Source organism: Candidatus Methylobacter favarea, assembly GCF_902806695.1.
Taxonomy (GTDB): Bacteria; Pseudomonadota; Gammaproteobacteria; order Methylococcales; family Methylomonadaceae; genus Methylobacter_B; species Methylobacter_B favarea.
Window position 1 is genome coordinate 57,672 of record NZ_CADCXN010000091.1, and the last position, 47,128, is coordinate 104,799.

The 47,128-nt window shown below is 48.0% G+C and carries 47 protein-coding genes (1 of these 47 running past the window's edge); 22 read left to right on the plus strand and 25 right to left on the minus strand.

Annotation, left to right across the window (positions count from 1 at the left end; translation table 11 throughout):
* Window positions 1-346, plus strand: the 3' portion of a protein-coding gene (locus HUX64_RS14605; RefSeq protein ID WP_174626950.1) for a hypothetical protein. It extends 122 nt beyond the left edge of the window; only the last 346 of its 468 coding nucleotides appear in the window; its start codon lies beyond the left edge, outside the window; the stop codon is at window positions 344-346.
* A 127-nt stretch (window positions 347-473) separates the two neighbouring features.
* Window positions 474-932, plus strand: a complete 459-nt coding sequence (locus HUX64_RS14610; protein WP_174626991.1) for an EVE domain-containing protein — start codon at window positions 474-476, stop codon at window positions 930-932.
* 190 nt (window positions 933-1,122) lie between these two features.
* On the opposite strand, the gene ilvA is transcribed toward HUX64_RS14610, so the two are convergent.
* Complete coding sequence (gene ilvA, locus HUX64_RS14615) at window positions 1,123-2,646, minus strand: threonine ammonia-lyase, biosynthetic (protein WP_174626951.1); 1,524 nt, start codon at window positions 2,644-2,646, stop codon at window positions 1,123-1,125.
* A gap of 84 nt (window positions 2,647-2,730) precedes the next feature.
* Here ilvA and rpiA point away from each other — a divergent pair, with 84 nt between their 5' ends.
* Entirely contained in the window at window positions 2,731-3,387 is a 657-nt protein-coding gene (gene rpiA / locus HUX64_RS14620) for a ribose-5-phosphate isomerase RpiA (RefSeq protein ID WP_174626952.1), read from the plus strand.
* Window positions 3,388-3,419: 32 nt separating this feature from the next.
* Here the strand turns inward: rpiA and gspD are convergent, their stop codons facing one another.
* The 15 genes from gspD to glnE form a co-directional block, all read right to left on the minus strand.
* On the minus strand, window positions 3,420-5,585 hold the full coding sequence (gene gspD, locus HUX64_RS14625) for a type II secretion system secretin GspD (protein ID WP_246247044.1): 2,166 nt from the start codon (window positions 5,583-5,585) through the stop codon (window positions 3,420-3,422).
* A complete protein-coding gene (locus tag HUX64_RS14630) occupies window positions 5,566-6,180 on the minus strand; it encodes a hypothetical protein (RefSeq protein WP_174626953.1) in 615 nt (204 codons plus the stop codon). Before HUX64_RS14630 ends, gspD begins: the two co-directional genes overlap by 20 nt.
* The gene (gspM, locus tag HUX64_RS14635; protein WP_246247045.1) at window positions 6,177-6,764 is read right to left on the minus strand and encodes a type II secretion system protein GspM; all 588 of its coding nucleotides are present in this window, start codon (window positions 6,762-6,764) and stop codon (window positions 6,177-6,179) included. Before gspM ends, HUX64_RS14630 begins: the two co-directional genes overlap by 4 nt.
* Complete coding sequence (locus HUX64_RS14640) at window positions 6,751-7,863, minus strand: PilN domain-containing protein (protein ID WP_174626954.1); 1,113 nt, start codon at window positions 7,861-7,863, stop codon at window positions 6,751-6,753. Before HUX64_RS14640 ends, gspM begins: the two co-directional genes overlap by 14 nt.
* The gene (locus HUX64_RS14645) at window positions 7,838-8,857 is read right to left on the minus strand and encodes a type II secretion system minor pseudopilin (protein ID WP_246247046.1); all 1,020 of its coding nucleotides are present in this window, start codon (window positions 8,855-8,857) and stop codon (window positions 7,838-7,840) included. The genes HUX64_RS14640 and HUX64_RS14645 overlap by 26 nt, the downstream gene beginning before the upstream one ends.
* Complete coding sequence (locus HUX64_RS14650; RefSeq protein ID WP_174626955.1) at window positions 8,844-9,575, minus strand: prepilin-type N-terminal cleavage/methylation domain-containing protein; 732 nt, start codon at window positions 9,573-9,575, stop codon at window positions 8,844-8,846. Before HUX64_RS14650 ends, HUX64_RS14645 begins: the two co-directional genes overlap by 14 nt.
* Complete coding sequence (locus HUX64_RS14655; protein WP_174626956.1) at window positions 9,562-9,978, minus strand: type IV pilus modification PilV family protein; 417 nt, start codon at window positions 9,976-9,978, stop codon at window positions 9,562-9,564. Before HUX64_RS14655 ends, HUX64_RS14650 begins: the two co-directional genes overlap by 14 nt.
* A complete protein-coding gene (locus tag HUX64_RS14660) occupies window positions 9,965-10,483 on the minus strand; it encodes a GspH/FimT family pseudopilin (RefSeq protein ID WP_174626957.1) in 519 nt (172 codons plus the stop codon). Before HUX64_RS14660 ends, HUX64_RS14655 begins: the two co-directional genes overlap by 14 nt.
* Complete coding sequence (gene gspG / locus HUX64_RS14665; protein WP_174626958.1) at window positions 10,483-10,911, minus strand: type II secretion system major pseudopilin GspG; 429 nt, start codon at window positions 10,909-10,911, stop codon at window positions 10,483-10,485. Before gspG ends, HUX64_RS14660 begins: the two co-directional genes overlap by 1 nt.
* Window positions 10,912-11,038: 127 nt before the next feature.
* Complete coding sequence (locus HUX64_RS14670) at window positions 11,039-12,277, minus strand: type II secretion system F family protein (RefSeq protein ID WP_174626959.1); 1,239 nt, start codon at window positions 12,275-12,277, stop codon at window positions 11,039-11,041.
* A gap of 1 nt (window position 12,278) precedes the next feature.
* Complete coding sequence (gene gspE / locus HUX64_RS14675; protein ID WP_174626960.1) at window positions 12,279-13,964, minus strand: type II secretion system ATPase GspE; 1,686 nt, start codon at window positions 13,962-13,964, stop codon at window positions 12,279-12,281.
* 44 nt (window positions 13,965-14,008) lie between these two features.
* Window positions 14,009-15,007: a lipopolysaccharide heptosyltransferase I gene (gene waaC, locus HUX64_RS14680; RefSeq protein WP_174626995.1), complete on the minus strand. Its 999-nt coding sequence runs from the start codon at window positions 15,005-15,007 to the stop codon at window positions 14,009-14,011.
* Between the two features lie 7 nt (window positions 15,008-15,014).
* A complete protein-coding gene (gene waaF / locus HUX64_RS14685) occupies window positions 15,015-16,061 on the minus strand; it encodes a lipopolysaccharide heptosyltransferase II (protein ID WP_174626961.1) in 1,047 nt (348 codons plus the stop codon).
* A gap of 3 nt (window positions 16,062-16,064) precedes the next feature.
* Window positions 16,065-16,988 carry a branched-chain amino acid transaminase gene (locus HUX64_RS14690; RefSeq protein ID WP_174626996.1) on the minus strand — a complete coding sequence of 308 codons (924 nt, stop codon included), beginning with the start codon at window positions 16,986-16,988 and terminating at the stop codon, window positions 16,065-16,067.
* 43 nt (window positions 16,989-17,031) lie between these two features.
* Window positions 17,032-19,929 (minus strand): bifunctional [glutamate--ammonia ligase]-adenylyl-L-tyrosine phosphorylase/[glutamate--ammonia-ligase] adenylyltransferase, encoded by a 2,898-nt coding sequence (gene glnE / locus HUX64_RS14695; protein WP_246247047.1) that lies wholly within the window; start codon window positions 19,927-19,929, stop codon window positions 17,032-17,034.
* A gap of 259 nt (window positions 19,930-20,188) precedes the next feature.
* Here glnE and HUX64_RS14700 point away from each other — a divergent pair, with 259 nt between their 5' ends.
* The 7 genes from HUX64_RS14700 to HUX64_RS14730 all read left to right on the plus strand — a co-directional run bounded on the left by HUX64_RS14700 (window position 20,189) and on the right by HUX64_RS14730 (window position 25,858).
* Window positions 20,189-22,687, plus strand: coding sequence for a glycogen/starch/alpha-glucan phosphorylase (locus HUX64_RS14700; protein ID WP_174626962.1), 2,499 nt, complete (start codon window positions 20,189-20,191; stop codon window positions 22,685-22,687).
* On the plus strand, window positions 22,687-23,157 hold the full coding sequence (gene trmL / locus HUX64_RS14705) for a tRNA (uridine(34)/cytosine(34)/5-carboxymethylaminomethyluridine(34)-2'-O)-methyltransferase TrmL (RefSeq protein WP_174626963.1): 471 nt from the start codon (window positions 22,687-22,689) through the stop codon (window positions 23,155-23,157). Before HUX64_RS14700 ends, trmL begins: the two co-directional genes overlap by 1 nt.
* 254 nt (window positions 23,158-23,411) lie before the next feature.
* Entirely contained in the window at window positions 23,412-23,996 is a 585-nt protein-coding gene (locus HUX64_RS14710; protein WP_174626964.1) for a hypothetical protein, read from the plus strand.
* A gap of 143 nt (window positions 23,997-24,139) precedes the next feature.
* The gene (locus tag HUX64_RS14715) at window positions 24,140-24,487 is read left to right on the plus strand and encodes a hypothetical protein (RefSeq protein WP_174626965.1); all 348 of its coding nucleotides are present in this window, start codon (window positions 24,140-24,142) and stop codon (window positions 24,485-24,487) included.
* A gap of 211 nt (window positions 24,488-24,698) precedes the next feature.
* Entirely contained in the window at window positions 24,699-25,280 is a 582-nt protein-coding gene (locus HUX64_RS14720) for a peroxiredoxin (protein WP_217426554.1), read from the plus strand.
* Window positions 25,281-25,377: 97 nt separating this feature from the next.
* Entirely contained in the window at window positions 25,378-25,509 is a 132-nt protein-coding gene (locus tag HUX64_RS19320; protein ID WP_217426555.1) for a BrnT family toxin, read from the plus strand.
* A gap of 130 nt (window positions 25,510-25,639) precedes the next feature.
* Window positions 25,640-25,858, plus strand: a complete 219-nt coding sequence (locus HUX64_RS14730) for a hypothetical protein (protein WP_174626966.1) — start codon at window positions 25,640-25,642, stop codon at window positions 25,856-25,858.
* Window positions 25,859-25,947: 89 nt separating this feature from the next.
* On the opposite strand, the gene HUX64_RS14735 is transcribed toward HUX64_RS14730, so the two are convergent.
* A complete protein-coding gene (locus HUX64_RS14735; protein ID WP_174626967.1) occupies window positions 25,948-27,288 on the minus strand; it encodes a DNA recombination protein RmuC in 1,341 nt (446 codons plus the stop codon).
* A 27-nt stretch (window positions 27,289-27,315) separates the two neighbouring features.
* Complete coding sequence (gene hemL, locus HUX64_RS14740) at window positions 27,316-28,599, minus strand: glutamate-1-semialdehyde 2,1-aminomutase (protein WP_174626968.1); 1,284 nt, start codon at window positions 28,597-28,599, stop codon at window positions 27,316-27,318.
* A gap of 181 nt (window positions 28,600-28,780) precedes the next feature.
* Here hemL and cobO point away from each other — a divergent pair, with 181 nt between their 5' ends.
* The 4 genes from cobO (at window position 28,781) to HUX64_RS14760 (ending at window position 31,274) form a co-directional block, all read left to right on the plus strand.
* Window positions 28,781-29,317, plus strand: a complete 537-nt coding sequence (gene cobO / locus HUX64_RS14745) for a cob(I)yrinic acid a,c-diamide adenosyltransferase (RefSeq protein WP_174626969.1) — start codon at window positions 28,781-28,783, stop codon at window positions 29,315-29,317.
* A 152-nt stretch (window positions 29,318-29,469) separates the two neighbouring features.
* Window positions 29,470-29,829, plus strand: coding sequence for a hypothetical protein (locus HUX64_RS14750; protein WP_174626970.1), 360 nt, complete (start codon window positions 29,470-29,472; stop codon window positions 29,827-29,829).
* Between the two features lie 220 nt (window positions 29,830-30,049).
* Complete coding sequence (locus tag HUX64_RS14755; protein ID WP_246247048.1) at window positions 30,050-30,376, plus strand: cold shock domain-containing protein; 327 nt, start codon at window positions 30,050-30,052, stop codon at window positions 30,374-30,376.
* A 70-nt stretch (window positions 30,377-30,446) separates the two neighbouring features.
* Window positions 30,447-31,274: a DUF3530 family protein gene (locus HUX64_RS14760; protein ID WP_246247049.1), complete on the plus strand. Its 828-nt coding sequence runs from the start codon at window positions 30,447-30,449 to the stop codon at window positions 31,272-31,274.
* Window positions 31,275-31,402: 128 nt separating this feature from the next.
* On the opposite strand, the gene HUX64_RS14765 is transcribed toward HUX64_RS14760, so the two are convergent.
* The 3 genes from HUX64_RS14765 to HUX64_RS14775 are packed head-to-tail and all read right to left on the minus strand — an operon-like array spanning window position 31,403 to window position 33,419.
* Complete coding sequence (locus HUX64_RS14765; protein ID WP_174626971.1) at window positions 31,403-32,137, minus strand: SDR family NAD(P)-dependent oxidoreductase; 735 nt, start codon at window positions 32,135-32,137, stop codon at window positions 31,403-31,405.
* A gap of 2 nt (window positions 32,138-32,139) precedes the next feature.
* A complete protein-coding gene (locus HUX64_RS14770) occupies window positions 32,140-32,712 on the minus strand; it encodes a beta-class carbonic anhydrase (protein WP_174626972.1) in 573 nt (190 codons plus the stop codon).
* Window positions 32,713-32,765: 53 nt separating this feature from the next.
* Window positions 32,766-33,419, minus strand: a complete 654-nt coding sequence (locus HUX64_RS14775) for a DUF938 domain-containing protein (RefSeq protein ID WP_174626973.1) — start codon at window positions 33,417-33,419, stop codon at window positions 32,766-32,768.
* A 157-nt stretch (window positions 33,420-33,576) separates the two neighbouring features.
* Between HUX64_RS14775 and HUX64_RS14780 the strand changes: the two genes are divergently transcribed.
* From HUX64_RS14780 to HUX64_RS14805, 6 genes are all read left to right on the plus strand, one after another.
* Window positions 33,577-35,163: a sigma 54-interacting transcriptional regulator gene (locus HUX64_RS14780; protein WP_174626974.1), complete on the plus strand. Its 1,587-nt coding sequence runs from the start codon at window positions 33,577-33,579 to the stop codon at window positions 35,161-35,163.
* A 276-nt stretch (window positions 35,164-35,439) separates the two neighbouring features.
* Window positions 35,440-36,465 (plus strand): cytochrome c oxidase subunit II, encoded by a 1,026-nt coding sequence (locus HUX64_RS14785; RefSeq protein WP_174626975.1) that lies wholly within the window; start codon window positions 35,440-35,442, stop codon window positions 36,463-36,465.
* A 17-nt stretch (window positions 36,466-36,482) separates the two neighbouring features.
* A complete protein-coding gene (ctaD, locus tag HUX64_RS14790; protein WP_174626976.1) occupies window positions 36,483-38,477 on the plus strand; it encodes a cytochrome c oxidase subunit I in 1,995 nt (664 codons plus the stop codon).
* Entirely contained in the window at window positions 38,470-39,066 is a 597-nt protein-coding gene (locus tag HUX64_RS14795) for a cytochrome c oxidase subunit 3 (RefSeq protein WP_174626977.1), read from the plus strand. The genes ctaD and HUX64_RS14795 overlap by 8 nt, the downstream gene beginning before the upstream one ends.
* A 67-nt stretch (window positions 39,067-39,133) precedes the next feature.
* Window positions 39,134-39,532, plus strand: a complete 399-nt coding sequence (locus HUX64_RS14800; RefSeq protein WP_246247050.1) for a hypothetical protein — start codon at window positions 39,134-39,136, stop codon at window positions 39,530-39,532.
* 101 nt (window positions 39,533-39,633) lie between these two features.
* The gene (locus HUX64_RS14805; protein WP_246247051.1) at window positions 39,634-40,866 is read left to right on the plus strand and encodes a c-type cytochrome; all 1,233 of its coding nucleotides are present in this window, start codon (window positions 39,634-39,636) and stop codon (window positions 40,864-40,866) included.
* 37 nt (window positions 40,867-40,903) lie between these two features.
* Here HUX64_RS14805 and HUX64_RS14810 read toward each other — a convergent pair whose 3' ends face one another.
* Window positions 40,904-41,716 carry a cytochrome c oxidase assembly protein gene (locus HUX64_RS14810; RefSeq protein ID WP_174626980.1) on the minus strand — a complete coding sequence of 271 codons (813 nt, stop codon included), beginning with the start codon at window positions 41,714-41,716 and terminating at the stop codon, window positions 40,904-40,906.
* A 103-nt stretch (window positions 41,717-41,819) separates the two neighbouring features.
* The gene (locus tag HUX64_RS14815) at window positions 41,820-42,476 is read right to left on the minus strand and encodes an SCO family protein (protein ID WP_174626981.1); all 657 of its coding nucleotides are present in this window, start codon (window positions 42,474-42,476) and stop codon (window positions 41,820-41,822) included.
* A 440-nt stretch (window positions 42,477-42,916) separates the two neighbouring features.
* On the opposite strand from HUX64_RS14815, the gene HUX64_RS14820 reads away from it, so the two are divergent.
* Window positions 42,917-44,254 carry an NRAMP family divalent metal transporter gene (locus HUX64_RS14820; RefSeq protein ID WP_174626982.1) on the plus strand — a complete coding sequence of 446 codons (1,338 nt, stop codon included), beginning with the start codon at window positions 42,917-42,919 and terminating at the stop codon, window positions 44,252-44,254.
* A gap of 144 nt (window positions 44,255-44,398) precedes the next feature.
* Here HUX64_RS14820 and HUX64_RS14825 read toward each other — a convergent pair whose 3' ends face one another.
* Both HUX64_RS14825 and HUX64_RS14830 read right to left on the minus strand, forming a co-directional pair.
* Window positions 44,399-44,791 (minus strand): MAPEG family protein, encoded by a 393-nt coding sequence (locus HUX64_RS14825; protein WP_174626983.1) that lies wholly within the window; start codon window positions 44,789-44,791, stop codon window positions 44,399-44,401.
* 50 nt (window positions 44,792-44,841) lie between these two features.
* Window positions 44,842-45,594: an HAD family hydrolase gene (locus HUX64_RS14830; RefSeq protein WP_174626984.1), complete on the minus strand. Its 753-nt coding sequence runs from the start codon at window positions 45,592-45,594 to the stop codon at window positions 44,842-44,844.
* Window positions 45,595-45,846: 252 nt separating this feature from the next.
* Here HUX64_RS14830 and HUX64_RS14835 point away from each other — a divergent pair.
* Window positions 45,847-47,128 (plus strand): glycoside hydrolase family 15 protein (locus tag HUX64_RS14835; protein ID WP_217426556.1); only part of this gene is annotated, 1,282 nt, incomplete at its 3' end.

Consider the following 47,128-nt stretch of genomic DNA (forward strand, 5'->3'; position numbering starts at 1 on the left):
AGAGCTTGTTGAAGATCCAGGTAAACTGATCAGGCGGGGCAAGCATAAAGACCCCCCGTATATTATGACACTGTCGTATGTAGCAGATGACTTCAGTTTTATCGAGTTAACGCTGCGGTGCGGAAGTAAATTGTTTGATTTTGGCGGGAAAAACGAGAAATATTTTAAATATATCGTTCCTGTTGAAGCGCGAACTGCGACGCTGGCCAAGACCATAAGAATCGCACTGCTGCACGAGCTTGTTGAACGCGTCGAAAACGATGAATATAAGGCCCAGATTAAAGCGTTTATACGCCGCCAGGCAAAACAGGGCATTGATGAAAAAAAGGGCGGCTGGTACTGTTAAATCAACATCAGGATTTAACCGTCCTACTCAACGTTCCGGCTTTTTAAGTCGCCGTTAATGAAATAGTGCCGGTCAGTCCCATCTCGGAAGGAATAAACCACGAATCGTTTTAATAGGCACTTACATGATGCAATACTGGCTTATGAAATCCGAACCTGATGCGTTTGCTATAAATGATTTATACAGCAGGCCCAACCAGACCGAGCATTGGGACGGCGTCCGTAATTACCAGGCCAGAAATATGATGCGGGATGCCATGAAGCTGGGTGACCAGGTATTCTTTTATCACTCCAACTGCGATGAGCCCGGTATTGTCGGTATTATGGAAGTGGTTCGGGAAGGCTACCCCGATTTTCTCGCCTTCGATTTGAACGACCAGCATTTTGATTCGAAAAGTGATCCTGCCAGGCCGCGCTGGATGATGGTTGATGTTAAATATGTCAAAACACTGGCCCGCACCATCACTCTTAAGGAATTAAAGCAAAAAGCGGAACTGGCGGACTTTGCCCTGATAAGGCCCGGCAATAGATTATCAATTCTGCCGGTGAGCAAAAAACAGTGGGATTTTATTCTTTCCCTGGAATGAGAAGGTTTTCAAGGCCATCAACTCAATAATATATAGACAAGCGGCGGGGTCGGGATGGGCTGCTTTGTGTAGGCGGTGTATGAATAGTTATGTTAATCAGCCCTTTAAAATACCTGAAAACCAATAACTATAAAAATTTAACAAGGCCTGGTTTTATATGATCCGGATATTGGGCAAGAGAGAATAATATTTAATTCATCCCGCCTGAAAACAACCGATAGGCCGGGTTTTCAGTTTCTTCGCAGTAAGAAAAACCCAGACTGTCGAGACATTGTTGAAAAGCTTTCCGCTCAGAGTTCGGCATTTGCACGCCCATTAATACTTTTCCGAAAGCGGCGCCATGATTGCGGTAATGGAATAAACTGATATTCCAGTAGCCATCCAAAGCCGTTAAAAAACGCAGCAGAGCTCCCGGCCGCTCAGGAAATTCCAGGCTATAGATAATCTCGTTAAGCTCGCACGGCGCATGGCCGCCAACCATATAGCGCACATGTTCCTTGGCTAATTCGTTGGCGGTCATGTCGGTAACAGGAAAGCCCTGTTCCTGAAGATAGTGGATTATTGACGCCCGGTCCGATTCCAGGCCACTGCTGGACAGGCCGACAAAAACCCGGGCAAGACTGTTGTCAAAATACCGGTAATTAAATTCGGTAATGCTGCGCCCCCCCAGCAATTTACAAAATTTTAAAAAACTGCCCGGCGTTTCCGGAATCGTAACAGCCAGTAAAATTTCCCTGTGTTCACCCACTTGCGCGCGCTCGGCCACATAACGCAGCCGGTCAAAGTTAATATTTGCCCCGCTGTCTATGGCAATCAGACTATGGCCGGTGATTTGCTCCCGTTCTATATATTTTTTTAATCCGGCAATGGCCAAGGCGCCAGCCGGTTCTGCAATCGAGCGGGTATCGTCAAAAATATCTTTAATTGCCGCGCAGATTTCATCGGTATTGACCGTTATCACTTCATCCACATAGTGTTGCGCCAGGCGGAATGGCTCGACGCCGATCTGCTTGACGGCCACGCCGTCAGCAAATAAACCGACCTGTTTAATGATAATCCTGCGACTTGCTTTCAAGGCCCGGTTCAGGCAATCGGCGTCATCCGGCTCAACGCCGATAATTTTGATTTCGGGCCGAACAAATTTTACATAGGCTGCAATACCGGCAATGAGCCCGCCGCCGCCGACAGGTACAAAAATGGCATCCAGACGGCCGGTCTGTTGCCTGAGAATTTCCATGGCGACGGTGCCCTGGCCGGCAATGACATCGGGGTCATCATAGGGATGAATAAAAACCATGGCTTTTTCGGCTGCCAGTTCCTGGGCGTGGCCGTAGGCTTCATCATAGGAATCGCCGAATAAAACTATTTTCGCGCCTCTGGCCTTGACGGATTCAACTTTTATTTCCGGCGTCGTTTTAGGCATGACTATCAATGCCTTGATACCGAGTTTTTTTGCCGACAAGGCGACGCCCTGGGCATGATTTCCTGCAGAAGCGGCAATCACGCCTTTTAATTTCGACGCTTCATCAAGCAGGGACATTTTGTTATAGGCCCCTCTCAATTTAAACGAGAAGACCGATTGCAGGTCCTCGCGTTTTAAATAAACGGTATTTGCAAAGCGTTCCGACAACAACGGTGCGAAATCCAGAGGGGTTTCTATGGCAACATCGTAAACTTTGGCGCGTAGAATTTTTTCTATGTATTTTAATGGCATTTTTAAAAAATCGGCTGAACTATCGGTGTATCTGCGCTATTATCGCATACCCTTTACTAACTTAACCGGATTTACGGCAGGCTTATGAATCAAGATGACATAAATAAAAAGAAAGCAGCTCAGGCCGCTTTAAAATATATCAAGGATGTGCCGGTAATCGGCGTGGGCACGGGTTCTACCGTGAATCACTTCATCAATTTTCTGGCTGATAGCAGAGGAGATTTTGAAGGCGCGGTCTCGAGTTCCGAAGGGACTAGCGAACGCTTGAGAAAGGCCGGTATTCCGGTACTTGATTTAAACGCAGTCGGCACTATTGAAGTGTATGTGGATGGCGCTGACGAAGTCAATCCCGGTAAACAGCTGATCAAGGGCGGCGGCGGCGCTTTAACGCGCGAAAAGATCATTGCCGCGGCCAGCAGGCAATTTGTCTGCATTGTTGACGGCTCGAAATGCGTGGATGTGCTGGGCGCGTTTCCCTTGCCGATTGAAGTAATCCCGATGGCCAGAAGCTATGTCGCCAGGGAAATGGTTAAATTAGGCGGTCAGCCGGTATGGCGGGAAAACTTCATTACCGATAATCACAATCAGATACTTGATGTCCACAATCTGGATATTATGGAGCCTGTCAAGCTGGAGCAGATCATCAATAATATCACCGGCGTGGTCACGGTCGGCCTGTTCGCCATGCGCCCTGCGGATGTTGTGTTGATCAGCAGGGGCGATAAAATTGTAACGCTATAAATTGTCCAACAGGCTTATATCCAAAGCAAAGGCTATAAGCCTGTATTTCCCCGTCTTTTGATTGAACTAACCGGATATTCCTGATAAATACCGGTTAGTTTGCGCTTGAATTCATCAGAAATGAGCCGGGAATCCTGCTTGCTTTTCACCACGCGCGGCGTGATCAGGATAACCAGCTCTCTCTTGGTTCGGGTGAAAGTTGTATTGCCGAATAAGGGCCCTATCCACGGAAGCTCATGTAAAAAAGGAATCCCGCTTTTAACCGCATTATTAGTGTCATCAATTAAACCGCCCAATACGATGGTTTCGCCGTCATTTACGGCAATAAAACTCTCAATCTCTTTTTTGGCAATGGTAGGCGAAGTGGAGACGCCTGTATTTCCTAAAAAGGGGGTACTGAAAACCTGTTTGATTTCCATGATAACCACGCCGTTCGCATTAACCCTGGGCGTCACTTCCAGGGTGACGCCCGTATCAAGATACTGAATTGACGCGGATTGAGCGATGCTGGGAGTCTGGCCGCCAGCGATAGGAAGCTGGGTTGTGCTGGTTTGTATGGGTACCTGGTCACCGACATTTATTTTGGCCTGCTGATTATTCAGCACCATTAAAGAAGGCGATGAAATTACATTAAGATTACCTTTATCGGCTTGCGCGCTTAAAATTGCATTCACAGCGCCTGAGTTGTATACTAGGCTGAGTCCGCCTGTTGCAAAGGCCGATGTGGCTGCGGCGGCAGTGCTTCCTAATGAAGTTCCAGGACCCAAGGCGCTGCCGATATTGCTATTGCCATTGTTTAAAAACCAGGCTATGCCGTACTTTAAATTATCCTTCAACTCAACCGAGGCTATTGTCGCATCAATCAATACCTGCAAAGGCACTACATCGAGTTGAGCGATTACCTTTCGTATGACCTCATATTCCTGAGCCGTAGCGACAACAACCACTGAATTATTGGCTTTATCGGCAATGATTCTTACCTCGCCCACATTCGCAACTTCTGCATTGCCGGTTTGTTTATTAGCAGACGATGAGCTTTTGGCCACTGACTGTTTGGCGGGATCTTTGTTGCTTAGCTCAGCCGATTTTTTACCCGATGCAACTTTTGCAGAGGAATCTTTTTTTTGAGCGCCGGTAAAAATTTCATTTAATGTGCCTGCAAGCTCTTCGGCATCTGCGTGCTGAGCCTTATAGACATTAACGCCCCCGCCTGTGCCTGAATTGGCCCGGTCCAGTCTAAGCACCCAATTTTCAATGTCTTTCAGATATCTGGCCTGGTGAGTGATAGCCATCACAGCATTCAATCTGTCAATGGCGATAAAACGGAAAAAGTCAGACTCTTCGTCACCTTTTTTATTAAAAACGGCCTCCAGCTCTTCAATAATTTTTTCCGGTTCCACATGAGTTAAAGGAAACAGGCCGAAAGAACGCCCCTTTAACATATCAATATCGAAAGTGCTGACCATATCCATGATTCGCGCCAGTTCATCTGCCGTTCCGGAAGCTAACAAAATATTGCGGGTGCCGTCAACATGAAGGATAGATTTTGCCGGTACCAGAGGTTTTAATACTTCAACCAGGTTTTCGACAGCCACATTTCGAACTGGTATGACTTTAATCTGATAGCCGGGCTTTCCCGTGCCTGCCGAAGTTGAAAAGCTGGTGTTGTAAAGGGCGTCTTCGGCAGGTTCTATATGATAAATCCTGCCGTCTTTGACCAAAGCGGCATTATTCATTTTCAAAACCATTTCTAACGTAGGCAATAATTCTTCCTTGGTCAAGGCCTGAGTTGTTTGCAAGGTTACCTTGCCCCCGACTTTCGGGCTTAATACATAGTTTTGCCCAAGAATATCGCTCAGAATAACTTTAGCCACCTCTCCGAGATCAGCTTCATCAAAATTAAGACTGTACGATGCTTCACCGCGGGTGCCGGTTCTTCGGTGCTGAGCTATTGAGCCTGCCGTAAACCGATCAGTGTCGAGAATTATTTCATTCTTGGGCCGAATGGTTTCGCTTGATGGAGGCTTATTTCGCAATTCTTTAAAAACAGCGCCGGTCTTGTCGCTTTCCTGGTCTTTTTTGGCAGGGACCAAAGGCAGTTTAGCGGCTTGTCGGGGATTTAATAGCTCACAACTTGAAAGCATTAATGACGCTATCAAAAAGCACAATAACGCTTTTTTATTTCCCGGTGTATTCATTATTATTGTTCTCGAAATCGCCTTCAGCAGCTTCAGGCATAGGGGGCGTATTAGCCGGATTGGGTGTATTTTTGGGTGCAGGTGAATTTTTCGGTTTAGGTTTTCTAAGCAACAGTTCCTTCTGTTTAGCGCCTAGTGTCATGATGACTCTGTCCTTTTTAATTTCAGTCAATGTCCAGCCGTCGATAGCAGTGCCTTTGGTTATTCTCCGATGATTATCTTTAGCGACCGTGGTGTTGGAACGGCTGAATAATGCTGCTGAGAGGCCTTTTTTTGTCGAATAGACTCCGTTCAGCAGCCAATCAAATGTCTCGGCTGCCGCCATGGCCTGCCCTTCTTCAAGGCGAGGTTCATCAACGGGTCTTCTGCCTTTGATGAAAAGAGGTCTTGCGACCAGATCCGCATAATTTTCTTCATGCTGCCTGGAGAGCTCTATGCGGGGCATTTCATCTATCTGATATAAGGGTGCTTTCCCCGAGTTTATTAATCCGAGGAGGTTTTTTTGCGCCTGTTTTGCATATAGCCATTCACAGCCAATAATCAGCATCAACACGGCGCAAGCAGCAGCCATTAATTTAATTAGCCTGACGTTCATTCAGGCTGTTTCCTCATAAAACTGACCGCCTGAAAATTAACGTTCAGCTCATTACTGGGCTCAATCTGGCGCGTTTTTCTATTCCTTCTGCCGCGCAGGGGTCTTATATCTATCTGGTCAACGATAATGAGCGGCGTCGAAGTTTCTATTTTGTAGAGTACAGTTCTCAGGACATTGCTATTACCGGTCATTCTGACTCTGACTGTTATCCGGCTAAATTCATCCTTGGCGCTGACCGGAAGCGCCTGGGTGCTGCTTAATTGGCCACCCGCATCGACGATGGCTTTTTTAATAAATTCCTGCATTTCAGCCGATGCCAGGGCACTGGTTCCTTTGCTGTTGAAATAACCTTGCTGTTCATGCTGAATCTTTATCTTATTCATGCTGGCGAACACGGCATCTTTCTGAGCCAGAATTCGTTGATATTGCTGCAGGCTGAAAACAAGGGCATTTTTAGTTTCATGGAACTCCAATCCTTTGCTGATAACAGGCACTAAAATCACCATACCCGCAATCAGCAGCACGGCAATTAATAGCCCAACAGCAAGCCATCTTTGTCTTTGAGGATTATCAGGTATTATCACCTGCGCCTCTTTTTGCAGTGATATCAACAGTAATCTGGAAACGCTCAAGGCCCGTGCTTTTGTCCTGAGTAACCGGCGACACAAAGCGGGCGTTTGCGAATAACTCGGAAGCTTCCAGCACTGCAATTAACGCCGAAGCCGCGGGGGATTCTCCCTGCATTTGCAGATGGCCATCCGAATACTGGGCATATGACAGCCAGGTGTCGTCTTTGATTAAAGCGCTTAAAGTATTCAACATAACCACGACCGGGGGGGCGGCGTTTTTTTCGTTGATCAGCTTGCGCGTTTCATCGATCATGGCATCAATTTCCAATTGCAGTGCCTTAACATTTTTGGCTTCTTTTTCTACCGTGTTGATTTTTGCCTGCAATTCATTAACCGCCCGGTATTCGAACCAGGTCGGCATGCCTATAGCGGCCGCCAGCATTAAAAATACTGCTCCAGCTAATGCCGAGTGGATCAGACGCGGCGTTTTCGCGGTTTTTTGTCTTAGCCATTCCGGCAGCAGAGTGTAATACTCATCGTTTTGTGCCAAATCATTTGCCGAGCCTTCATAATCAACAAATAGCGGTGCTATTTCCATGGCTTTGAGATCTTCATAAAGTGCATTCAACATTTGCCGCGTCGTCAGCACGAGCATGACCCTGATTTGACCTGATTCGCTAATTACCTCGAGCGGCTTAACTGCAAAATAAACATCTTCTGCCTTAAACGGCGTATAGCGATCAATTTCATAGGCGACCACCTGCTGCAGGTTTTCTTTTGCAACAGCCGGCAGAGCCAGCTCTTTTTGAATCGCATCCTGTCCGCTTAATCGGATTATTAAATTAGCTTTAGGCAGTCTTTCATCAGTTGCCAGTAAAGCCTTGTACTGGGCTATTCCTGCTTCATTTCGATCCAGTTTTCCGAGGTCTTCAATTTGCCCATCAAGTAGATAAACAAGCTCTAAATGATTATTTTGGGGGCGCATAATGATAAAGCCGTGCCTGTCATTGACCAGCTGCTTTATTTTTTCCGGTACTAAAAAGGCAAGTTCACGCTTCCACCAGCGAAAAAACTTTTTAAATTCCAGATCAATTGTTGAATTCAGGTTCAGCATATTGCATCACTAATAAATCGAGCATTTCATCGGTAAACAGTGAGAGGGTATTGGTATAGCCAACCTGCCATTTCAGTATTTGAAACGGGCCGAACTGAGGATTGTCTGAGTTTTTTATCACTGTGTTTATCATGGTTTTTGATCCGTCACTCAGTCGTGCTTCAGACTGAACTGAAACTATCGCATTTTGCCCGGATACGGTATTTTGTGCTGAACCTGAAGGAAATCCTGGGGTGGGGAGGCCGCTGAGGGCGCTTTCCCGCCTTGCGGCAAGGAAATTTTCCACCACCCCCGGCTCCAGGCCAGGCAGCACTTCCAAGACGTTTCTGGAAGCCAGTTGCAGATCAACCGGTTGTCCTGAATAAACAGTAACTAAATCTTCAATCCACAAAAAAATATTTTCATCCATTCCCAGTACCATCTGCAGTTCTTCAATAGATTGAAAAGGTTTATTTCGGGGCTGATAGCTTAAGCCGGCTTTCTGATACTCTGCTTTTTCAGCGCCGTCCAGGTGCACCAGATCATCTTTATCGCGCCAATCGAGAATGGCATTCACCAGTTTATTTTTTTGCTCATCATCCTCCACGGGAGCATGATTCATCAGGCTTTGCAGTAAAGCTTGGTCAGCAATATTAATATCTATTTTTCCGGATTCGGATAATAGACGTAACCGGACTTTGGCGTTTCCAAAATCCATTTCATAAACGCTGCCGTCTGTCCGCCAGCGTTTATTAGGCTCCGGATTCAGCAGCATCATTTCGGCAATGGCAAGTCCTGACTCGGCAATGGACTTGGCCTGAGCGTTACTGACTATTCCTGTAATAATGGATGATTCCCGGCGCATGCTGAGGGCAAAACTTCCCGCCATTATTGTCAGTAAGCTTACAATCCATAACACCAGAACCAGAGCCAGGCCGTTCTGGGTTGCGGGGAGTTGCCGGAGGATTATCATGGGATTTAAAGACTTACAGACCAAGCTGTCAGAGGCTTTCATCTTTCTCCTCTGAAGTGGCCGGGTTCTCCATATTCCCGGGTGTTCCCGGATTATTGATATCTTCTGAATTGTTTAAATTGCCGGTGATGTCCGGATTGTTATGCAAGCTTACAACCTTAAGTTCAATAATCATATCGGGCCAGAAAATTCCGTTTTCCGGTTTGATTCTGATTTTGACTAGCTGCGGCTGTATATTTTTTTCCAGCCATTCATCTTGCCAATGACTTTCGCCAGACTCTTGATCGGCGCCAAAATACGCCAACTCAAAATCGCTTACCCGCCGGATTAAAACAACTTCATCTGCCGGCCGCTGTTCGTCTTCGGCCTCGGGAAAATAGGGTATTACCGCCACTTTTATAACTTGGTCTTTATCTTCTTTCTGCAATTCTACTGAAAACATCTGTAAACCCGCCCTGCCGGCGCTAGCAGGAAACGCTGACACAAACTGCATGGATCGGGTTTTTCCCTGAAAAGACAGGATCTCGCCTTCGGGTGTAAAATCATTCAACAAGGGTCTGGCTGTACTCAAATGCCGTTGAAAAAAATTATAGACTACTGCGACTTCATTCACTTCAGTTATTTTGGTTTCGCCTTTTTCCCAGCTGTCTGCACAAATTTTCAAACTGGTGAACAATAATACCACCATGATACTTAGCAGCGTCATGGCTATCAATACTTCAATCAGCGTAAAGCCTTGTGAGGTTTTACAATCCTTCATGTTCTTTATTAACCAATTCCTTATTAATTACCTTCAAAGTGGTCAGTTCCATCTGTCTGTCATTATCCCAGGCTATGGTGACCTTAATCTTAAAAAGTGCAGCGGGTATCGATTGGATATCAAGATTTTCCATAGTGAGATTAAAAGGAGCGACGGAAACCCGCCAGTGATACTTTTCATTTTCCACTCCTGAGCTTTCCTCGGGCTTTAAGTCCGTTTCCACGCCTGTTTTTGCCATTAATGATTCTGCAATTTGAACGGCCGCAGTGTACTCTTCGGCTAGTACAGCCGTATTGGCGCCGGTAGAAAATATCTTCAGCAAAATGCTCAGCGAAACCGCTAAAATTGAAAAGGCTATCAGAAGTTCAAGTAAAGAAAAGCCCGCCTGTTTATTTTTCTTCAAGTTCAATCTGGCCGGTTAACCAGTTAATATCGATTTGCCACGAAGAGTTGCCGCGCTCCAGCGTAACCCTTCCTCCTGTTGATGATCCATCTGCAAAAAAACGTATGCTGCCCGTGCCGTTACCATTTAACTCGTCTTGTGCGGTAACCAATGTAATATCAATCGTTTGAGGGAGGGCATAAACCTTGTCACGGTTGCTTATCAGGTAACTGTTTTCTTCAAGATCAAGGGTCAGGGTAGTTTCTTCATGGGAAATTAAAGCTTGCCCGCGCGCATAGCGCAGGGCTGACACAATATCTCTGGCAGCCGCTTTTATTTCCGTAGCATCATTTCCTGATGATAAATTAATACCGATAACGGAAAAGCCCAATACTGCAATAACCAGGACAATGGTTAATTCAAGCAGGGTAAAGCCCTGATTGGTATTTGAAGGCAGGGAGCAAGGCGAAATATACAAGGAAACTGTTTTTTGCTTCGTAAATCTTATGGCTTTAGGCTTCTGCATCACTCCCAGCTGACGATATCCTGATCTTCGCCTTCCCCGCCTTCCTTGCCGTCCGCACCGAATGTGAACAAATCAAATTTTCCATGCTCGCCGGGAGAAACATAGCGGTACTCCTGCTGCCAGGGATCAAGCGGTATTTTGGATTTGCGCAGATAAGGGCCGTTCCAGCGCTTAGCGCTGTCAGGGGATTCAATTAAGGCATTTAAGCCTTGCTCGGTTGTGGGGTAAACACCGAGATCAAGTTTATACATATCGAGTGTAGACGCCAGATCTTCGATTTGAACTTTTGCCGCTTTGGTTTTCGATTCGCCCAGGTGTTTCATAACCTGAGGCCCTACTATGCCCGCCAGCATGGCAATAATGCCCAGAACGACGAGTAGTTCCAGTAAGGTAAAGCCTGCGTCAGCAGGTTTTTTATTGTGTTTCATGATGTGTCCCGTTTGTTTTAACTTGCTCTCAACATTTGAGCAGAAAATATTAAAAATAATAGATAAAAAATTTGTCCTTTAACTTCGACGATAATGATTCAACCGATAGTAAGGCCTTATTATTACGTCAAAATGCCAGGTCATTAACGCTTAGAATAGCCAATAAAATAGAGACGATTATGCCGCCTATCATCAGGCCCAGCGAAATGATTAAAGCCGGCTCAAGAAAGGCCAGCATACGCTGTATGGATACTCTAAGCTGCTTATCATAAATAGCCGCCACCCGCAGCAGCATTTCTTCGAGCCTGCCGGTTTCTTCGCCCATTTTAATCATCTGCATAGCCATTTTAGGAAATAGTCCCTTTTCCAGTAAAGCATCCGACATATGCTTCCCCTGTTTTAACTGCTCCTCCGTATCTTCAATGGCCGCTGCTAAAATCTGATTATCGACAGTTTCACGAACAATGACCAAGGCGACAAGTATGGAAACGCCATTGCCCAATAAAGTTCCCAAGGTTCGGCTGATGTTAGCAGTTTCCTTATTTAAAAGGATATTTCCAAACAGCGGCAGTTTTAAAAACCGGCTATCCCAAATCTTCCTTTTTACCGGGTCTGTCAACTGCAAATTCATATAGCTCGCTACCAGGATAATAGTTCCTATCAATATCCACCAATAACTTTGCAGCCATTCCGCCACTCCTACAACAATCTGGGTAGGCAGGGGCAGCGCCTTGCCCGCGCTTTCAAACATTTCAGTAAATTGCGGCACGACAAAAGTCAACATTATAAATAAAGAGGCTATTGACATAACCAGCAATATAGCCGGGTAAATTAACGCTGTGCTTACAGTGTCTTTTAACTCCTGGGAACGTTCCAGATATTCCGCCAAGCGCGTTAATACTTCGCCCAGGCTGCCGCCGGCTTCGCCGGCTCGAATCATATTCAGATAAAATTTGCTAAAAATACCGCTGCGTTTTCGACTGCCTGTTTTACGCCTTTCCAGCGCATCGGCTAGTGAAGAGCCGCCTTTTACTTTTTCCAGAACCCTGGAGATAAGTCTGCTCAATCCTTCCTTGTCTTCCGCCAAATCCATTAATACCATAAGCGACCTGTCCAGCGGCAGTCCGGATTCCAGCAGTACCGCCAATTCACTGGTGAAAAGAGTAAGGTCTTTAGGAGATAGCTTTGATTTATTTGCTCCCGGTCTCAGGCCAAGAAATGCTTTTGCCCCTGCCGGCGCAATTCGGATGGGCATATAGCCTTCCGACTGCAAGGAGGCGATCAGAAGTTTTTCATCCACAGCCTCGCGCATGCCTTCTTCGGTTTCCCCGAGGCTATTCACTACTTTATAGGTATATAAAGGCATGTTATGTTTCGGATGTTACCCGCAGCACTTCTTCCAGGGTGGTGATGCCTTGGGCCACCTTGACCAGGCCATTGTCATACATGGTGGACATGCCCTCTGTAATGGCAAGTTTTAGAATATTGCCGGCTTCTTCATGGGCCATGATTAACTTGCGGATAGAATCAGTCATTGGCAAAAACTCAATAATAGCCATGCGTCCGCGGTAACCCAAGCCGCTACAGGCGGGGCAGCCCCTTGGCTTGTATAAAAAAATGTCGCCGTCTCCTGCAAAGGATTTCAGCTTCATTTCTTTAACAAGCTCGGCAGGGGGCGCATAAGCTTCCTTGCATTCAGGGCATAATTTTCTTACCAGACGCTGCGCCAATATGCCATTGACAGTGGAACTGAGCAAGTATTCCTCCAGGCCCATATCCAGCAATCGGGTAATGCCTCCGGCGGCATCATTGGTATGCAGGGTCGATAACACCAAATGCCCGGTTAATGCAGACTGCACGGCAATTTTTGCAGTTTCCAGATCGCGCATTTCGCCAATCATAATGACATCGGGATCCTGGCGGACAATTGATCGCAAGGCCGAGGCAAACGTGAGTCCTATCTGGGGTTTTGCCTGAATCTGGTTGACGCCTTCCATCTGGTATTCGACAGGATCTTCAACGGTAATAATTTTTCGCTCGGAAGTGTTAAGCTGCTTTAAAGCCGCATACATTGTCGTGGATTTTCCGCTCCCGGTCGGGCCGGTAATAAGGATTATGCCATGCGGCTGAGCCAGTACATCAATAAATTGCTGCAAATGTTTGCCGGAAAAGCCGAGCGCGGCGAAATCCAGGACGGTATTTTCCTTATCCAGCAAGCGTATTACTACGCTTTCGCCATACATTGTAGGTATGGTAGAAACCCGCAGATCCAGCTCTTTACCCAGCATTTGCACCTTGATTCGGCCGTCCTGCGGCAATCGCCGTTCGGCAATATTCAGTTTGGCCATAATCTTGATGCGCGAAATTACCGCGGCGGTTGATTTTACGGGCGGCGCGCCTATGTCCTTCAAAACGCCGTCCACGCGCAGCCTGACTTTTAGGGATTGCTCAAACGGTTCAATGTGAATGTCGGAGGCCTTGGTTTCAATGGCTCTTTGCATGATCAGGTTGACCATCTTGATAACCGGCGCTTCACTGGCTAAATCTTTCAGATGCGCCAGATCTTCCTCGCCTATTTCATCCATCTCCATGCTATCCACAGCCTTATCTATTTGCGCCTTGCTTTCGCCATACTGCACTGCCAGGGCCGCATCAATTTCCGACAGCAGACCTACTTTAGCAATAATATTCTTGCCGGTCGCCAATTTTAATGCATCAATGACAAACCGGTCTTCCGGATCCATCATGGTTACAGTAATATCATTGTCATTCTGGCTTAAGCCAATGACATGATAATGCTTTAAAAAACGCAAAGGCACACTTTCAGGCAGCAGCATAGCCAGCGGATACTGATCCGGAGTAACTTTTTCAAACTGCCCGGATTCGACAAAAGCCTCGGCAACATCAAATTCCGAACACAGCCCTAGCTTAACCAGTAGCTGCGGCAAATTTTCCGATACCGCCGATTTTTTTATGCGCTCAACTTTTTTGAGTTCTGTAGCAGAAAGCTTATCCTTCTCCTGCAAAATAGTTAACAAAGATTCATAGGCCATGATAATTTCAACTTACCGCCGCAGGCTGAAAGGTATAAAACCTGCTAAAAAGATAATAAAGATTTTGCCATATTAATAATTTCGTCTTCCTTAATCTCCTTAATTGAATAATCCTGTTTATCAAGTTTATACGGATTCACGATAGAAGGCGATTTAAGCACTTTATTTATAGCCGTCTGGTAAACCCGGCTAACCGGAGTAGGGCCGAAGAGCGTAATTGACGGCCTGTTTAAAGCCCATGCCATATGGGTAGGGCCGGTATCATTGCCGATCAGCAGATCGGCTTTGGCTATTAAGGCTTTCAGGCTGTTCAGATCCAGTTGCGGCATCATTCTGATAAATTCAGATTGCCGGGACATGCTCATAGCTGTTTGTTTTTCCTGATCACTGCCCCACACGACAAGGCAGTTTGCCTGCAAAGCCTGGGCAACCTTTACAAATTTATCAGCCGGATAATTTCTGCTGTCCCAGCTTGAGCCGATAACCAGCACAATATTTATCCGGTCTTTTTGTAAAAAATCATAAATAGTTTTATCTTCATTATTAAAAAATAAAAACGGCTTTTTGTTAAGTATCTGTTCTGTTGAGATAGTTATCCCTAAAGGTCTGGATAGAACCAGGGCATTCCTGTCGATGGTATTGGCATCGTAGGCGCAGGCTATTTTTGTATTATAAAACCACGATGCGGCTCTTTCCCTGACAGATTTTGCGTCAAAGCCGGCAATCCGCCTTCCCGTCAATGTAGCCGTAAGCGCTGATTTAACAAGCCCTTGCGCGTCAATTACCAGATCGTAGTTAGCGTTTCTATAGCTGCGGATCTTTTTGATTTGCTGATAAATGCCGGCTTTTCCGGATTTTAACGACTTCAGGCTAACCGTCAGAATGCTATCTACATCCGGGTTATTTTTTAAAATCCCGGCAAACCGTTCTTCAACGACCCAGTCGATTTCAATATCGCTGATTTGAGCCTTGATGAACTGAAGCGCAACCATGGCATGGACTATGTCGCCGAGAGCGGAAAGTTTGACGATGGCTATTCGCACGGATTTATTAAGCGTCAATCAGGTCAAGAACTCCGGCCGGCTTGATTCCCGTAAGGCACCTGGTATTATCTTTATGGCCGGCAGGGTATAAGGGGCAGGCGCGTTTAAAACAGGGCGCGCAGGCAAGATTCAGGGAAATAACCCGGGCTTTGGCGTTAAGAGGCGGCGTAAATCTGGGATCCGATGACCCGTAAACAGCAATTATTTTTTTGTCAAGGGCGGCCGCGACATGCATGAGTCCTGAATCGTTGCTCACCACCGTGTCAACCAGCGACATCAAATCAACCGCTTCGGCCAGGGAAGTCCGTCCCGTGAAATCAGTGCATAATCCATTGGTTTCATTGTTGATCTGCATCGCTATGTCGTTGTCGTTGCCGGAACCAAATAGCCATATTTGCCAGCCCTGGGCGATTTTTTTCCGGGCAATTTCGGCGAAATATTGCGCCGGCCAGCGTTTTGCCGGGCCATATTCGGCGCCGGGGCATAAGGCTAAAATTTTCGCGGCCGGCTTTAATTTAAATTTATCGGCTACAGCTTGCTGCCTGTCCTGGCCGATCACTATGGCAGGAGTGGGAATCTCGGGAGGTAATGGTGCGTTTGGGGGTAGGCCTAACGCTACAAAACGCTGTACGGTCATGGTCAACAATGCTTTATCAAGCTTTCGTGCATCGTTGAGCAAGCTCCGGCGGCATTCGCCAACATAACCGCTACGCACGGGAATATGGGCAAAAAACGGTATTAATGCCGATTTCCACGAATTCGGCAGTACGATGGCTTTATCATAGTTTTCAGGGCGTAACTGCTTGCCCAGCCTGATTCGGTCTATTAGACCAAACTGGCCGTGTGTTAATGGCATGGCTATGGCTTTTGCAACCTGCGGCATTCTTGCCAGCAATGCCAATGACCAGGCTGGAGCCAGAACATCAATATGACAATCAGGCTCGCTATTTTTTAAGGTGATAAACAGGCTTTGCGCCATTATCATATCGCCCACCCACGACGGGCCGACGACTAAAATCTTGCTTGAGCTTTCAAGCGCAACCGGTTTTTTCAAAACTTAAGCAACGTAAGTCAGCCACTCGGCGTGATCGTCTTTTCTTCCATGGACATAATCAAAATACAGGGCTTGTAAGTTTGCGGTAATAGGCCCGCGCTCGCCCTTGCCGATAGTCCGTCCATCATATTCCCTGATCGGTGTGACTTCCGCTGCCGAGCCGGTAAAGAAAGCTTCATCGGCAATATAAACTTCATCCCGGGTAATGCGTTTTTCGATGACTTGCAGACCCTGATCGGCAGCGATAGCCATAATGGTGTCGCGGGTTATGCCTTCCAGCGCCGATGTCGTTTCCGGCGTATAAAGCTTGCCATTGCGCACGATAAACAGGTTTTCGCCGCTGCCTTCCACGGCGTAGCCTTCATGATCCAGTAATAAGGCCTCATCGTAGCCCGTGGACATTGCTTCCTGCAAAGCCAGGATGGAATTGATGTAATTGCCGTTAGCTTTAGCTTTGCACATCGTGCTGTTGACATGATTGCGCATATAGGAAGAAGTACGGATACGAATGCCTTTTTCCATATTTTCTGCGCCCAGATAAGCGCCCCACTGCCAGGCTGCAACCGTCACATGCACTTTCAGGTTATCTGCCCTCAGCCCCATGCCTTCCGAGCCGAAAAAACACATAGTGCGGATATAGGCGCTGTCCAGGCTATTTCTGGCAATGGCTTCGCGCTGGGCCTGGTTGAGTTCGTCTTTGCTATAGGGCATCGGCATGTTCATAATATGGGCAGAACGGAATAACCGGTCGGTGTGCTCTTTCATCCTGAATATGGCGGTGCCTTTTTTGGCATGATAAGCCCTTAAGCCCTCAAATACGCCGCAGCCGTAATGCAGGGTATGAGTTAATACATGGACTTTAGCTTCACGCCACTCAAGCCATTGTCCATCCAGCCAAATAACGCCGTCTCTATCGTCCATCGTCATCATTCATTCTCCAACTTTAATGTTTGTAATTGCCTGTCATTGTCTATTCCATATAATCGCGCCAGATCTGTTCGACTTGAGTTCTCATTTCGGCAACTTCAGATTCATCTATAACAGCGCGATCCCCCTGCAAAACCAGTTTATGACCATAATCACGATAAGCGCAGTAAGCGGTTTTGAGGGTGTCCGCATTGGTTGCGGAAATAAATCCATGCTCCCGCAGACCGTCAAGCAGTCTTATATTATCAGTATAGGTAGTCAATGCCTTATTTTTTGAAGCCTGATCCAGAACCCCAAATTGTACTATAAACTCAATATCTGCAATACCGCCTTTACTTTGTTTTAAGTCAAACTTCTCGGCGCCGGTTAAATCCAGAGCTTTGCGCATTTTTTCACGCATTTCGCGGACTTCTTTTTTTAATTGTGCCGAGTCCCTGGGCACACTTAAAATTTTGCGCCGTATGGCTTCAAACTGTGCTTTTAACAGGGGGTCGCCGGCTATGAACCTGCCTCTGACCAGGGCCTGATGTTCCCAGGTCCAGGCCTGGTTCTTTAAATATTCCTCATAACTATTGATATGGTTTACCAGTAAGCCGGATTCGCCGCTGGGCCTTAACCGCATATCAACTTCATAAAGGACGCCCGACAGCATGCGGGTATCGAGTATATGGCGCACTTTCTGCCCGAGCTTGCCGTAAAACCGGGAGCAGGAAACAGGCTTTGGGCCCTCGGTCAGCGCATGGCCATCCTTGCAGTCATACAAAAACACCAGATCCAGATCGGAGCCATAACCCAGTTCAATACCGCCCAGTTTGCCAAAGCCAATAACGGCAAATCCTATAGCATTATTATCGCTATCAGGGGGATAGCCATGCGTTTCGGCAAGCATTTGCCAGGCGCGCTCAACGCTATGGCTGACGATGTTTTCGGCTATGTAGGTCAGATAATCACTGACTACCATGACCGGAATAACTCCCATAATATCGGCCGCGGCAACTCTCAGCACATTCAACTGTTTAAATTGCCTGAGCGCGATCATCAGTTGTTCAACATCCTGTCTATCAATTTGCGACAGCAGAATCTTTAATTGAGCATCCAGATCATTTTTTTTCAGGGGTTCATATAGCGTGCGTGTATCCAGCAGTTCATCAAATAACACCGGATAATGGGCTAAATAGTCACTAACCCAGGGACTGGCTGAAGATAAGCGGATTAACTGCGATAACGCATCGGGGTTTTCAGACAGCAGCGATAAATAGACATTTCTTCCGGCAACGGCTTCAAATAGGCCAAGTAATCTTTTTAAGGTTTCCTCCCGGTTATCCACTTGCTGCACAGCCTCTATGAGTTGCGGCATTAGCCGGTCCAGCACGGCTGCTCCTTTTGCCGTCAATCGTCTGGTTGCCGACGAGTTTTTAAAGCCCTTTATGGCGGCAAGTATTTCTTCAGGCTCCTGAAAGTTACATGCTTTCAGGTTGGCTATTAATTCCGCTTCATCAGCAATGCAGGCCCAAATTTTCTGGCTTAGCCGCGGCGCTACTTCCTGCCTCGATAATGAAAAAACCAGGCCGAATACTTCATGAACATAGCTTCTTACTTTATCCAGTTCATGCTTAAAGCCATGCCAGTCAGGATAATCCAGAGAGTAAGCCAATATGTGCTGCACGGCGGGTTGTACCGGCAAATCATGGGTTTGTTTGTCCTGATACTGCTGGATATGATTTTCAATACGGCGAAGAAAACAGTAAGACTGCCTTAATTGCTCAGCCTCCGTTTCTGATAACAAGCCTGATTGTCCAAGAATTTGCAAAACCTCCAGAATGCCGCGTTTCTGCAAGGCTTTGTCTTTCCCGCCGCGTATCAATTGAAAGGCCTGACCGATAAATTCAATTTCACGTATGCCGCCGGGCCCAAGCTTTATATTTTCCAGCCGGTCCTTACGTCTCAATTCCAGGGTTATCTGCACTTTTAAAGCGCGCAATTCTTCAAACGCCCCGTAATCAAGATAACGCCGGTATACAAAGGACTTAAGCATGACCATCAGCTTTGCGCCGGTGTCAAAATCGCCGGCGACCTGCCGGGCTTTAATCATGGCATAGCGCTCCCATTCCCTGGCCTGCGTCTGATAATACTTTTCCATGCCGTCAAACGTCATGATAATGGGGCCGCTGTCGCCAAACGGTCTTAACCTTATATCGGTGCGGAATACAAAGCCGTCAACGGTAGTCTCGTCCAGAACCTTTACCAGACTTTGGCATAAGCGGGTAAAAAACTCGCCGTAGCTTGTGGCTTTTCTATCGGCCAGGACGCCTTCCTCGGCATATGCGAAAATCAAGTCCACATCTGAAGAATAATTTAATTCGCAGGCCCCCAGTTTACCCATGCCCAACACGATAATCTGCTGGGGACGGCCATTGGACAGCAAGGGGACTCCCCGTTTATCGCAAGCCTGCCGATAGAGAAAAGCCAGGGCATATTGAATACAGGCATCGGCGAGCCCTGATAAATCGAGCAGCGTTTCGGTTAAGGGCGCCCAGCCTGCTAAATCGCGCCAGGCAATCCTGATCATTTCGCGGCGCCTGAAATGCCTAAGTTTCGCCATTAAATCGGCTTCACTGTTTATGGCTAATAGCGCCAGTTTATCGTGGTAGCAGGTGTCGCTGTAAATGGCCGCTAAATCGCCGGACACAACCAGATCAACCAGCAATTCGGGTTTGCGGCTGCAGCTTTCTGCGACAAACAGACTGCAACCCCAGACCTTTACAATCGATGCCGTAAACTTCTGCGTTTTTAAATCTTTAAAATCAAGTCCGCTAATGTAGTCAGCCCATTTTTTCAAGGATGCTTCCACAATTTCCCGTTGACCGGGGTAAAGCGCGGCAAGCTCTGATTCAAGATTATCCATGAGAGAGACATAATGCCCATGAAGGAAAATTGACATAATAACTAATTTAGGAATATGAAAGGATTATTTTTATTGCAGAGCATAGGAGATTGCATGGATATCTTCTAAAATGAAAACTGTTTAAAGAAGTTTCAATTTACGACCTGCCGCATACATAACCGTGCTGAACCTGGCTCATCGAAACCAATAAAATGTCTCCTGATTGTTTGCGCGCATCAATCCTGATGTTTTTGTCTAAACCGGAAAATCTGGTTACTATCAACTTATATCAACCTCCCGTAAGGATTAACAAACCATGCCACAAAAACATTTCAAAACCAGTAACCCCAACCCTGCAATTACTGCGCTTCCGGACTTGGGTATGGAGGAAAAGCACTTAATAGCTGATTTTAAACATTATTATAGCCATCGGCTCGGCAGGGATGAACACTGTAATTCGCCGCATTATGCCTATGAGGCGCTGGCGCTGGCTATTAGCGACCGGCTCATAGAACGCTGGAAAAAAACGTTTAACGCCTACAAGCAGACAGATTGCAAGAAAGCCTATTATTTGTCGATGGAATTTCTGATGGGCCGCGCCTTAAGCAATGCCATGCTTAATCTGGGCATTGACACTATTGTAGAAAGAGCCATGTATGATTTGGGGCTGGATCTTGAAGAATTAATTGACAGCGAGCCTGATGCAGGGCTTGGCAATGGCGGCCTCGGCCGCTTGGCCGCGTGTTTTATTGACAGTTGCGCTACCTTGCATTTGCCCGTAACAGGCTATGGCTTGCGCTACGAATACGGCATGTTTTCCCAGCTTATCATTAATGGCGAGCAGGTGGAAAAAGCCGATCACTGGCTGCACAACGGCAATGTCTGGGAAATCGAACGTCCGGAATATACGCAGAGAATTCAGTTTGGCGGCTATTGCGACAGTCATATTGACGAAAACGGAAATAAAAGGATCTCCTGGGTCAATACGCATGATGTGCTGGCGGTTCCCTTTGATACCCCGATTCCCGGCTATCACAATGGCACAGTAAATACCTTGAGGTTATGGAAAGCATCGGCGACTGAAGAATTTGATTTGGAGGAATTTAATGCCGGTGACTATGCAGAAGCGGTCGCCGCCAAAAATATCGCTGAAAATATTACCATGGTGCTGTATCCGAATGACGCCAATGAAAACGGCAAGGAACTGAGACTGCGCCAGCAATATTTTCTGGCTTCCGCCAGTTTGCAGGATGTGCTGGCAAGCTGGATTGGACGGCATGGCAGGAATTTTTCCGAGTTTGCAGCAAAAAACTGCTTTCAGCTGAATGACACGCACCCGAGCATCGCAGTGGCTGAGCTCATGCGCTTATTGGTGGATATACACGGTTTGTCCTGGCATCAGGCCTGGGCTATTACCATCCGGGTCATGGCCTATACCAACCATACGCTGTTGCCGGAAGCCCTGGAGCGCTGGCCCGTGCCTCTGTTCAAGCAACTGCTGCCCCGGCTGATGGAAATCATTTTTGAAATCAATGCCCACTTTATGGCTGAAGTATCGGCGCATTGGCCCGGTGATAAAGAGCGCTTGACCCGCATGTCGATCATTGAAGAGGGCCATGAGCAACAGGTCAGAATGGCCTATCTTGCCATAGTCGGCAGCTTTTCGGTCAACGGCGTGGCCGCCTTGCATTCAAAGCTATTGCAGCAAGGCCTGTTTCGGGATTTCTACGAATTGTGGCCGCACAAATTCAATAACAAAACCAATGGCGTGACGCCGCGCCGCTGGCTGGCCGACTGTAATCCCGAACTGGCCGAACTAATCACCGATACCATAGGCGACGGCTGGTTAACCGACTTGTCATTGCTGAAAAAGCTTGAGCCGTATGCCGAAGACAGACAATTTCGTAAGCGCTGGTATGAAGTTCAGCAGAGCGCAAAGCAAAGAATGATTGATTTTAAAAAAATGGAAATGGATGTTGAGTTGGATGTCGATGCCTTATTTGACGTCCAGGTAAAGCGCATCCATGAATACAAGCGTCAGTTGTTAAACGTATTGCATGTTATTCATCTTTATGACCGCATTAAACGCGGCGATATTGACAACTGGACGAAGCGCTGCGTATTGATTGGCGGCAAAGCGGCGCCCGGTTACTACATGGCGAAAAAGATCATCAAACTGATTAATAATGTCTCGCAGGTTATCAATGATGATCCTGATGTGGGCAACAAATTAAAACTGGTTTTCCTGCCTAATTACCGGGTGTCAGCCATGGAAAAAATTTGTCCCGGCGCTGATCTTTCCGAACAAATTTCAACGGCCGGCAAGGAAGCATCGGGCACCGGCAATATGAAGCTGATGATGAATGGGGCCATCACTATCGGTACGCTGGATGGCGCCAATATCGAAATTCGCGAAGAAGTCGGCGATGAGAATTTCTTCCTGTTCGGCTTGACGGAAGAGCAGGTTGAAAAAATGACCCATCATTATGATCCTGTGACAATCATTAATCAGGATGAAGATCTGCAGCGGGTTATCGGCCTGCTGGAGTGCGGCCATTTTAATCAATTCGAACCGGGGATTTTTGATGATATTCTGGTATCCATAAAAAGCCCGCATGACCCCTGGATGACGATTGCCGATTTTCGCAGTTATATTGATGCGCAAACACGGGTAGAAGCCGCCTATAAGGATCAGGAGCACTGGACCAGGATGAGCATTTTAAATTGTGCGAACAGCGGCAAGTTTTCTACCGATAGAACGATCACTGAATACAATAACGAGATCTGGAAACTCACGCCCGTTAAAGTGGATTAATGTTTCATATTGTTCTGTACGAGCCGGAAATCCCGGCCAATACCGGCAATATTATCCGCCTGTGTGCCAATGCAGGGATGCAATTGCATTTAATCCAGCCTTTGGGCTTCGAACTGGATGACAAGAAGCTGCGCCGGGCCGGGCTCGACTATCATGAATGGGTATCGGTAATAGAGTATTCCTCCTTAAATGCTTTTATTGAAAATGTTAGGCCGGAACGGATTTTTGCCCTGACCACAAAAGGCCGGAAAATATACAGCGATGCGGCTTTCCGGCAAGGAGACGCCTTGCTGTTCGGCCCTGAAACCCGCGGCTTGCCTGAACCTGTTTTAACCCGGCTGGGCGCCGACAGATGTCTGTACCTGCCCATGCAGGCAGAAAGCCGCAGTCTGAATTTGTCGAATACTGTCTCAATTGTCCTGTACGAGGCATGGAGGCAGTTGGCTTTTGCAGGAGCGGTAATAAAATAATGTGTAGGTTTCGCATTGATTTGCCCGGTTTAAAAATACGTCAAAACCCATGCTGACAACTAATAACTTTGATGGCCAAACCCTGCCATTCAAAATTTATGCTAATCTATCTTGTGATGTTATCTTGAAACTGTTTTATGTCTATATTGAGATAATATTTAATTTAGAAAGAATATTGAAAGGTATTTTTACAGGCTAAGCTTGAAAAAGAGTATAAAATATCCAGATTTAAGCAATATTCTATTAGAGGAATTATGAGTGTTGGTATTGAAGAATTAATTGATAATTATCTTTCCACTCTTGACACAAAAGATATTGATTCATTCAAAAATTTGGTTTCAAGATCAATACAAGATGAATTCACTGGCATTAATTCAAGATTTGAGCCAGATAAGCAAATAAATTATAAAAATCGTGAACTTGAACAAATTGATTACGAGTGGATAGCAGATGATGTAATATCTATAAATGATATTTCCATTTTGGCTGATCAGCTTGCAATAACAGCCCTATATAAGTTATTTGAGAAAAATATTAAAGAACTTATTGGTTATCATACAAAGTGTATAGATATTAGTAAGTATTCATATTGGAAAAATGTAAAAGCTGTATTACCCATTAAAGCTAAAAACTTACAATGTTTTCAATCAGTCAATGAATTAAGGCTGATCAACAATGCAATAAAGCATGAAGGTGTTGTTACACTTGAATTGTCAACAGAATTCCCAGCTTACGGTAAAGTAGGAACAGAATTATCAGGGCTGGATGAAATGTATATTAGATTGAAACCATGTGTAATAAATTTTATAAATGAACTTCACTATATTTATAAATCCTAATTTTATTCGTGCTTTGTATTAATAAGGGAAGCCAATTATGATGTGCTTCAACTCCCAAATTCTTGCGAGCCGCTATTATCTTCCGAAAAATTAAATAGAGTAAAAATTCGTTGTAGCAAAAACCATAAATAAAATAAGGAATTATGAATATAAAATTACAAGCTACTTTACTTGCTCTTATAATTTCAGGATGCACCACAGGCACATATAAATTTGATCTAAATGGTAGTAGCTTAGCAATACCAAGATCAGGTTGTAATTTTTATGATGGAACATTTCAAAATAACTCAGGAAGAGATCTCGGTTATTGGTATGGAAACTTAATAGCTCTTGATGCGAGCAAAACAACATTAGGAACAGTAGATTTTGCGTGTTTTCCATCCGTTTCGACTGGAAAATCTAAGTGCCAAATAAACGGTAATAACATTAGATTTAGCACTGCTGGATTAGGGTGTAGAAATATAAATGATATACGGGTTCGTCCAAACTAACACATAAGGCGTTTTCTGCGACAGGCAAACCGCCATACCCGAGGCGAATAGGAATAATTGTTACATAGTTTTTCAAAACTGTATAAGAGTCCTGGTTAAATTGACATAAACTTAAACCACCGTTCAAGCGGAGCGCGATTATACTCGGTTTATTATTCGCTTTTCGAGCCGCCCCCGGCTAGCTTTACTTTTGGCTTTTTGGAAAATTACTGTGCAAAATATTCAATTTCCACCTGATGTACTCGGTTCTATTCCAGAGGATTTGCCAATTCCTTTAAATGATGGGGCCTGTGAGCATCTGGACAATATGCTTCTGCCTGATATTTCCTTATGGTCAACAGATGATCAAAAAATTAATTTATCTCACTTGTCTGGTTGGAATGTAATTTTCTGTTATTCAATGACAGGTCGTCCAGGATTTGCCATCCCGGAAGGGTGGATTCAAATTCCCGGCGCTGCTGGGTATACGCCGCAAGTATGTTCATATCGTGAAAATCACATTGCATTCAAACATAATGGCATAGGCGTTTACGGCATAAGTGTTCAAACACCGGAAGCACAAAAAGAAGCTACTAATCGTTTAGGGTTGCCTTTTCCGCTTTTAAGTGATGCCGATCATTATTTCTCCTCTGCTTTGAAATTGCCCCTGCTTGAAGTCGGCGGTTTAAAATTGATCAAAAGATTGACGTTCATTCTTAAAGATGGCGTAATTAAAAAGTGCTTTTACCCTCTCTTTCCTCCAGATAAAAATGTTTTTGAGGTGATGGCTTGGCTCTCGGAGAATCAAGCCTAAGTTGCGCAAAGCTGAAAACCTCAGCTGTTCCCGATGCTTGCTAAAAGGTAAGGACTATAGATAAGTGTATCCTGTGTAGGCGAAAGATATAGCTTCAATGGAATACGACTGGGATAAAAACAAAGCAGCAGCCAATTTGGCAAAACATGACGTCTCTTTTGAAGAAGCGAAAACGGTTTTTGAAGATCCGTTATACGTGGATATTTCTATGATCTTGACCATTCCTTAGTAGAACACCGATTTATCCAGCTGAGTGAATCGGCTCAAGGCGGTTGTTGTTCGTTTCCTATAGGGAGAGCATAACAATGGCATTCGTTTAATCAGTGCAAGAGAAGCAACGCTATCGGAGCGAAAAGCCTATGAGCAAGAATGGAATAGAAGATGAATTACGGCCCACGTATGATCTGCAAAGTTTGCAGGTAAGAAAACTGGGGGCTAGGCGCAAAAAGTTTTGTGATACAGTTCATTTAGAGCCTGATGTGATGGCTGCGTTTCCGAATACCGACGCTGTTAATGAAGCGCTGCGTTATCTAATCGATGTGGCCAAGCGCGCAAACAGCCTAACGCTTCGCCGCTGAGCTTTACGTTATCGGTCTCCAAGATATTATTGCAGAATCTCAATTTCCGGTTTGAGAAAGCCGTTCCCGCATTTTATTCCCCGATATTCCTAAAACAATTTTTCATCACTGCTTTCTTCAGTCTCAATACCGGCCTGTTCAGTGATGCTTTTAGGGAAAGTCTTCTTCACCTTGACGCCCAGATCGACAAAACTGCTGGCATGGCGGATTAAATTGCCGTGGCCGCCGGTTAATTTATTCATTACGCCGTCATAGGTATTGTTGACGGTGCTTAATTGCTTGCCCAGTTTGTCCAGTTCGTCCACGAATCCTCTTATTTTGTCATAAACGACGCCGGCCTTATCCGCTATAGCCCTGGCATTTTCATTCCGGCGTTCGTAGCGCCAGATATTTTCCACAGTCCGCAGCGTCGCTAATAAGGTAGTCGGCGTAACCACTACGATTTTATATTCAAAAGCATCGCTGAACAGGTGTTCATCGGCCTGAAAAGCGGCTATAAAAGCGGCTTCAATGGGTATGAATAACAGCACAAAATCAAGGGATCTTAAGCCTTTCAGACCAAAATAATCCTTGCCGCTCAAACTCTTGATATGCTCTCTGACTGCATCCGTGTGCTGCCTTAATGCCGTAATGCGTTCCAGATCATCCTCGGATGAACAGTAGCGCTCATAAGCCAGCAAGGACACCTTGGAATCAATAATGACATCCTTGTTTTCAGGCAAACGGATAATAATATCGGGCTTGAACAGTCTGTTGTCCTCATCCCGGAACGCGCCCTGGGTTTCATATTCAATGCCTTTTCGAAGGCCTGATTTTTCCAGGACTTTTTCGAGAATCATTTCACCCCAGTTGCCCTGGGTTTTTTTATCGCCTTTCAAGGCGCGCGTCAGATTAAGCGCTTCCTGATTCATTTGCGCCGTATCGCGTCTTAGCGAGACAATTTCTTCACGCAGCGAAATGCGGTCTTTGTTTTCATTATCGTAAACCGTTTCTATACGCTGCTTGAATTCTCCCAGCTGTTCACGTAGCGGCGTGACAATATGATCCAGGCTGGTTTTATTGTGTTCGGTAAATTGCTTGCTGCGTTCATCGAAAATTTTACCGGCCAGATTTTCAAATTGAATGGTCAACCGGGCTTCCGAGTCTTGCAGCAGTTTTAATTTTTCCGCCGCGTTTTTTGCCTGTTCATCCATGCGCGTTTGCAGTTCGACATTTTGGGTTTTGAACTCGGTAACAAGCTGTTGTAATTGCCTCAATTCAATGTCATTTTGCCGGCATTGCTTTAATTTTTCTTCGGCGACGGCAATTTGGGTGGAAAGTTGTTGAATAGCGGTTTTATCTTTACCGCCTAGCAGGCGCATCAATAAGACGCCGGCCAGAAAGCCGATTAAAGCCGGTATAAGCGGCGACAGGTGGTTTATTAATTCCATGTTAATTCATCACTCTTGAGACTTGACTCATTGCAAACGATTAAATACGGCTTCTGCAATATCCAGGGTTTTTTCCAGGTCTTCATCAGTGTGCGCGGCTGATACGAAACCGGCCTCAAAAGCTGAGGGCGCCAGATAAATTCCTTGCTCGAGCAGGGCATGGAAAAAGCGTTTGAATAAAGCCTGATCACAGTGCATGGCTTGGGCAAATGTGGTGATTTTTTCTTCCTTACTGAAAAACAGTCCGAACATGCTGCCTACGGCAGTGGTTGTCATGGCGATGCTTGCTTGTCGGGCGCGCTCTTTCAGCCCCGACGTCAGTTTTTCGGTTTTTGCAGTCAATGCTTCGTAAAATCCGGGCACCGAAATTAATTCCAAAGTTTTTAGGCCGGCCGCCATGGCGACCGGATTGCCGGACAGGGTCCCTGCCTGATACACAGGGCCGATAGGCGCCAGATGCTCCATAATCCTGCGCGAGCCCCCGAAAGCGCCGACAGGCATGCCGCCGCCTATAATTTTCCCCAGGGTGGTCAAATCCGGCGCGACATTATAAAGGCCTTGCGCGCCATGCAAACCAACGCGAAAGCCGGTCATTACTTCATCAAAAATCAATACGCTATTATAGCGATCGCAGACTTGACGCAGTGTTTCGAGAAAACCGGGGACAGGCGGAATGCAGTTCATGTTGCCGGCGACAGGCTCAACGATAATGCAGGCGATTTGCTCGCCGGCTTCGGCAAACAATTTTTTAACCAGTTCGATATCGTTATAAGCCAGAGTAATGGTGTTTGCCGCCACTGACGCCGGCACACCGGGAGAACTGGGTATGCCTAAGGTCAAGACGCCGGAACCGGCTTTAACCAGCAAGGAGTCGGAATGGCCGTGATAGCAGCCTTCGAATTTGACGATAATATCGCGGCCGGTATAGCCTCTGGCAAGGCGTATGGCGCTCATGGTCGCTTCCGTGCCGGAGCTGACCATTCTGACCAGGTCAATTGACGGCACAAGTTCGCAAACCCGTTCAGCCATTTGCGTTTCAATTTCAGTCGGCGCGCCAAAGCTTAAGCCTTTTTCGGCTGCGCTTTTAACGGCTGTAATGACTTCAGGGTGGGCATGCCCCAAAATCATCGGTCCCCAGGAGCCGACATAATCAATATAGCGATTTCCTGAACTGTCGTAAATATAGGCCCCCCAAGCGTGGTCAATAAACACCGGCGCTCCGCCCACGCCGCTGAATGAGCGTACCGGCGAATTCACGCCGCCCGGAATTACGTTTTTAGCCTTGGAAAATAAAACACTTGCTTCAGTCATAATTGTTATTTAAGGTTAATCAGTGCGTAAAGGATAGGAGAACCTGGTCCTGATTGAAAGCGCATTATAAGCCATGCTTCGAATAACAATGGCAAAATGCGCCCTTGCTGAATTCAGCTGCAGCAGAAAGCGGATGCGCTATAATGCGTTGCGCTAAAGACATCCTTATCAAGCATAATTCATGAAATCAAGAGACAAACGGCAGGGACTGGTTTTAGTCAATACCGGCGAAGGCAAAGGCAAATCTTCCAGTGCTTTCGGGGTCGTTTTTCGCGCCGCCGGCTGGGGCATGAAAGTCTGCGTTATTCAATATATAAAAGGCCAATGGCAAACCGGCGAGCAAAAAGCGGCAGCCCGTTTTGATAATATCGAATGGCATGCACTGGGCGACGGCTTTACCTGGGATACCAAAAATCCGCAGCAGGATATTAAAACCAGCCGGGAAATCTGGGAAATCAGCAAGCAAAAAATCCTGTCCGAAGAATTTGATGTAGTGTTACTGGACGAGATTAATTACTGCTGCGGTTATAACTGGATTTCCGGCCAGGAAATCGCTGATTTTATCCGCCGCCAAAAGCCGCCCTGGCTGCATTTAATTCTGACTGGCCGCAATGCTGCGCCTGAAGTAATCAGTTGTGCCCATACAGTGACCGAAATGACAATGATCAAACATGCCTATGAACAGGAGATCAAGGCTGAGCAGGGGATTGAGTTTTAGAGTATTAAGGTGTGGGGCTATTTAAGGTGTAATGGGTAGACGCACAATATAAAACGGGCTTTTATTGCTGATACGGCAGTCAGCATGAAATTCGAAAGAAGACTGCGGGCAAGCGGTAAAATAATAGGTAATTTTCGCAACGAGGAGAGAGAATGTCTGAAATACAAAAAATCATGATAGCTGTTGTGGGTATTTTTGTGATTGGTATTATTATGGTCGGCACGAATAAGGAGCAATCGATTGAAGAAAAAGAATCTGCATCCAAAATTCGAAACTATGTCGCTTTGCAAAATATGGCTAATCAAAAATGCCCCGCGGCAATCAAGCAGGCGACTGGCGAGCAGGTCTATTTCCCTTTAGAAACCAACAGTGATAAGGAAACTTATATCACGATGAAATGGGCCGGTGAACAAGGCGGATTTAAAACCGCCTCTTGCACTGTGCGCAGCGCTTTGGGTGGGATTTCCGAGTTAATTATCGATGATAATATCCTTATAAATAAAAAGATTTAGGCTGTTTAACGCCTCTTTATGGGATTAGGCCAAAGCGGAAGGCCTCAGAAAAACAACAGTCTTTTCATGCTCTTCAGTTATTTCAGATGAGATGGTACGGAGAAATCCGAAGCTCAGTGAATCTTTACATTAACGGGCCGCATTCATTTATTTCTAAAATGGCTGCAAGACAAAAAAGCAAGAGGAATCAAAATGTTAAACCAACAACGAAGTAATTTTTATGGCAAAAATAATGCATAAGGGAATGTTAAAAACATGGAAAGAAAACCGGGGATTTGGCTTTATTAAACCGGACAATGGAGGAAAAGATATTTTTATACATATTTCATCGTTAAAAGGAGTGAGCCGCCGTCCGATAACCGGCGACGTCATTTATTACCAGACGGCAAAAGACCGCACCGGCAAATACAAAGCGGTCAACGCCAAAATTGAAGGCGTAGAGCTACTTGAAAACAAGCCCTCGCTCAGGATGAGCAGGAAAGTTATTATGGCAATAGCTCTGGGATTACTGATTGCTGCAATTGCTGTGCTTTTTTATATAAGGTAAGAAATAGTTAGTGCGTTTTTAGATGATGCGTTGGCTTCCATACCGCCACTCATCTCCACAGGCAAAGGTAATGATTTATAAAGTAAAAAGATCAGCCGTCGTCAATTTACTTAAAATTGTTGCTTTTGCACTTTGGGCATTGCCCTTGTTCAACAGTATGTGCCTTGCTAGTGATGAAAAACGTGAGGCGGAATTTGCCGACGATATCAAGAAAACGCTGGTTATCGGCAGGATTGTCAGGCTGGAAGCGGAAGGCAAAAATTTTCTGGGTCTTTATACAGAAACAGAAAGAACAGTCAGCAAAAGTGTCGTTATTATTCTCCATGATCTTGGCGGACATCCGAATCAGCGGCAGGTGGTTGATACATTAAGAGTGTTTTTACCAGAGCATGACTGGGCAACGCTTGCCTTGCAAATGCCGGTCAGAGAGATAGGCGCTGATAAAAATGACTATTATGGACTGCTCCCTGAAACTCGCGCTCGCATACAGGCCGGAATTAAGTATGCAAAGGATAACAGGGCAGAAAACATTGTCCTGATTGGCTATGGGTTGGGGAGCTTGATGGCTTTATATGCTCAGAGTGAGCAGTCGTCCGCTATCAAGGCGCTAGTAACTATCAGTCTGCCAGTGCCGGATGCGAACATAAAAACAGTGAAGGTGCTTGAATATATTAAGAAGATTAAAATTCCCATGCTGGATATTTATGGCGCGCTGGATACAGCGGATGTCGTTGACAGCGCCAGAGACCGCCGTTTGGCGGCAAAAGAAAATCCGGGTTACCGGCAGATTAAAATCACTGATGAAGACCGCCGATATCTGCATGATGAAGGGCTGGTCGTGAAGCGGATATATAGCTGGCTGAGCCAGGTTTCCGGCAACTCCAGCGGCTTTAAATAATGCTCTGCATGCCATTGTATGCCGAAATCGTCCGGATATTTATACCGAGTAGTGCGGCAAGCATACGCAGAAAAATAATGTCAGTTACAGCTTCAACCTACTTGTTGCAAATTCCAGCCTGACACTTTCTAAAAAGGCTCTTTAAACGGTCTTAAATCCAGTTCATGACTCCAGGCGCTTGGGTGTTGCTGATGAATCGCCCAATAGGTCTCAGCAATGGCGTCAAGCTGCAACAAGCCATCCTTGCCTTTGGCTTTAACATAGTCCGGGAACCGGATTCTTGCGCGTTCGCCATCAATCACGCCGTCAATGACAGTATGCACGACATGGATGCCTTGCGGTGAAAATTCGCGCGCCATGCCCTGCGCCAGCGCCCTCAGGCCAGCTTTCGCAGAGGCAAATGCAGTAAACGGCGGTCTTGCCCTTAATGACGCGGTTGCGCCGGTAAAAAATAGCGTTCCTTTTTGCCTGTCCTTCATGGCCTTGACGGCTTCCTTGCCAAAGAAAAAAGCGCCCAGGCAATTTTGCCGCCACAGCGCCGTAAAGGTTTCGGCATCAGTTTTCAGCAAAGGCGATGGAATATTGCTGTCCACATTGTAGGCAGCAATATCGACACAAAAACCTTCAAGCCGTACTTTACTGAATAAATGCGCGACTTCAAGTTCAACCGTTGCATCGGCAACCACAGGCGTAGCTGAGCCGCCTGATTGCCCGATTTTATCGGTAAGCTTGTGAAGTTTGTCTTCACTTCGACCGGCAATAAAAACATGCAAACCTTTGCCAGAAAAGAAGTCGGCGAGCGAGGCGCCCAGCCCTTGCTCCGGGCCTACGCCGATGATAACGGCTGAACATTTTTGCGTCACTCCTATTTTCCTGCTGCTGTAGCTTCCGGCACTTCCATCAAACGGCCGGATTTAACATCATAAATATAGCCGTATACCGGAATATCGGCCGGCACCAGCGGATGCGCCTTGATCCGCCGCACATCTTCAAGAACGCTTTGCGCCTGATCCTTGATGGTCAGCCACTCAATATAGCTGCCTTCGGTTGAGCCGGGGCCTTGCCCGCAGTCATGCCAGCCGTCGGCATCAATCGAGGCCGCTTTTAAACTGCTGGCCAATAAATCCCGCATGATATCATCCGTAAACGTCTCCATGCCGCAATCGCTGTGGTGAATGACAAACCACTCGCGGGTGCCCAGCAGTTTATAGGAAATGACCAGGGAGCGGATCGCATCATCGCTGGCCCGGCCGCCGGCATTGCGGATCACATGCGCATCGCCTTCGGAAAGCCCGGCGTATTTGGCAGGGTCCAGGCGCGCATCCATACAGGTCAGGATGGCAAAATGGCGGCCCGGCGGCATCGGCAAATCGGCTTTGTCAAAGCCTTCAGCATAGGCGCTGTTGGCGGTTAATACTTCATTTACTATGTTAGTCATGGGATTATCCTCGTATGTGATAAGGCTCTTTAAATTAAGCGCCTGGTTTTTTATTATTTTCTGCCAAAGATTAGCGAAAAATTATTGGCGGGCATATTGATTTGCTCTTTTAATTCCAAACCCTGTTTTTCCGCTGCCTTTTTCAGGTCGGCTACATCTTTCAGTCCCCATTCCGAAACACCGGCCGACCTTAATGTCTCATGAAATTCCTTATTGGAATCGGTGGTAAAGGCTCCTTCAACCTGAAACGGGCCATAAATCAGCAAAAAACCCTCATCGGCAAGCAAATTTGCTGCGCATTCCATCATGCCGTCGGCAATTGAAACAGGCGCAACCTGAAAAATATTAATGCAGAAAATGGCGGCAAATGATTTTGGCTTGCCGGCATTTAACCAGCTTTCAGGTTTGGTTAAATCCAGATGAACAGGCTCGGCAATATTATCATGGCCATGATAGGAAGTCAGCCGTTTGATATTATCAAAAACTTCTATGTCCCTGTCGGAAGGATGAAAATGCAGGTGCTTGAAATACGGCGCAAAATAATTGATGTGCATGCCGCTGCCGCTGGCGAGCTCCAGAACATGGCCCGGCTCGTCAGGCAGCTTTTCTTTTAAAACACCCAGAAGCGGTTCACGGTTGCGGCCGCCGGCCCAGGCAACATATTCGCTTAAGGGATGCGGATCCAGGGGTGGTCTATCCAGGTTCATTATTAACTCCTCGTTATTAGTTACACTTCTAGCTAAGCAAGGGTTGTGCCAGTAATTATTAATAATATTCCTGTTAAATTACAATGACTTGATTTTTAACCTTGCCCTATAAAGGAAGCTGTGCTTCAATTAAAGAAAATTTATTTCACAACATAGCATGAATACTACCTCACTTTCCGATTTAACGCCGGTGTTTTTTCTGCAAACCTTCATTATTGAGCTGATGCACGCCAGCGAACAGCAGGGGCAAAAGCACTGCGAGCAATTGATTGAACACATTGCCAAGACTGCCGGCTGCTTTTTTGAAGAAACCTACAGGGAAGAGACCCATAAAAGCGACGCACTCAATAGTGAAAGCTATATCGAACTCATTCTTGGCCTCAAGAATAATATCGGCGGCAAATTTTCCCTGGCATCCAGTAATCAGGACTGCATCACCGTGACCAATTCCTGTTGTCCTTTTGGCGATCAGGTCACCAATTTTCCTGAATTATGCCGAATGACTTCCAGTGTCTTTGGCGGAATTGCCGCCAGAAATTTCGGTTACGCCAAGGTTGAAATAAAAAAAAGCATTGCTCGCCGCGACGGCAAGTGTGAAGTGTGTGTATACACGAACCCGAATGCGGCAACTGGACATCCGGGCATGGAATACACCGATACTACTCCCGTCAAGGAAGTGCAGGATATGAATGACCTGCATTCCCGTATTGAAGAGAGCATGCAGCAGATTTGGCGTAAACAAGGCAAGCTGCCGGCAAAAAAACAGCAGTCTCCGGCGATCATTGCCAAATCGCCGATGATGCAGAAAATACTGCAATCCATTCAGGTGGTTGCGCCTACCCTGGCAACGGTGTTAATTCAGGGTCAAACGGGCGTCGGTAAGGAATTGATTGCACGGGCCATTCATGCAATGAGCGAGCGCTGCCAGAAACCGTTCATCCCGATCAATTGCGGAGCCATTCCTGAAAGCCTGATCGAAAGCGTCCTGTTCGGGCATGAAAAGGGCGCCTTTACCGGCGCCATCGAAATTCATCAGGGCTATTTTGAAAGGGCTGAAGGCGGCACTTTGTTTCTGGATGAAGTCGATACCTTGTCTCCGGCCGCGCAAATCCGCTTGCTGCGCGTGCTTCAGGAGGGCGAGCTGGAACGGGTCGGCGGCAAGCAAATCCTGCCGGTCGACCTTAGAATTATTTCCGCAACCAATAACAATCTGGAGGAGCTTGTTAAGGAAGGGTCATTCCGCAATGACTTGTATTACCGGCTAAACGTGGTTCGCCTGCGCATTCCGCCCTTATCCGAACGGCCCGAAGATTTGCCTTATCTGGTGCAATTGATCGTGCAGCGTTTGAGCAAGAAGTATAACAGACAGATTGAATCGGTCAGCCGTGAAATCATGCAGAAAATTCGCGCCTACTCATGGCCGGGCAATGTCCGCGAGCTGGAAAATATCCTCGAACGCAGCCTTTTATTTGCCAGCGGCAAAGAAATGACCGAACTGGATTTGGAGCTTCCTGAAACCGGCTCCATTGACGAGTGGAAAAACATCAAGGAACACAGCGTTGCCAGGATTGAACGCGCCTATCTTGAAACGGCTTTAAAACAGCATCAGGGCAATGTAAAAAAAGTAGCGGAAATAATGAGTATTACGCCGCGCGCGGTCTATGGCAAATTGAAAAAATATGCGCTGAATGCGGCCGATTACCGGAACCTTGTGTCCCGCGCACAGGATGTTTCAGAAATTTAAGGGGAAATAAATGTCTCTGTTTCCGCGCGGTATGGCCTTTCGGTAAACTGATTTCCTGCCGTTGTGCCAACTGATGCGAGGCTCTCTTTTCATACCCGCTTTCGCGAATAATAGCTCTCGAAAAAAATCTTCCCTATGTCGGATAGCGTACGGAAGGATTGAAGCCTGGCGCATTATATTTTCTTGCAAATTGTATGTGCTCATGTATTGCCAGCGGCTGAGAATAGCCAGGAATAACGAAGTGGATGCTAATAATGTGTTTTGCCATTGCCGCCTATGAATGAGATCGCCTTTTTGGGGATCGGCTTTCCGGCAGCGCTTTCAAATCTCTCAATCTCCGCGCTGGCGACCGCAGCCGAGGCGCCTTTGAACTATTTTTTACATAGCTACGGCCCGGCCTCCAGGCCGACAATGATTCTGGGCTGGGTGCTGGCGGTCGTATGCCTTGCCGTCTGCATCATTATCGGCATACTGCTGGTGGCGGCGATTACCCGCAAACGTCAAGCAACTGATTCCCGAACTATCGGGCGTGAAGAGGAAGGGTTGGGATGGATTTATATCGGCGCCGGCCTATCGACCTGCGTTCTCCTTGCGCTAGCTGTATATGCAATGATTACGCTCAATGCCATTGCCAAGCCGGCAACAGCGCCGGGCCTGACGCTAACCGTTACCGGATACGACTGGTGGTGGAAAGTAACTTATGAAGATGAAGATCCCGCGCGGCGCTTTGTCACCGCCAATGAAATTCATATTCCGGTGGGCGTGCCGGTGCTGATAAAGCTTAATAGCGCCGATGTGATTCATGCATTCTGGGTGCCGCAGCTGGCCGGCAAAACCGAGATGATTCCCGGCCTGATGAATCAGCAGTGGCTGCAGGCGGATGTGGCGGGGACTTATCGCGGCCAATGCTCGCAGTACTGCGGCGCTCAGCATGCCCATATGGCAGTGGAAGTGGTCGCGCAGGCGCCGGCCAACTTTAAATACTGGCAGGAAACCCAGCGCCAGAAGGCTGCCCTGTCTTCGGCAGTTTCTATCGCTGACGGCATGAAACTGTTCATGGAGCGTTGTTCAGGATGTCACGCAATCCGCGGCACAGAGGCAACAGGCGAGCATGGCCCCGACTTGACCCATCTGAATTCCAGGCATCGTATTGCAGCCGGTTTACGCGCTAATACGCCACGGCAGGTGATTGAATGGGTTATTCATGCCCAGGAAATTAAACCTGGATCGCGCATGCCCAGCATCTCGCTATCGCCTTCTGAAATGGCGGATCTGGCGGCATTTCTGGCAACCCTCAACTAAAGCGGCGGAGAAACGGCATGAACCCTATCGCTAAAAACAGTTCTGACGCGCCTCTTATGCGGGTGCCGGAGTTCGGTCGTGCGCCTCTTGGGTCAGCTGCGGAAAAGCGGCTCGCCTCGCTCTGGGAAACACTGCCCGGCTGGCGCGGCTGGCTGGCGACAGTGGATCATAAGGAAATCGGACTGCGTTACATTATCACCGCTTTTGTATTTTTACTGATTGGCGGCGTTGAGGCCCTGGTTATGCGCGTGCAGCTGGCGCGCCCCGATCAGGCGTTGCTGACGCCTGAACAGTACAATCAACTGTTCACAATGCATGGCGTGACCATGATTTTTTTGTATTCACTGCCGATTCTGTCAGGATTTTCCAATTACCTGTGGCCGCTGCTGCTGGGCTCGCGCGATATGGCTTTTCCGCGCCTGAACGCCTTGTCCTATTGGCTGTTCCTGTTTGCCGGCATATTCCTGTATGTGAGCTTTCCCGTGGGTCAGGCGCCCAACGCGGGCTGGTTCAATTATGTACCCCTTTCCTCGCTTGAATTTGACACCGGGCCGAACATTGATGTCTATGCCTTGGGCATGGTGCTGCTGGGTATTTCCACGACAGTCGGGTCGATCAATTTTGTCGTTACGCTGTTCAGAATGCGGGCGCCGGGCATGTCCATCAACCGTGTGCCTATTATGGTCTGGGGCACGCTGACCGCGTCCGTAGGCAATTTGCTGGCCGTGCCCTCGGTGAGTCTCGCTTTTTTCCTGCTGTGGCTTGATCGGCAGACTGGCACCCATTTTTTTGATGTCAGCAATGGCGGCAAGCCTTTGCTCTGGCAGCACCTGTTCTGGATGTTCGGTCATCCCTGGGTATATGTAGTTGTATTGCCGGCGATGGGTATCGTCTCAGATGCGCTGCCGACCTTCTGCAGGCGGCCGCTGGTAGGCTACGCGGCGGTGGCGCTGTCGACCATGGCGACCATGCTGCTGGGTTTTGAAGTCTGGATTCATCATATGTTCGCCACCGGTTTGCCGACCCTGGCCTTGTCTTTCTTCGGCGCCGCCAGCATGGTGATCTCTATTCCCAGCGCCGTGGCCGTGTTCGCGTGGATTGCCACCATCTGGCTGGGCCGGCCCGTGTTTACTACACCGTTTTTATTTTTTGCCGGATTTGTAATGCTCTTCGTGATAGGCGGGGTGTCGGGCGTAATGACGGCGGCGGTGCCTCTGGATTTTCAGCTTACCGATACTTATTTCGTCGTCGCCCACCTGCATTACGTCTTGCTCGGCATTAATGTTTTCCCGGTCGTCGGCGGCATCTATTACTGGTTTCCGAAGTTCTTCGGCCGCATGATGGATGAAAGGCTGGGGAAATGGAGCTTCTGGGTGATGTTCACAGGCTTTAACATCGGCTTTTTTCCGATGCATATTGCCGGTCTTATGGGCATGCCGCGGCGGATTTACACTTACTCAGGAGATATGGGCTGGAATACCATTAACATGGTCACCTCAATCGGAGCTTTTCTGTTTGCGGCGGGCATTCTGATTTTCATGGTCAATGCGCTCATCAGTCTTAAACGGGGCGCGCTTGCCGGAAACAATCCCTGGGATGCCGCTACCCTTGAATGGTCTGTATCATCGCCGCCGCCGGCCTATAATTTTGCCGTGATTCCTTTAATTGCCAGCCGTCATCCGCTTTGGGAGAACAGAGCTGATGAAGGTGCGGCCCGTTCAAGTCTGGATGAAGGCTACCTGCTGCTGCAGGGCAGGGAAACGCTGGCTACGACCCCGCTCGATGCGCGCCCTGATCTCATTCTCAAAATGCCCGATGATTCCTATGCCCCTTTTTTTCTCGGGCTGTTCAGCGCCTTGATGTTCGCAGGCCTCCTGCTGCAGTGGTGGGATTTTGCCGGGCTGATGGCGATCGCCGGCGGTATCGCGCTTACCGCCTGGATGTGGCCTGGCAGGAAACAGGAACAGAGCGCCTCTGCCATGCACTCTGCCAGGGATGCCGAGCATGGCTAAGTTAATACCGCTGCAGGAGCCCCTGCCGGTGGGCAGCTATGGCAAACGCTCGAATGGCTGGTGGGGTCTGCTGACCTTGATAGTGACTGAAGGATCGCTGTTTGGCTATCTGTTGTTTTCCTACTTTTATCTGGCTGCCCAGACACAGCAGCAGTGGCCGCCCGACGGTTTGCCCAGGCTTGCCATTCCCGGCATCAATACGCTAATCCTGCTCGCGAGCAGCGGTTTCGTCTGGATCAGCGAATATTGCCTGAAAAGCAAAAAAATACGTTCAAGCATAATTCTGATGGCCGTGGCGATACTATTGGGAACAGGCTTTATCATGATTCAGCTGAGCGAGTGGAACAAAAAGCCCTACACGATGATTACCGATCTGTATGGCTCGCTATATTTCACTATAACTGGCTTTCATATGGCGCATGTCGTGGTAGGCATAATCATTCTGTCGCTGCTGCTGCTATGGATGATGCTCGGTTATTTTGATGATAAACGCCATGTATCAGTCTCGATTGGCGGCCTTTACTGGCATTTCGTCGACGGGGTATGGCTGTTTGTGTTTGCGACTCTGTACCTGAGTCCTTACCTCTGATTAAAGCGCTATGCTGCCCGACACCGAACCTCTCGCCTTTAATCTTCCTGCTTCAGGCGCGTCCCGAATGAGTGCTATGCGCACATTGACCGCACTGTTTGGCGCGCCGCTGCTATGGGTTGTACAGATGTCGCTGAGCGAGGCGCTCGCGGCCTATGCCTGCTATCCGCATCAGGCGCCTTTGGCGGCGCCGGTATGGAGCAGCCTTGTGCTGATGCTGGCGGGCATCAGTCTCATATGCCTGATCGGAGCGTTACTGTCCGGATTCACTGCATGGAGCCTGTGGCGGCAGGCAGAGCAAGAGCGGAAATTTCCCGGCACTGACAAAAACAGGCTGGCTGATGCTCAAGGAAGAAGGCGATTTCTGGCAAGGCTGGGCATGATGTCCAGCCTGCTTTTCATTATCGCCACCCTTTTTACCGGTTGCGCAATTATTTTTGTTTCGCCCTGCAGTTCATGGTTTTAGCTTGTTGCGTATCCATCATAAGAGGCAGACGCTGGGCAAACTGGCTGCGAGCAGCCACAGCGATTTGCATTTCGTTAAGCTGGTTTTCGGGAGGATACGGATTGTCGAGCGCGGCGGCAGAACCTGCGCCTGCGCCGCAGCAGTCAAGAGGCGCTTATCTCGCAAAAATTGGCGATTGTGCAGCCTGCCATACGGCCTCCGGTTCGGACTCTGCGCCATACGCAGGGGGCCTCGCGATTAATTCGCCCTTCGGCATTATCTACTCAACCAATATCACGCCTGATCCTGTTGCCGGCATCGGCCGCTATAGCTATGATGATTTCAGGCTGGCGCTGCGGGAGGGCATAAGAAAAGACGGCAAGCGTTTGTATCCGGCCATGCCGTACGCCTCGTTTACCGCCATAACGGATGATGATTTGCATGCCTTGTATGACTATTTCATGCATGAAGTGCGGCCCATCGCCGCCAGACCGCCCGTAACGGCTCTGCCCTTTCCGGTCAATCAGCGCTGGACACTCATGTTCTGGGATGCCGCATTCGTCAAACATCAGCGTTACGAGCCGCATCCAAACCGCGATGCGCAGTGGAATCGCGGCGCTTATCTCGTGCAATCGCTGGGCCATTGCGGCGCGTGCCATACGCCGCGCGGTTTGGCTTATCAGGAAAAGGGCTATGATGAACAGTCGCCGGTTTTTTTAAAAGGCAATGTGATAGATAACTGGTTCGCCGCCAATCTCAGGGGCAATCATGCGTCCGGTCTGGGCCGCTGGTCGGAAGCCGATATTTCCGGGTTTCTCCGCACTGGCCATGGCGCCGGGTCAGCGGTTTTCGGCAGCATGCTTGAGGTTATCGAAAAAAGCACCCAGTATTTGTACAAGGAGGACCTTGATGCGATTGCGCATTACCTGAAAACGCTCAGCCCGCAGCCCGAAAGGTCAGCTTACAAACCTTTGGCTTCAGCGGCAGCGCGGTCTGTAGAAACAAGTCTTACTCATCCCAGGGAAGACCCCGGCGCCGGCATTTATGAATCCTACTGCGCAAAGTGTCATAAGAAAAACGGCCGGGGCGATCCGCCCAAATTTCCCGGGCTCGCCGGCAGTCCGATTGTTCTTTCCGAAAATGCTTCATCACTCATTCGGCTCGCGCTTGAAGGCGGCAGAACTGCAAAAACCCGCTATGGAGTCAAGCCCGAGAAAATGCCCAAATTTGCCCGCAGACTGACTGACGGCGAAATTGCCGAGGTGCTCAGCTTCATCAGAAACAGCTGGGGCAATGCCGCTGCACCGGTTACAGCGCGGGCCGTTTACCTGTTGCGCAGGGATTTACAAAAATAATTTGTGCAGACAGGGAGTCTGAATAAAACTTGGAGGCTCATTTATTTATGGCATGCTCCGAGTGCTGGAGTTCATTCCTGATTACCATTATTATGCCGATAACACTCATCATCGATGCCGGTATCCACATAAGCAAACCGCCAATCTGCTGATCAGTAACCGGATCAAGCTGGGCGAAAGCGCGGCCGCAGAGCGTATAGATCGGGTACAGTTCCTGCGGTGCGAAGAAAATCAGGGAGCCGACCACGATTTGCGGCGGCATTACCGCCAGCATCATGGCAATGCGGCAGCCTGCGGACCGGTGAAGAGTTTGCTCAGGCGCGGGCGGCAGCACGAGGCTCCAGAATATCAAGCCGGTGATAATGACGCTCCAGTTCATTAGACGATAGAGGCGCCAGTCGATCATCGCCAGAAAGTGGACTGACGGCAGCAGCCAGAAAAATATCAGACCGTCGAACAGAATGACGGCGATTACCGGTTGACGCCCGATCGATAATAGCTGTTGCACCGGCCTGGACTCAAAAATTGGTCGAATCCAGCGCTTGCCTTTGAGCGGCGCACCCGCCCACAGAATCGCTCCGGGCCGTGCTAGCGCAATTAAAAACGGAGCGACGTGATGCAACACGACATGCTGCAGTCTGTGCATGAAAAATTCATGCTCCGAATAATATTCAAACTGGGTTTGAGACACGCTATACAGCGCCGCCAGCCCGATCCAGAAATACAGTTTTTGTCGAAACGGGGGTTGGCGGCTAGCGCAGCCCTTAACGAACAGGATTGCCGCGGCGGCAATAACCGCGATAAAGGTAAGCGATTTTTCCCAGGGCGTCAGCCACAGGAATATTTGCATTTATGAGTAACCTCCCAACAGGTCTGTCGGCTTCCGGAAACAGTGCGGTAATCCGGCAGCATCAACAAGGGATGCCGGGAACATCCCTGATAAATAGGTAGAATTAACGGCTCTCATGCAATAAGCGTAATAAATCGCTGACCAGGTTTTTATCCGGCTCAGCCGGTGAAAACAGCAGCCGCGCCTGCCCTTGCGCATCAAAAATATAAACAGCAGCGCTATGCGCTATATCATTCGACTTGCCGCCGCCTGTAGCGGGGCGGTAGGCCGACCGATAGCGCTTGACCAAATCGATGATGGCCTGTTTATTCCCTGTTAATCCGGTCATGTGCGCCGCATTGAAAGCTGACAGATAGCGATGCAGTACGGGCGACGTATCGCGGCCGGGATCTAATGTTACAAACAGGATATGGACGCGGTCAGCATCCTTTCCCAGCTTCTGCAAGACCTGGCTAAGGCGAGCCATAGCCACCGGGCATTCTGCGGCGCAGTGGGTAAAACCGAAATACATTACTATTAGCCTGCCTTTGAATGTTTGCGCAGTAACGGGCATGCCCTTATCGGATATTAACGCAAACTCCAGATCCGGCAAATGCCCGCTTATATTATTTAAATGCCAGGCGGGCTCGGAGTTGCAACTGGTAAGCCCTGATGCCAGAGCAATACCAATCAGAAAGCGGGCACTTGCGGTAGCATAAATCAGCCTGAAAATATAAGGCGGCAGCCTGAAATATTTTGAAGGGCCAGTTAATTGGCTCATTACAGCGTTGACTCGACGAGACTAAGGTGCATAGTGATTTTAAATGGCCTTATAAAAATGGATAGCTTGCCCTAAAACAGCTTTTTTTTCTAAAAGTTATCTTGATGCGATGGGGATGCTCATAAGTATTAGCCTGTTTAGGGTAAAATGGATTCTAATACTGCAGTTCTTGGTCAGGATTTTAAGCATTTTATGAATTATTCACAGCGTTTTCCTTTGCCTCAGGAACAGGTTTTTATTAACCTGTTGCCTAGTTGTCATAAACTACTTCCACAATAGGCTGCCTTCGAGATAATGCCAGAAATCAAAACGCATACCCATCCAGTTACGAGCCAGGATGAAAAGCCATTCACCCGTTTATGCCTGACGTGATAGAGGATAATCCTTGCTGACCTGAGCACCGCCCTCGCTTTACAAATCCAGGCCACTTTTAATGAATCATGAGTAATAAGCTGCATACTGCTCCAGTGCTTGATAAGGTGGAAACCGTCCAGAGAGACGGCCCAAAGCATCAAGCCTCTGTGCTTGAAAAACTCGGCCCCGGCTTGATTACCGGAGCCGCGGACGATGATCCTAGCGGGATCGCCACATATTCTCAAGCCGGCGCCCACTTTGGCAACACTATGTTGTGGACGCTAGTGTTCACTTATCCGCTGATGGCGGGAATCCAAATCATCAGCGCCCGGCTGGGGCGGGTTACGGGCTACGGACTGGCAGGCATTATGCGCAATTTTTATGCGCCGGCATGGCTTTATACCCTGGTCTGTTTATTGCTCATTGCCAATACCATAAACATTGCAGCAGACATTAGCGCCATGGGCAATGCCTTGGCTTTAGTGCTGGGCGGCCCGCGCCATTTTTATGCCGCAGGTTTGGGTTTAGTCTGCTGCCTGCTGCAAGTATTTATTTCTTATAACCGCTATGTGCGCGGGCTCAAATGGCTGACTTTATCGCTCTTTGCCTATGTCGGTATAGTCTTCGCCGTTCCAATACCGTGGCCAGTCGTCATGAAAGATGCGCTATGGCCGTCCATAAATCTTGGCGCAGACCATATTACTATGATTGTCGCGATCTTTGGCACCACTATCAGTCCGTATTTGTTTTTTTGGCAAGCCTCGCAAGAGGTTGAAGACTTGAATGCGGTGGATGCGGATAAACCGTTGCGCGGCCATCCGGAGCAGGCCGGATTAAACTTGAAACGCATCAAGATCGATACCTTGATCGGCATGGGATTTTCAAACCTGATTGCCTTTTTTATTATGCTGACAGCCGCCGCGGCCCTACATCAGCACGGCATCACCGATATTCAGACCTCGACCCAGGCGGCCGAGGCCTTACGCCCCATTGCGGGCCGTTTTGCTTTCGTGCTGTTTGCCCTGGGCATTCTCGGAACCGGCATGCTGTCTATTCCCGTCCTGGCCGGCTCCGCGGCCTTCGCCGTTGCCGAGGCATTCGGCTGGCGCCAAGGACTTAACCTGAATCCGCGGCTTGGAATGCGCTTTTACGGCATTATTGTTGCCGCCACCCTGATCGGCATAGCGTTGGGATTTACGAAGCTTGATTCCATTAAAGCCCTGTTCTGGTCAGCGGTCATCAATGGAATAATTTCCGTACCAGTTATGGCGATGATGATGCGTATGGCGGTAAATCCCAAGGTGATGGGGCAGTTCGTCATTTCCAGGCGATTGCGGATAACGGGCTGGCTGGCCACAATCATCATGGCCTTTGTTGTGCTGTTGATGTTTGCGCAGCTTGTTGATCTGGGAACACTCAGTTGAACCTGAAAAATTACCTGATATACAAGCCTGTAGTTTAAAAAAAGCTATACACCGGCTTTACCCGAGTTTGATTGCGGATCTGCACTTTCCGTTTTCGCTCAAACAGAATAGCTTGGCTTTACAGCGTCAGTCCGAGTTGAAATATTAAAACCCGTGCAGGCCTTTATATAATGCGTAAGCAAGATTAGCGACGGCCAACCCGATTACAGTAAAAAGGGTAATCTGCATTCCCAGCACCCGGTAGCGAAGGCTTCCGGTCAGCAAGCCCCTGGCGTGCACAATACGGCCGACGAGCATAGCGATACCCCCGCTATGGACAAGGGCTAAATGCCCGCCATCGAGCTCCAGCAGGATGAGCAGGATGAGAGCTACAGGAATATATTCTGTAGCATTTGCCTGGGCGCGGATCGCAACCTGGAGTTTGGGCTCGCCGCCATCGCCAAAGCGCACTTTTTTCGCCCGGCGCAACTTTATGACCCGAAGCGATAACCAGACGATTAACAGTGCCGACAGCGCCGCATAAAAAGAACTGATCACATTTCCTCCCGGGGATAGTTAAATAGATTGCAAATGCCGCACAATCAGAACTACACCACTAAAAAATCTTCAAGCTGACAGCTGATGAAGGCATGTTGCTCGGCAAGCGCTTTGTCTTCGGCAGTATTATAGCCCCACAAGGCAAAGGTCAACTTAACACTGTCCAGCTCATCGTTTTTCAAAACATTCAATAAAGCGGGCAGCCGGTCTTCGAGAAAATGAATCGTTTGGCCGGGGTGTGCTTTTAATAGCGTTTTTAAAACCTCCGGCTTGGTCATATTGCGGTCCAGGCCAAAAATCCGCTGCTCTGCCAGTTCAATCGCATTGGCTTTAAGGATATGTTTGACAAAACGCTCCTGCTTGGTAGTGACGATATACCAGGTATTCTGTTCGCCCAACTGCTGCAACCTGGCGGCAATGCCGGGAAACAGCGGATTCCTGTCGACCCAATCGGCCAGATCGTTATCAATCCACACATCCCGGGTTTCCCCCAACAGATTTTTGAGCTCGCCAGTCGTGACTTGGGCCTGTTCCAGCAAGTTTTGAATTTTGCCGGCATAACCGCTCAAAATAGCCTCGGCGGTCTTGCCCAGATAGAGCAGCCGCATCGCCAATATGGCTTCATAACCGGTTTCGATGAGCGGCCGGATTATGCGAAACTGATCAATCATTGCCTGGGGAGTATCTATTGGCATATCATCCCACAGGCGTCCGGCCGCCTTCCAGCCCGTCATCGCGGTTTCTGCCGCACTGTCGCAGATAACGCCGTCAAAATCGAGCGCATAGATAATCGAGTTGTGCATAGGTGTAGTCTTTCGAGTGAAATAAAATAACTGCCGGGTATTATATCGGATAATCCGCACCCGCTGGGGTAGCGGTCAAATATTTAGAGCTGCATTAGCCGAGTGGGGCGCCTGTCTCGTTCAGCGGCGCTGGCTGTTTTAACCGGCTTTGGAGCTTACCTTTCCATTGAATGCCGGAGCTTTGCAACACTCTCTAAGTAATCAGCCTATCTTGCAATCTCGATGTGATCCTAATCATGAAGGAGTACTCAAATGACAAAAAAACTGCATCCCCACGGGACAGCGCCTGTACCTTCCAGCTTTTACCCGACCTGGGCGCCTGCCATTAAAGATGCCGTCGGTACGGCATTAGGGAGTTCACGAGTATGGTTTACGGTCGCGCAAGGCATTGTTACTGAAGTTTATTACCCCCGGCTGGATATTCCCCAGCTAAAAGACCTGGGTTTTATCGTTGCCAACGGCAGAGATTTCTGGATCGAAATACGCAGGCTCAACGCCTATACTGTGGCTTGGGAGGATGATGTCGTTCCGGCAATAACCGTCATTCATCACCATGTCCGTTTTACGCTGACCCTGAAGATATGCGTCGATCCCGAACGTGATGTGCTGGTGGTCAACTTTATATTAAAAGGCGATGCAGATCTGCAACTCTATCTATTGGCAGCCCCTCGGCTTGGCGAGGATGCCACTAACAACCAGGCGTGGACGGATGAATGGAAAGGTCATTCTTTATTATGGGCTGAACAGGGACCGTTCGGAATGGCTTTGGCCGCAGTCGGCCGCGATGGTCGTCCGGCGTTACAGCAACGGTCAGTTGGATTAGTCGGCAACAGCGATGGCTGGCAGGATTTTAAACGCAATAATGCGATGACCTGGCATTATGCCCACGCCGGACCCGGCGAAGTGGCGCTGACTGCCCAATTGCCCTGTAGCGGAACATTGGCTATGGGGCTTGCCGGCAGCCGCGAAGCTGCTGCGACCTTGGCATTGCAAGCGCTGGCGTCCGGGTTTGAGCCGCTATGGATTGAATACTGCCAAGGCTGGCAGCAATGGCTGAAGACTTTGCATTGGCCGGCAAAATTAGACGATCTGCTCGACTCTAAATCACTGACACTATTACATCAATCGGCAGCGGTGATAAAAACGCATGAAGACCATACCTTTCCCGGCGCTTTTATTGCCAGCTTATCGGTGCCGTGGGGCGAAGCCAGCACCAGCCGGGGCGGCTACCATTTAGTATGGTCGCGCGATTTGGTCGAAACAACCGGCGCATTATTGGCGCTTGGCGACATTGCCGATGCAAAGCGAAGCTTGATTTACCTGATGTCGACCCAGCAGGCCAATGGTCATTGGCTGCAAAACCAATGGCTGGGCGGCAAGCCTTTCTGGCAGGGCATACAGCTTGACGAAACGGCGTTTCCGGTACTGCTTGCCAGCGCCTTGGCCGAGCGCAATGCGCTGGGTGAAATACGAGTCAATGATATGGTGCGCCGCGCATTGAGCTTCATCGTTCGCGAAGGGCCGACAACGGCTC

What these genes read in the sequence shown, in the direction of transcription:
- HUX64_RS14830 (WP_174626984.1), bottom strand. Translation starts at nt 45,594, where the DNA reads ATGCACAACTCGATTATCTATGCGCTCGATTTTGACGGCGTTATCTGC.
- hemL (WP_174626968.1), bottom strand. Translation starts at nt 28,599, where the DNA reads ATGACTGAAGCAAGTGTTTTATTTTCCAAGGCTAAAAACGTAATTCCG.
- ctaD (WP_174626976.1), top strand. Translation starts at nt 36,483, where the DNA reads ATGAACCCTATCGCTAAAAACAGTTCTGACGCGCCTCTTATGCGGGTG.
- HUX64_RS14810 (WP_174626980.1), bottom strand. Translation starts at nt 41,716, where the DNA reads ATGCAAATATTCCTGTGGCTGACGCCCTGGGAAAAATCGCTTACCTTT.
- HUX64_RS14700 (WP_174626962.1), top strand. Translation starts at nt 20,189, where the DNA reads ATGCCACAAAAACATTTCAAAACCAGTAACCCCAACCCTGCAATTACT.
- HUX64_RS14795 (WP_174626977.1), top strand. Translation starts at nt 38,470, where the DNA reads ATGGCTAAGTTAATACCGCTGCAGGAGCCCCTGCCGGTGGGCAGCTAT.
- ilvA (WP_174626951.1), bottom strand. Translation starts at nt 2,646, where the DNA reads ATGCCATTAAAATACATAGAAAAAATTCTACGCGCCAAAGTTTACGAT.
- HUX64_RS14610 (WP_174626991.1), top strand. Translation starts at nt 474, where the DNA reads ATGCAATACTGGCTTATGAAATCCGAACCTGATGCGTTTGCTATAAAT.
- HUX64_RS14780 (WP_174626974.1), top strand. Translation starts at nt 33,577, where the DNA reads ATGAATACTACCTCACTTTCCGATTTAACGCCGGTGTTTTTTCTGCAA.
- cobO (WP_174626969.1), top strand. Translation starts at nt 28,781, where the DNA reads ATGAAATCAAGAGACAAACGGCAGGGACTGGTTTTAGTCAATACCGGC.
- trmL (WP_174626963.1), top strand. Translation starts at nt 22,687, where the DNA reads ATGTTTCATATTGTTCTGTACGAGCCGGAAATCCCGGCCAATACCGGC.
- HUX64_RS14820 (WP_174626982.1), top strand. Translation starts at nt 42,917, where the DNA reads ATGAGTAATAAGCTGCATACTGCTCCAGTGCTTGATAAGGTGGAAACC.
- gspD (WP_246247044.1), bottom strand. Translation starts at nt 5,585, where the DNA reads ATGAATACACCGGGAAATAAAAAAGCGTTATTGTGCTTTTTGATAGCG.
- HUX64_RS14735 (WP_174626967.1), bottom strand. Translation starts at nt 27,288, where the DNA reads ATGGAATTAATAAACCACCTGTCGCCGCTTATACCGGCTTTAATCGGC.
- rpiA (WP_174626952.1), top strand. Translation starts at nt 2,731, where the DNA reads ATGAATCAAGATGACATAAATAAAAAGAAAGCAGCTCAGGCCGCTTTA.
- HUX64_RS14770 (WP_174626972.1), bottom strand. Translation starts at nt 32,712, where the DNA reads ATGACTAACATAGTAAATGAAGTATTAACCGCCAACAGCGCCTATGCT.
- HUX64_RS14775 (WP_174626973.1), bottom strand. Translation starts at nt 33,419, where the DNA reads ATGAACCTGGATAGACCACCCCTGGATCCGCATCCCTTAAGCGAATAT.
- HUX64_RS14690 (WP_174626996.1), bottom strand. Translation starts at nt 16,988, where the DNA reads ATGACGATGGACGATAGAGACGGCGTTATTTGGCTGGATGGACAATGG.
- gspE (WP_174626960.1), bottom strand. Translation starts at nt 13,964, where the DNA reads ATGGCCTATGAATCTTTGTTAACTATTTTGCAGGAGAAGGATAAGCTT.
- HUX64_RS19320 (WP_217426555.1), top strand. Translation starts at nt 25,378, where the DNA reads ATGGAATACGACTGGGATAAAAACAAAGCAGCAGCCAATTTGGCAAAA.
- HUX64_RS14710 (WP_174626964.1), top strand. Translation starts at nt 23,412, where the DNA reads ATGAGTGTTGGTATTGAAGAATTAATTGATAATTATCTTTCCACTCTT.
- HUX64_RS14815 (WP_174626981.1), bottom strand. Translation starts at nt 42,476, where the DNA reads ATGAGCCAATTAACTGGCCCTTCAAAATATTTCAGGCTGCCGCCTTAT.
- HUX64_RS14750 (WP_174626970.1), top strand. Translation starts at nt 29,470, where the DNA reads ATGTCTGAAATACAAAAAATCATGATAGCTGTTGTGGGTATTTTTGTG.
- HUX64_RS14645 (WP_246247046.1), bottom strand. Translation starts at nt 8,857, where the DNA reads ATGAAAGCCTCTGACAGCTTGGTCTGTAAGTCTTTAAATCCCATGATA.
- HUX64_RS14755 (WP_246247048.1), top strand. Translation starts at nt 30,050, where the DNA reads ATGGCAAAAATAATGCATAAGGGAATGTTAAAAACATGGAAAGAAAAC.
- HUX64_RS14785 (WP_174626975.1), top strand. Translation starts at nt 35,440, where the DNA reads ATGAATGAGATCGCCTTTTTGGGGATCGGCTTTCCGGCAGCGCTTTCA.
- HUX64_RS14800 (WP_246247050.1), top strand. Translation starts at nt 39,134, where the DNA reads ATGAGTGCTATGCGCACATTGACCGCACTGTTTGGCGCGCCGCTGCTA.
- HUX64_RS14730 (WP_174626966.1), top strand. Translation starts at nt 25,640, where the DNA reads ATGAGCAAGAATGGAATAGAAGATGAATTACGGCCCACGTATGATCTG.
- HUX64_RS14650 (WP_174626955.1), bottom strand. Translation starts at nt 9,575, where the DNA reads ATGAAGGATTGTAAAACCTCACAAGGCTTTACGCTGATTGAAGTATTG.
- HUX64_RS14640 (WP_174626954.1), bottom strand. Translation starts at nt 7,863, where the DNA reads ATGCTGAACCTGAATTCAACAATTGATCTGGAATTTAAAAAGTTTTTT.
- gspG (WP_174626958.1), bottom strand. Translation starts at nt 10,911, where the DNA reads ATGAAACACAATAAAAAACCTGCTGACGCAGGCTTTACCTTACTGGAA.
- HUX64_RS14760 (WP_246247049.1), top strand. Translation starts at nt 30,447, where the DNA reads ATGATTTATAAAGTAAAAAGATCAGCCGTCGTCAATTTACTTAAAATT.
- glnE (WP_246247047.1), bottom strand. Translation starts at nt 19,929, where the DNA reads ATGTCAATTTTCCTTCATGGGCATTATGTCTCTCTCATGGATAATCTT.
- HUX64_RS14630 (WP_174626953.1), bottom strand. Translation starts at nt 6,180, where the DNA reads ATGAACGTCAGGCTAATTAAATTAATGGCTGCTGCTTGCGCCGTGTTG.
- HUX64_RS14670 (WP_174626959.1), bottom strand. Translation starts at nt 12,277, where the DNA reads ATGCCTTTATATACCTATAAAGTAGTGAATAGCCTCGGGGAAACCGAA.
- HUX64_RS14660 (WP_174626957.1), bottom strand. Translation starts at nt 10,483, where the DNA reads ATGCAGAAGCCTAAAGCCATAAGATTTACGAAGCAAAAAACAGTTTCC.
- HUX64_RS14715 (WP_174626965.1), top strand. Translation starts at nt 24,140, where the DNA reads ATGAATATAAAATTACAAGCTACTTTACTTGCTCTTATAATTTCAGGA.